At 70.5% G+C, this 57,671-nt stretch carries 48 protein-coding genes and 1 pseudogene (1 of these 49 running past the window's edge); 27 read left to right on the top strand and 22 right to left on the bottom strand.

Features of this window, described 5'->3' with window-relative positions:
- Positions 1–139 precede the first annotated feature (139 nt).
- Complete coding sequence (locus K7C98_RS15820) at positions 140–1,321, top strand: hypothetical protein (RefSeq protein ID WP_224192502.1); 1,182 nt, start codon at positions 140–142, stop codon at positions 1,319–1,321.
- A 500-nt stretch (positions 1,322–1,821) separates the two neighbouring features.
- Here K7C98_RS15820 and K7C98_RS15815 read toward each other — a convergent pair whose 3' ends face one another.
- Together K7C98_RS15815 and K7C98_RS15810 are read right to left on the bottom strand one after the other, a co-directional pair.
- Complete coding sequence (locus K7C98_RS15815) at positions 1,822–3,435, bottom strand: family 43 glycosylhydrolase (protein WP_224192501.1); 1,614 nt, start codon at positions 3,433–3,435, stop codon at positions 1,822–1,824.
- Positions 3,436–3,527: 92 nt separating this feature from the next.
- Positions 3,528–3,836: a hypothetical protein gene (locus K7C98_RS15810; RefSeq protein WP_224192500.1), complete on the bottom strand. Its 309-nt coding sequence runs from the start codon at positions 3,834–3,836 to the stop codon at positions 3,528–3,530.
- Between the two features lie 769 nt (positions 3,837–4,605).
- On the opposite strand from K7C98_RS15810, the gene K7C98_RS15805 reads away from it, so the two are divergent.
- The gene (locus tag K7C98_RS15805) at positions 4,606–5,433 is read left to right on the top strand and encodes a MerR family transcriptional regulator (RefSeq protein ID WP_224192499.1); all 828 of its coding nucleotides are present in this window, start codon (positions 4,606–4,608) and stop codon (positions 5,431–5,433) included.
- Positions 5,434–5,568: 135 nt separating this feature from the next.
- On the opposite strand, the gene K7C98_RS15800 is transcribed toward K7C98_RS15805, so the two are convergent.
- The 3 genes from K7C98_RS15800 to K7C98_RS15790 form a co-directional block, all read right to left on the bottom strand.
- Complete coding sequence (locus K7C98_RS15800) at positions 5,569–5,763, bottom strand: hypothetical protein (RefSeq protein ID WP_224192498.1); 195 nt, start codon at positions 5,761–5,763, stop codon at positions 5,569–5,571.
- Positions 5,764–6,482: 719 nt separating this feature from the next.
- Positions 6,483–7,025, bottom strand: a complete 543-nt coding sequence (locus K7C98_RS15795) for a hypothetical protein (RefSeq protein ID WP_224192497.1) — start codon at positions 7,023–7,025, stop codon at positions 6,483–6,485.
- Positions 7,026–7,813: 788 nt separating this feature from the next.
- Entirely contained in the window at positions 7,814–12,178 is a 4,365-nt protein-coding gene (locus tag K7C98_RS15790; RefSeq protein WP_224192496.1) for a protein kinase domain-containing protein, read from the bottom strand.
- A 931-nt stretch (positions 12,179–13,109) separates the two neighbouring features.
- On the opposite strand from K7C98_RS15790, the gene K7C98_RS15785 reads away from it, so the two are divergent.
- Both K7C98_RS15785 and K7C98_RS15780 read left to right on the top strand, forming a co-directional pair.
- Entirely contained in the window at positions 13,110–14,867 is a 1,758-nt protein-coding gene (locus K7C98_RS15785) for a hypothetical protein (RefSeq protein WP_224192495.1), read from the top strand.
- Between the two features lie 153 nt (positions 14,868–15,020).
- On the top strand, positions 15,021–16,445 hold the full coding sequence (locus tag K7C98_RS15780) for an OmpA family protein (protein WP_224192494.1): 1,425 nt from the start codon (positions 15,021–15,023) through the stop codon (positions 16,443–16,445).
- A 23-nt stretch (positions 16,446–16,468) separates the two neighbouring features.
- Here the strand turns inward: K7C98_RS15780 and K7C98_RS15775 are convergent, their stop codons facing one another.
- Genes K7C98_RS15775 through K7C98_RS15765 form a run of 3 tightly spaced genes read right to left on the bottom strand, consistent with a single transcriptional unit; the run spans position 16,469 to position 19,787 of the window.
- A complete protein-coding gene (locus tag K7C98_RS15775; RefSeq protein ID WP_224192493.1) occupies positions 16,469–18,202 on the bottom strand; it encodes a choline/carnitine O-acyltransferase in 1,734 nt (577 codons plus the stop codon).
- Entirely contained in the window at positions 18,199–19,635 is a 1,437-nt protein-coding gene (locus K7C98_RS15770) for a purine-cytosine permease family protein (protein ID WP_224192492.1), read from the bottom strand. The genes K7C98_RS15775 and K7C98_RS15770 overlap by 4 nt, the downstream gene beginning before the upstream one ends.
- A gap of 11 nt (positions 19,636–19,646) precedes the next feature.
- Complete coding sequence (locus K7C98_RS15765; protein WP_224192491.1) at positions 19,647–19,787, bottom strand: hypothetical protein; 141 nt, start codon at positions 19,785–19,787, stop codon at positions 19,647–19,649.
- A gap of 778 nt (positions 19,788–20,565) precedes the next feature.
- Here K7C98_RS15765 and K7C98_RS15760 point away from each other — a divergent pair.
- The 4 genes from K7C98_RS15760 (at position 20,566) to K7C98_RS15745 (ending at position 23,544) form a co-directional block, all read left to right on the top strand.
- Positions 20,566–21,426, top strand: a complete 861-nt coding sequence (locus K7C98_RS15760; protein WP_224192490.1) for a class I SAM-dependent DNA methyltransferase — start codon at positions 20,566–20,568, stop codon at positions 21,424–21,426.
- A gap of 3 nt (positions 21,427–21,429) precedes the next feature.
- Complete coding sequence (locus K7C98_RS15755) at positions 21,430–21,921, top strand: metal-dependent hydrolase (protein ID WP_224192489.1); 492 nt, start codon at positions 21,430–21,432, stop codon at positions 21,919–21,921.
- A gap of 190 nt (positions 21,922–22,111) precedes the next feature.
- Positions 22,112–23,197: a mechanosensitive ion channel family protein gene (locus K7C98_RS15750; RefSeq protein WP_224192488.1), complete on the top strand. Its 1,086-nt coding sequence runs from the start codon at positions 22,112–22,114 to the stop codon at positions 23,195–23,197.
- 35 nt (positions 23,198–23,232) lie between these two features.
- Positions 23,233–23,544 carry a hypothetical protein gene (locus tag K7C98_RS15745; RefSeq protein WP_224192487.1) on the top strand — a complete coding sequence of 104 codons (312 nt, stop codon included), beginning with the start codon at positions 23,233–23,235 and terminating at the stop codon, positions 23,542–23,544.
- 153 nt (positions 23,545–23,697) lie between these two features.
- Here the strand turns inward: K7C98_RS15745 and K7C98_RS15740 are convergent, their stop codons facing one another.
- Positions 23,698–25,110, bottom strand: coding sequence for a sigma-54-dependent transcriptional regulator (locus tag K7C98_RS15740; protein ID WP_224192486.1), 1,413 nt, complete (start codon positions 25,108–25,110; stop codon positions 23,698–23,700).
- A gap of 189 nt (positions 25,111–25,299) precedes the next feature.
- Between K7C98_RS15740 and K7C98_RS43635 the strand changes: the two genes are divergently transcribed.
- The gene (locus K7C98_RS43635; protein ID WP_263429527.1) at positions 25,300–25,434 is read left to right on the top strand and encodes a hypothetical protein; all 135 of its coding nucleotides are present in this window, start codon (positions 25,300–25,302) and stop codon (positions 25,432–25,434) included.
- Between the two features lie 239 nt (positions 25,435–25,673).
- On the opposite strand, the gene K7C98_RS15735 is transcribed toward K7C98_RS43635, so the two are convergent.
- A complete protein-coding gene (locus K7C98_RS15735) occupies positions 25,674–26,078 on the bottom strand; it encodes a hypothetical protein (RefSeq protein ID WP_224192485.1) in 405 nt (134 codons plus the stop codon).
- Positions 26,079–26,803: 725 nt separating this feature from the next.
- Between K7C98_RS15735 and K7C98_RS15730 the strand changes: the two genes are divergently transcribed.
- Entirely contained in the window at positions 26,804–28,750 is a 1,947-nt protein-coding gene (locus K7C98_RS15730; protein ID WP_224192484.1) for a multicopper oxidase family protein, read from the top strand.
- Positions 28,751–29,064: 314 nt separating this feature from the next.
- On the opposite strand, the gene K7C98_RS44810 is transcribed toward K7C98_RS15730, so the two are convergent.
- Complete coding sequence (locus K7C98_RS44810; protein ID WP_224192483.1) at positions 29,065–29,505, bottom strand: IS66 family transposase; 441 nt, start codon at positions 29,503–29,505, stop codon at positions 29,065–29,067.
- On the bottom strand, positions 29,474–29,848 hold the full coding sequence (locus tag K7C98_RS15720; RefSeq protein ID WP_224192482.1) for a DUF1993 family protein: 375 nt from the start codon (positions 29,846–29,848) through the stop codon (positions 29,474–29,476). Before K7C98_RS15720 ends, K7C98_RS44810 begins: the two co-directional genes overlap by 32 nt.
- Positions 29,849–29,890: 42 nt before the next feature.
- Between K7C98_RS15720 and K7C98_RS15715 the strand changes: the two genes are divergently transcribed.
- Together K7C98_RS15715 and K7C98_RS15710 are read left to right on the top strand one after the other, a co-directional pair.
- Complete coding sequence (locus K7C98_RS15715) at positions 29,891–30,280, top strand: hypothetical protein (protein WP_224192481.1); 390 nt, start codon at positions 29,891–29,893, stop codon at positions 30,278–30,280.
- A gap of 237 nt (positions 30,281–30,517) precedes the next feature.
- Positions 30,518–30,758, top strand: a pseudogene (locus K7C98_RS15710) (oxidoreductase); the annotation flags it as partial.
- A 157-nt stretch (positions 30,759–30,915) separates the two neighbouring features.
- Here K7C98_RS15710 and K7C98_RS15705 read toward each other — a convergent pair.
- Positions 30,916–31,929: a hypothetical protein gene (locus K7C98_RS15705; RefSeq protein WP_224192479.1), complete on the bottom strand. Its 1,014-nt coding sequence runs from the start codon at positions 31,927–31,929 to the stop codon at positions 30,916–30,918.
- A gap of 477 nt (positions 31,930–32,406) precedes the next feature.
- On the opposite strand from K7C98_RS15705, the gene K7C98_RS15700 reads away from it, so the two are divergent.
- The gene (locus K7C98_RS15700) at positions 32,407–33,402 is read left to right on the top strand and encodes a hypothetical protein (RefSeq protein WP_224192478.1); all 996 of its coding nucleotides are present in this window, start codon (positions 32,407–32,409) and stop codon (positions 33,400–33,402) included.
- Between the two features lie 31 nt (positions 33,403–33,433).
- Here K7C98_RS15700 and K7C98_RS15695 read toward each other — a convergent pair whose 3' ends face one another.
- The gene (locus K7C98_RS15695; RefSeq protein ID WP_224192477.1) at positions 33,434–33,673 is read right to left on the bottom strand and encodes a hypothetical protein; all 240 of its coding nucleotides are present in this window, start codon (positions 33,671–33,673) and stop codon (positions 33,434–33,436) included.
- A 26-nt stretch (positions 33,674–33,699) separates the two neighbouring features.
- Here K7C98_RS15695 and K7C98_RS43630 point away from each other — a divergent pair, with 26 nt between their 5' ends.
- The 5 genes from K7C98_RS43630 to K7C98_RS15675 all read left to right on the top strand — a co-directional run bounded on the left by K7C98_RS43630 (position 33,700) and on the right by K7C98_RS15675 (position 36,467).
- Complete coding sequence (locus tag K7C98_RS43630; protein WP_263429526.1) at positions 33,700–33,822, top strand: hypothetical protein; 123 nt, start codon at positions 33,700–33,702, stop codon at positions 33,820–33,822.
- Positions 33,823–34,065: 243 nt separating this feature from the next.
- Positions 34,066–34,740 (top strand): hypothetical protein, encoded by a 675-nt coding sequence (locus K7C98_RS15690; RefSeq protein WP_224192476.1) that lies wholly within the window; start codon positions 34,066–34,068, stop codon positions 34,738–34,740.
- 17 nt (positions 34,741–34,757) lie between these two features.
- Positions 34,758–35,336: a hypothetical protein gene (locus tag K7C98_RS15685; protein WP_224192475.1), complete on the top strand. Its 579-nt coding sequence runs from the start codon at positions 34,758–34,760 to the stop codon at positions 35,334–35,336.
- Between the two features lie 10 nt (positions 35,337–35,346).
- Positions 35,347–35,970 carry a peptidoglycan-binding domain-containing protein gene (locus K7C98_RS15680; protein ID WP_224192474.1) on the top strand — a complete coding sequence of 208 codons (624 nt, stop codon included), beginning with the start codon at positions 35,347–35,349 and terminating at the stop codon, positions 35,968–35,970.
- On the top strand, positions 35,964–36,467 hold the full coding sequence (locus K7C98_RS15675) for a hypothetical protein (RefSeq protein WP_224192473.1): 504 nt from the start codon (positions 35,964–35,966) through the stop codon (positions 36,465–36,467). The genes K7C98_RS15680 and K7C98_RS15675 overlap by 7 nt, the downstream gene beginning before the upstream one ends.
- A 99-nt stretch (positions 36,468–36,566) precedes the next feature.
- On the opposite strand, the gene K7C98_RS15670 is transcribed toward K7C98_RS15675, so the two are convergent.
- Positions 36,567–37,430 carry a BON domain-containing protein gene (locus tag K7C98_RS15670; protein WP_224192472.1) on the bottom strand — a complete coding sequence of 288 codons (864 nt, stop codon included), beginning with the start codon at positions 37,428–37,430 and terminating at the stop codon, positions 36,567–36,569.
- Positions 37,431–38,330: 900 nt separating this feature from the next.
- Between K7C98_RS15670 and K7C98_RS15665 the strand changes: the two genes are divergently transcribed.
- Both K7C98_RS15665 and K7C98_RS15660 read left to right on the top strand, forming a co-directional pair.
- Positions 38,331–40,175 (top strand): ABC transporter ATP-binding protein, encoded by a 1,845-nt coding sequence (locus K7C98_RS15665; RefSeq protein WP_224192471.1) that lies wholly within the window; start codon positions 38,331–38,333, stop codon positions 40,173–40,175.
- Between the two features lie 56 nt (positions 40,176–40,231).
- A complete protein-coding gene (locus K7C98_RS15660; protein ID WP_224192470.1) occupies positions 40,232–41,239 on the top strand; it encodes an AraC family transcriptional regulator in 1,008 nt (335 codons plus the stop codon).
- A gap of 82 nt (positions 41,240–41,321) precedes the next feature.
- On the opposite strand, the gene K7C98_RS15655 is transcribed toward K7C98_RS15660, so the two are convergent.
- On the bottom strand, positions 41,322–41,825 hold the full coding sequence (locus K7C98_RS15655) for a hypothetical protein (RefSeq protein WP_224192469.1): 504 nt from the start codon (positions 41,823–41,825) through the stop codon (positions 41,322–41,324).
- Positions 41,826–41,956: 131 nt separating this feature from the next.
- Positions 41,957–42,880, bottom strand: coding sequence for a LysR family transcriptional regulator (locus K7C98_RS15650; RefSeq protein ID WP_224192468.1), 924 nt, complete (start codon positions 42,878–42,880; stop codon positions 41,957–41,959).
- 115 nt (positions 42,881–42,995) lie between these two features.
- Between K7C98_RS15650 and K7C98_RS15645 the strand changes: the two genes are divergently transcribed.
- The gene (locus K7C98_RS15645; RefSeq protein ID WP_224192467.1) at positions 42,996–43,829 is read left to right on the top strand and encodes an oxidoreductase; all 834 of its coding nucleotides are present in this window, start codon (positions 42,996–42,998) and stop codon (positions 43,827–43,829) included.
- Between the two features lie 281 nt (positions 43,830–44,110).
- Positions 44,111–44,389, top strand: coding sequence for a hypothetical protein (locus tag K7C98_RS15640; RefSeq protein WP_224192466.1), 279 nt, complete (start codon positions 44,111–44,113; stop codon positions 44,387–44,389).
- A 614-nt stretch (positions 44,390–45,003) separates the two neighbouring features.
- On the opposite strand, the gene K7C98_RS15635 is transcribed toward K7C98_RS15640, so the two are convergent.
- Complete coding sequence (locus K7C98_RS15635; protein ID WP_224192465.1) at positions 45,004–45,588, bottom strand: RNA polymerase sigma factor; 585 nt, start codon at positions 45,586–45,588, stop codon at positions 45,004–45,006.
- A 99-nt stretch (positions 45,589–45,687) separates the two neighbouring features.
- Here K7C98_RS15635 and K7C98_RS15630 point away from each other — a divergent pair, with 99 nt between their 5' ends.
- The 3 genes from K7C98_RS15630 to K7C98_RS15620 all read left to right on the top strand — a co-directional run bounded on the left by K7C98_RS15630 (position 45,688) and on the right by K7C98_RS15620 (position 49,679).
- Positions 45,688–47,820, top strand: coding sequence for a serine/threonine-protein kinase (locus tag K7C98_RS15630; RefSeq protein WP_224192464.1), 2,133 nt, complete (start codon positions 45,688–45,690; stop codon positions 47,818–47,820).
- A gap of 226 nt (positions 47,821–48,046) precedes the next feature.
- Positions 48,047–49,012: a hypothetical protein gene (locus K7C98_RS15625; protein WP_224192463.1), complete on the top strand. Its 966-nt coding sequence runs from the start codon at positions 48,047–48,049 to the stop codon at positions 49,010–49,012.
- Positions 49,013–49,049: 37 nt separating this feature from the next.
- Positions 49,050–49,679 carry an RNA polymerase sigma factor gene (locus K7C98_RS15620; RefSeq protein WP_224192462.1) on the top strand — a complete coding sequence of 210 codons (630 nt, stop codon included), beginning with the start codon at positions 49,050–49,052 and terminating at the stop codon, positions 49,677–49,679.
- A gap of 123 nt (positions 49,680–49,802) precedes the next feature.
- Here K7C98_RS15620 and K7C98_RS15615 read toward each other — a convergent pair whose 3' ends face one another.
- The 3 genes from K7C98_RS15615 to K7C98_RS15605 all read right to left on the bottom strand — a co-directional run bounded on the left by K7C98_RS15615 (position 49,803) and on the right by K7C98_RS15605 (position 55,733).
- Entirely contained in the window at positions 49,803–50,534 is a 732-nt protein-coding gene (locus tag K7C98_RS15615) for a hypothetical protein (RefSeq protein ID WP_224192461.1), read from the bottom strand.
- 396 nt (positions 50,535–50,930) lie between these two features.
- Entirely contained in the window at positions 50,931–53,090 is a 2,160-nt protein-coding gene (locus K7C98_RS15610; RefSeq protein ID WP_224192460.1) for an endonuclease/exonuclease/phosphatase family protein, read from the bottom strand.
- A 537-nt stretch (positions 53,091–53,627) separates the two neighbouring features.
- Positions 53,628–55,733 carry a protein kinase domain-containing protein gene (locus tag K7C98_RS15605; RefSeq protein ID WP_224192459.1) on the bottom strand — a complete coding sequence of 702 codons (2,106 nt, stop codon included), beginning with the start codon at positions 55,731–55,733 and terminating at the stop codon, positions 53,628–53,630.
- A gap of 66 nt (positions 55,734–55,799) precedes the next feature.
- On the opposite strand from K7C98_RS15605, the gene K7C98_RS15600 reads away from it, so the two are divergent.
- Both K7C98_RS15600 and K7C98_RS15595 read left to right on the top strand, forming a co-directional pair.
- Positions 55,800–55,940: a hypothetical protein gene (locus tag K7C98_RS15600; RefSeq protein WP_224192458.1), complete on the top strand. Its 141-nt coding sequence runs from the start codon at positions 55,800–55,802 to the stop codon at positions 55,938–55,940.
- A gap of 273 nt (positions 55,941–56,213) precedes the next feature.
- Positions 56,214–56,669, top strand: coding sequence for a DUF1036 domain-containing protein (locus tag K7C98_RS15595; protein WP_224192457.1), 456 nt, complete (start codon positions 56,214–56,216; stop codon positions 56,667–56,669).
- Between the two features lie 163 nt (positions 56,670–56,832).
- Here K7C98_RS15595 and K7C98_RS15590 read toward each other — a convergent pair whose 3' ends face one another.
- Positions 56,833–57,671: the 3' portion of a dienelactone hydrolase family protein gene (locus tag K7C98_RS15590; RefSeq protein WP_224192456.1), read on the bottom strand. 43 nt of this gene lie beyond the right edge of the window; 839 of the gene's 882 nt are visible here — the last part of the coding sequence; the start codon falls outside the window, past its right edge; its stop codon occupies positions 56,833–56,835.

The following is a 57,671-nucleotide window of genomic DNA, read 5'->3' as shown; positions in this document are numbered from 1 at the left end:
CAAGCGTTCGTCAGAACCGAGTTCTGACGGTCCTCCCTGGCACGCGTCCTTTGGAAGTGGAACGGAATGGGCGAGGTGGTCGGCTCCAGATCGTCGGGCCCTGGCACTCCGTCAGCCACGGTACCATGGGGCTCCAACCATGAGCGATGCCTGGCCCATCCAGCCGAGCCCGAGGTGGCCGAGCAACTGCCTGATCGGGAACGTAGCCGTCCACCCCAGTCAATCGCGGCTCGCGGTTGCATGCACGGACGCAGAGAACCAGCGCGGGGCGGTGCTGGTTCTCGACGCCCAGGCGGGCAGCCTGTGCTCGTCGACGGGCTTCGATGACTACGTCGGCTGGTCCGAGCAGCCCGGCCTCCTGCGCTGGCATCCCGACGGGCGGCGCTTAGCCACGAACGTGGGGACCAACGGGATCGCGCTCTTGGACAGGGCTCGGATCGTGGGCGACGCGTGGCCCGACGAGACGCGGGACAGCGCGGTCCGCTACGTGTGGGTCGACGAGACGCGGATGTTCTCGGACACCGGTGCGCTCTTCGAGATCCGCGAGGGTGACTCGCGCTTTGATTTCGAGGACATCGGCTCGCCGATGTTCGAGCAGATCGAGTGGAACGCGGCGACGGGCGCGGTGGTCGGCAAGGTGGGGCATGGGATCGCGGCCTTCGATCCTCTGGGCCGCAAGCTGCTCTATCACCACACGCTGGAGGACCTTCCTTCGGACTACCGCATGCACTGGTCCGGGGACGGGCGATGGTGTGCCAGGGTCCACTGGGGCCAGTCGTCTGCGAGCGACGAGATCGTGATCTTCGACGGCGACGACGGGCGGCGCATATGCACGCTCGCGCCCTCCCTGCCGCACTTCGACGAGCTGCGCTGGGGTAGCGGGGGCGCGATGCTCATGCGCAGTCACGGGCCGGATCAGAAGACCACGCATCTGGATATCGTTCGCAACGGTCGTATCGAGATCACGATCGAGCTCGCGCCGCGTCTGATCCAGGCTTCGTATAGTGTTCCGGAAGCCTCGGGCATCGCGTGGTCACCGGACGGCCACGGCGTGGCGCTGTTGCTGGATGGGCAGGAGATTCGCCTGTTCGACGCGGGCAACGGGTCCGCGCTCTCGACGTTCTCGGCGCCCGCTCCCGCGATTCCGGATGGTCTGCCGGACTACTACCGACATGGACATCGACCGAAGTACGGCTTCCCCGGGGACCTCATCTGGCTCGGCATGCAGCGCCTCGTTCGTTTGGCGCCCCACTTCGTGGGCTTTTGGTCGATCGACGGGCAACAGATCGCACAGTTCGTGGTGCCGACCGAGCTGGGATAATTGCCCAAACTCTTCTCGTACCGCCAGCAGGGAGCACCGCCGACCTCGGTCGGTACGACGAGCACTGCCGGGCCGACGACCGGCACCTGTCGCCCCCGGCGACAAGGCCGATCAACTCTGGAGCGGCACCGCCGCCCGCGGCTTCAGCCATACCCAGCCGCAGCACGCCGACGGCCCCCCCTGGAACGTCCTCGGCGCCTTTGAGCCCATCCCGGGCGACTTCAACGCGGACGGCGCCACCGACATCGTCTGGTACCGCCCCGGCACCGATCCCGACAGCATCTGGTTCGCGACCTCCGGCAACCGCTTCGTCGACAAACCGTTCACCGTCAACGGCCTTTACAACCCGATCTGACGCTCCGCACACCTCGCGCCGTCGCACCGCCGGCAGTCCGGATCCTTGCACCCGGCCGGCGAAGCCGAGGTGTGCCGACGATGCTCCAGGCCGCGTTCCGCCACCGCGGGCCCGGATGACCGGCGCCCGCCGGGGCGACCTCGGCTCACGGCTCGCCGGGCCAGGTCTGCAGCGAGCGGCTCGGCGAGCCGTCGTGGATCCGCGGCCAGCCGTTCTCCCACACGACGCGGTCGACGAGCACGTGCCGGCCCGCGCCGCCGTCGTGCGTCCCGTTCCCGGCGTTCGTCCACGCGTGATAGATGAAGAAGTCGAGCCCGCCGACCGGCAGCAGGGTGCCGTGGCCGGGGCCGACCCAGCGCTCGTTGTTGGTGAGGATCGGCGGGCCCAGCTTCTCGTACGGCCCGAACAGGCTCGCCGAGCGCGCGACGCCGGTGCGGTAGCGGTGATCGTAGACGTTGCCGCTGTACAGCAAATAATAGAAGTCGTCGCGCCGGACGATCCACTGCGCCTCGACGACCCCGCCCTCCCAGGAGTTGGGGTCATTCGTCAAGATCTGCACCTCCGCGCCGGCGAACGCCAGGCCGTCGGGGGTGAGCTGGCGGATGAAGATCGGCGTCGGCTCGCCCTGCGAATTGCCGTCGATCTTGTAGGTGAGATACGGCGTGCCGGCGTCCTCGTAGTAGCTGGCGTCGATGACCCCGAGCGGATGCTCGACGAGCGGGCCGCCGGTCTCGACGTACGGCCCGAGCGGCTCGTCGGCGTACGCCGCACCGATGCTGAGCACGTTGCCGCCGTTGACCGTGGTGAAGTACGCGACGTACTTGCCGGCCACGCGGTGCAGCTCGGGCGCCCAGTTACGATTGCCGTTGGCGGCCCACGCGGGCTTCCCGTTGGGCAGCACCGCGGCGCCGGTGTCGTTCCACAGCACGAGGTCGCGCGAGTGGCGGATCGGGAACGAGCCGCCGGTGCAGACCATGTAGAAGTGCGGGCCGTCCGGCTGGTCGACGCCGATGACCCCGGGGTCGGGACAATCGAACGGGATCACCGGATTGCCGTAGGGCGGCTTGGGCGGCCCGAGCTCGGCGGGCGGATCGGCCGCGAGCAGGTTGTCGACCGGGATGAGCTGCTCGGGGATCGTATCGCTCGACCACAGCAGCCGGGCCGAGGCCTCGATGTCGATCTCAAAATAGTCGACGCGGATCAGCGTCGGCACCCCGGCCGCGAGCTCGACCGTCGTCTCGTTGCGCGTGACGTAATGCGGGGTCCAATCGTCGATCACCAGCACGTCGTCGACCCACACGCGGACGCCGTCGTCGGTCTCGGTGATGATCTTGTAGGTCCCGGCCGCGGGCGCGAGCAGGGAGCCGGTCCAGCGGATCGAGTAGCGATCTGCCGGCAGCGAGGCATCGGGGGCGTCGAGACCCCAGACGAAATCGAGCCCGGGGTCGACGCGCGACAGGACCGGGTCGATGTAGGTGGCGAAATACTCCGCCCGCAAGCCGGGCAACGGGGGCGGCGGCGGGACGCTACCAGTCGAGCTGTCGCTGCCGTCGCTGCCGTCGCTGGTGCTGGCCTCGGTCGGGCCTCCGCTGCTGGTGGGCGCGGTGGTGCCGGTCTCCGCGGTCGTGGAGGCGTCCGTCGTGGAAGCGCCGGTCGTGGGCGTCTCGCCGAGCGTCGCGGCTCCGGACGAGGCATCCGGGTCGCCGCAGGCGAGGACAGTGACGACAGGGACGAGCGCCGCGAGGCTGCGTGGATGCATCGCGGCGGATGCTAACCAACACAGCCCCGAGCCTCGGCCGTCCGCTGATGCAGCCCATGCGGAGCCCGATCAGTCGCCAGATGCAGGAATGCTCAGACCCGGGACGTGCCAGCCTGCGCGAGAGCCCATCGACGTTCGAGGCGAGCCCGCAAGTAGCGCTCGAGGAACCCGACGAACAACACCGGACCGGCGCCAGCGATCACGGCGCTCGTCCACGCGGGGACGAGCCCCCGGACGAACAGGTCGAGGAGCAAGGTCCACAAACACACGAAAGCGGCCGTCCAGGGCCCGGCGATCTTCCAGACATCGCGTCGCCTCCAAAAAGCCAGCGTGGGCAAAAATCCGAGCCGCTGCGGACGAGCGAGCCGATGATCGGCAGGGATTGGCACGAGCGCGGGCATGGTTCGCCTATGCGACGGGGCAGTCGGGCTTGCACTCATACCTTTGAGGCATGCGATTCATCCGACGCGACGCTCGTCTCGGTCGCAGGAGCCGCGATAAAAAAGAGGGAAGGCGGAAAGACGACGAGCGCGGGGGCCTCGCCGCACATGTCCCCGAGGACGCCGTCCAGGCCGAACGGGATCCGCGAGATCCCACGCCAGAAATGGGCGCTGGGCCGTACTTACCGCGAAGTGGCGCAGAGCGTCGGCGCCAGGCCGCGCTGCAGGCCCGCCGACTGCTCGAGGCGATCGGCCCGGCTGTCTTCGAGGACATCAGCGACATCACGCCCTCGCAGCGGTGGGTCGGCCGCTCCGGCGGCTCGGCGATCTTCACCGGCGATGGATCGCCGAGGCCCTCGGCGATGCGCACGAACTTCGGCCGCACGAGCCGCCGCACAGTTACTGTTCATCCGGAGCCGAGGACCAGGTCGCGGCAGTGGGTGGGTTCGGCGTCGGAGGTCGCGGTGGGCCTGGCAGGAGCGGCAGCGGGGGGCGGCGGCGCTGTCAGCGAGCGGCACGGGCATCGAGGAGTCGAGCGCGAACCCGAGGCTGGCGCCCTCGACCCGCTCGACGACGGGCCTCCGCAGGACGATGGTGCGCGTGATCGAGGTTATCACGGTCGGAAGAATTGGACAAGAGATGACACTGGAAGGCTATAAGCTGGGTAAATTGAGTTATGCAAACATTGAGGTTGTGCAATACAAAACGGCCGGCCAAAATCGGCGCGACGATGAAGATCGCGGAGCTGTCCCGGGTCAGCGGCACGCATCGCTCGACCATCCACCACTACCTCGACCTGGGTCTGCTGCCGCGGCCCGAAACCCTCGGCCCGCGGCTTCACCACTTCGGGCCCGAACACGTCGAGCGGCTGCGCGAGATCAAGGCGCTGCGGGCCCAGGGGCTCGGGTTGGCGGAGATCCGCGAACGCCTGGCGACGCGCCCGCGCGCGCGGACGCCTCCGCGACGGCAACGACGGCGTCGCGAGGGCGCGACCGACCGGCGCGCGGCGATCCTCGACGCGGCGGCGCGGCTGTTCCTCGACCGAGGCTTTGAGGGCGCCGACGTACAGTCGATCGCGCGCGCGGCTGGGGTCGGCAAGGCGACCCTCTACCAATGCTTCGCCGGAAAGAGCGAGCTGTTCGTCGAGTGCCTGGATCGCCTGCGCTTCACGCTGGTGCCGGCGTCGCTGCGGGCGCAGGCGCAGTCGGGCCTGCCGATGACGGACGAGGCGCGGTTGCGGGCGCAGGCGGTGCTGTCGCGCTTCGCCGGCTTCCGCACGATGACGAACCTGCTCGGCGCCGCGGCGCACGGGCGCGACCTCGAGGTCGCCGCGCGCGCCCGCGAGGCCCTGCACCGCATGGTGATGAATGCCGAGCCGAGCCTGCGCCGGGCGATGACCACGGGCGAGCTGCGCCGCGGCGACACCGAGCTGTGGGCCTACATGCTGTGGGGCGCACTGTTGGCGCTCGGCGACCGCCTGGCGCTCGACGACCGCTACACGCAGGCCGAGGCGCTCGCGGTGTACCTCGAATTCATGCGCCGCGCGCTCGCGCCGTGACTCGCGGCCGCGCGGCGAGGTTCACGTTCCCGCGAAGCTGCCGCGCATCCTTGCTGGGCCGCCAGCGCGAGTCCGTCGAAGCTACGTCGCATGCCTGCGGCCTCGTGCATACGAAGATCCGCACCGACGCCGGAATCATCCACGCGCCTCCACGGCATCGAGCACCCGCTTGAGCGACTCGGCTTCGATCTGGCCACGCACGCGGATCACCACGCGACCCACGGCCAGCTCGATGACTCCGGCCTCGGCTCCTGTCCCGACCGCGAGCTGCTTTGTCACCTCGACGAAAGTCTCGGTGTCCGGCCGCCTCAGCCTCGACTTCCACCACACGGCCTCCGAGGCCCAGGTATCGCCTCAATGGGGTTCATGTCACGACGCGGTTCGCGCCGGCCCGAGTTCACCCGCGAGGCGCGGCAGGCGGAGCGGGCCGCTGCGACCGTGAGCCCGGCGGCGACTGCTGGGCCGGGGCCCGTCGAAACCTCGCGGCCGTCGCTCGTGAGCCTGGTCGAGGGCCAGCTCGCGGCCCTGCGCCAGCGCATGAAGGCTCAAGAGGCGGTGAGTGACGCCCGACTGAAGCGGGCCGAGTCCGAGCTCGCTGCGATGCGGAGGCGGGTTGCGTGCTGATCGAGAGCGTCCGCAGCACCGCGACGAAGGGCCCACCGCCGGTATGCACGCCCTCGGAGAAGTCGACGGTGGCGGTCACGGAAGGACAAGATCTGTCTGCGCGGCTCCGTCCACCACGAGGCGACCTGCAACCCCGAGCCGCCGCGTCAAGCGCGGGAGCAAGCCATCTGGGGGAAAGGTCGCCAGCAGCGTCGCCTCGGAGGCGTGATGTTCGGCTCGATGATGGGGCTATGGAGGGCCGTGCGCACTCGGAAGGGGCCCGCGTGATGCCAATAGCCCAGAAAGTCTTTCAGCGGATCCACATCCGGAAGATCAGCTCCTGTGGGCGCCCACCCCCGATCCGGCTCTTGGCTTCGGCGCCCATCCTGCGCGTCGATGGCGAACACTCGGACCAACATCCGCACTGCCGGCTGCACCCCGCGAGCTCAGCCTTGAATGCTCAACGTGGCCGGTCCGGTCTGGTTGGTCAGGCCTTTAGGGCTGGCGCAAGCATTTGTCAGCACATTCGGCGAGACGCTAGTGTACGTAACGGTACCCATGAGGAACTTGCCGGTTTTCACGACGCCGACGGCGGTGGTGACGAGGTTTCCCGCGACATTGGCACGTGTGCTGGTCCACTCGTACCCGGTCACTTCCCCGGTGTTCCAGGTGATGAAGGTTGTTCCGGTGCTGGATTGCAGATCCGCACAAGATGCCGCGGGCAGCTTTGCGTTGACCACAGTCGTGCCCGACGTCACCGCACCACCCAAGCAGTTGTAGGTGATGGAGGTGCTGGCGGTGACCGGCTGCGGAGTGTAAGTCAGGCCGGGGCTGAAGGTGGTCGACTGGGAGCCCGTGCATGTGAGGACCGTGACGGCCATCGCACGTGGCGTTTGAAAGAGGCAGGTCGAGACGACGACGCCGATGGTGACGAGGACGGCGCGGAACTTGTTACGCCGTCGGGTCTTCTTCCAGTAGTAGATGGACATGGTTCCTTCCTGAATGCGTTGTGCTGTCCGCCGATGACACGGCCGCCATCCCCACCATAGACTCTGATCCACAATACTTCAAGATTCTTCGCCCGAGCGAAAGCCAGCCTTGGCTGGTGGGCAGGCCGGCGAGGTATGGCGCGCTGGATGGGTACCCACCATTGCTTGCGCACCGGCGATGGGCGCCCATCGCTCCATGGGGCCGCTTTTGGACGCTACCCGTCCCGCGACAACCAGATCGATCGCCATGCGCTTGGGTGGAGAGGTATGGTGCGCTGGATGGGCGCCCCCCACCGCTTCGGCACCGGCGATGGGCGCCCATCACCACCGGCGCCGGCTCACCCGCGAGAACCGGCGCCTGCGCGCCGCCCTGCAGCGGACCGACTTGCCCGACATCATCACCCACCGCCTGGCCAGCCAACGCCGGTCAGGACACAGCGCCGTCGACCGTCGTCCAGCTCGACAACCCCGCCTTGCAGCAGCACGCCGCGTCGACCAATATGGGAACCATGTAGATCTTCGAACTCGACACGACGCCGTCCGCTCTGCCGACCACGGTCGTGCAGACCGGAGTGACGGACGAACTGGCCGCTCTCCGGCGAATACTCGACGCCTACTACTCCCAGTGAGGTCACCTGGTGCGTGGTCGGTTCAAGCCGACGGCGCCAGAGCCGGGGCGATCGCCTGTGATATCGAGAGTCGGGATGCGCCGCACTCGGCTCGCACAACCTCGATGTCTGCCTGCGCTTGCGCGTTCGATCGTCATAAGCACTGAACCGAGGGCGCGGCTAACCGGGTTCCAGGTGAGCGAGAGCCGCCAATTCGGGACGAGCGCGGATGACGTCGCCGACGAGCAGCGGGACCGCGTTGTTGGTGCGCGCCTTGGCGATCGCCTCGCTAGCGAGCGCGCCGTCGCCGTCGGCGGCGGCCAACGACGCGAGATCGAGCCAGAGCAGCCAGCGCTCCGCCGCTTGCGGCGTGTCGGCAGCGAGGTCCGCCGAGAGCTCGAGCGCGCGTTCGAGGTCGGCGCGGGCGCGGTCCGGCTCGCCGGCGCGGAGGTATGCGCGGGCGCGCCACGTCAGCAGGTCGCAGGCGCGGGCGCGCCGGTCCGGCGTCTGCGCCTCGGCCGACAGTTGCGTGGCGTCGAGGGTCCCGAGCACGGTCAGCAGCGCGTCGCGGGCCCGCGGGTGGCCGAGGTGGTTGACGGCGGTGTTGCGCCACAGCGCGTGGTTGGCTTCGAGGAAGCGCTCGGGGTCGAGCTCGCGCAGCACGGGTCCCATGAGGTCAGGCCGCGCGCGCAGGGCCGTCAGCAGCGCCGGCTCGAGCGGTCCGGGGGTGGCGAGCAGCGCGGCCCACAGCGCGCGCGCCTCGGCGACGCGGCCGACCTGCCACAGCGCGTGGGCCCGCCACACCTGCTCGTCGGGCGCGAGCGGGCCGACGCGGTCGAAGGCCGCCAGCGCGGCGACCGAGTCGTCGCGGACGAGCGCGCTCGTCAAGCTCGCACGCGCGGGGTCGGCCGGCAGCGCGTCGACAGGCCGGCCGCCGCGCACCGTCACGCGGTGCAGCTCGGCGGTCAACCACGACGGCCTGGCGTGGACGGTGCGGACGACGAGGTGGTAGCGGCCGGCGGGCGGGAGTTCGCCCGTCAGCGGCTCGCGCAGCGTCCGCAAGGTGCCGTCGGGCGCGGTCAGCTCGCACGCGACCTCGCCGAGCGCCGGGATCACCGACACGCGCATGGTCAAGTGGGTGGCGACGTCGGTGCGCCGCGGCCCGATCGTCGGCGGTTGGAGGTCGGGCAGCCGCCGGTCGGCCAGGCCGCACATGAACACCCGCCCGACCTCGACGCCGCCGCGGCTGGTGCCGATGGTGTGAGCGGCGAGCCAGACCGTCGCCGTGGCCATCGGGTCTTCGCCTTCGGGGACGAGAGCAACCTCGAACCCGCTACCCCACTCGGTCTCGCCGATCGTGAAGTCGGCGGCGAGCTCGATCAGCTCGCCCGACCACTCGACCGGTAGCGACGCGAGCGGGCCCTCGCGGTCGGCGGCGATCGCCAGACTCTGCGCGCCAGGCCGGTGGCGCAGCCCGAGCGGCTTTTCGATCGTCCACGCCGGCGCGAGCGGGCGGTCGAAGCGGACGTCGACGCGCTCGCGGCCGACGGCGACAAGTGGCGCCCAGCGGTGCTCGAGCGCCTCGCGGACGCCGACGTCGAGCCCCGGCGAGGCCCGGAGCGCCGCGATCGTCTGCAGCGCGGCTTCGTAGTCGCCGAGGCGGAGCTGGGCCCGCATCGCGCCCTGCAGCGCGTCGGCGGCGAACTCGGGCGCCTGCGCGGCCTCGCTGAACAGCCCCTCGGCCTCGCGGTCGCGGCCGGAGCGCTCGCGCAGCCCGCCGGCGGTGTAGAAGGCGAGAGCCCGCGAGTTTGGTCGCGAGGCGCGGCGGCCGAGGTCGGCGAACTCGCTCGCCGCCTCGTCGACCAGGCCGAGGCTTTGCAGCGACTTGGCGTGCTGCCACGTGCGGTTCCAGGACGGGTCGTCGAGCTCCGGCGGCGGGGAGGGCGCCGGCGGGGACGGGGTCGTCGACATGAGCTCGTCCCCGCCGGCGCCGAGCACCCACGTCCGAGTCCCGCGGTCGGCCTCATCAGGGATGTTGACGATCAGCTCGTCGGCAGCGTCGTCGTCGAGCTGGGCGAACGCGAGGATCTGCAGGTCGCCGAGGATCACCGACGAGAACCTGCCGTCGTCCTCCTGCAGGTACAGCAGGGAGTGCACGCGACCGTCGTGCCCGTACTCGACCGCGATGTCGTCGCGGCCATCGCCGTTGGCGTCGCCGACCAGCAGCGGCCACGAGTCGAACTTGAGGGCGCCGGCCGGCTGGGGGTACGCGAGGAAGTCGCGCCGGACCAGGCGCTCGCCGTCGTGGCCGAACACGTACAGGCCCTCGGGGTCGCCATGGGGCCTGTCGGGTGGGAACACCAGCGAGTTCGCGTCGACGTTGGCGTTGTGGGCGACCAGCAGCGGCGCCCCTCCCGGCCCGCGCAGCGGCGCGATGCCGAGGAGCATGCCGAGCTTGTCGCGCGCGACGGTCCGCAGAGTCCGCGTCGCAGGGTCGAGCCGCAGCAGGCGGACGTCGTAAGCGCGCCAGCCCATGAAGCTCGCGGCGAGCTCGTCGCGGCCGTCGCCGTCGAGGTCGACCGGGGCGAGCCCGCTCGGGATCGAATGCAGCGTATCGGTCATGCTGTAGACGACCCGACGCTCCCATCCGCCGTCGGTCCGCGGGATCAGCGAGTTGACCTGATACCCAGTGCCTGTCCCCACGTACAGCTCGCGGACGCCGTCGCCGTCGAGGTCGGCGGAGGTCATCGTGGTCGGGAGCGCGTCGTCCCAGGTCAGCAGCGGGGCGAGGCTGTCGGCGTCGGCGCGGTAGAGGGTGATCGGCAGCGCGCTCGCCTGGCCGCGGCCGACGGCGTACAGCGGCTCGCCCGGGGCCACCAGCAAGAGCTTCGTACCCGCGGGGGCCGGCAGCGCGCGCACTGGCCGCAGCCCCGGCGCGCGGGCGGCGATGTGCAGCACCCGCGGGTCGTCGCGCGTCGACGTCAGCACCACGCGGTCGGCGTCGACGAAGACCCGGTCGACGTCGCGGTAGCTCGTCGCGCTCGCGCCGACGAGCGCGTCGGCGAGCGCGCGCACGCTCGCCGGCCCCCCTTGGGCCAGCTCGACGCGCGCGGCCGCGAAGTCGCGCCGGCCGAACGCGACGTCGCGCCGCAGTCCGGCGAGCTCCGGCGCCGCGTCCGGGTGCTCGCGGCTCAGCAGGTCGAACACGCTGGCGAGGGCGTCCCACTCGAGGCCGGTGCGGAACAGCCGGGCGAGCCCGACGAGCGCCTCGCGCTGCTCGTCGGGCGCGACGGCGCGCGCGTAGGCGGCCGCGAAGGCGGCCCGCGCCGCGTCGGTGTCGCCGTCGTCGCGCCGGCGCGCCGCCTCGCCGAGCCACGCGCGCGCGAGCGCCCGCGTGCCGTCGTGCAGCGGGTTGTCGACGAACGCGGCGAACACCCGCGCCGCCGCGGCTGCGTCGCCGGTCGACCGCGCCTCGCCGATCCGCGCCTCGGCGGACGCCAGCGAGCGCTCGGCGGCCTGCTCGACCCCGCGGCGCAGCCACTCGGCGCGCACCGCGACGGCCAGCAGTACCAGCAGGACGGCCGTGAGCGCGCTGGCGAGCGCGAGCGCGGCGACCCGCAGCCGCTGGCGCCGCGCCGCCAGCGGGTCGCTGGCGAGGCGCTCGAGCAGCTCGCCCATCGTCGGGAAGCGGTCCTCGGGCCGGTGCGCGAGGCCGCGGCGCAGCACGGCCCATAACCACGCGGGCACGCGCTCGCCTGGATCGCGCAGGTCGCCGGCGACGACCGCGTCGTGCAGCTCGGCAAACGTCTCGCCGGCGAAAGGCTGCGCGGCGCACAGCGCCTCGTACAGCGCGGCGCAGAAGCTGAACTGGTCGGAGCGGGCGTCGGCGGGGCGGCCGGCGAACTGCTCCGGGGACATGTACGCCGGGGTCCCGAGGATCACACCCGCCGCGGTCAGCCGAACCTGGGTCCCGCGCATATCGCCGTCGTCGGGCCGCGCGGGCTCGTCGGCGAGGTCGTCCCAGGTGACGAGGCCGAAGTCGACCACCCGCGCGCGGCCATCCTCGCCGACGAGCACGTTCTCGGGTTTGAAGTCGCGGTGGACCAGGCCCTGCGCGTGCGCGGCGGCGAGGCCCCGGCCGGCCTGCACGAACATGTCCAATAGTTCGCGCTGCGAGCCGCCGGCGGCGCGCCACCGCTGCGTCCACGCGCGCAGGGTGCTGCCGGGCACGTACTCCATGGCGATGAAGATCCGCCCGGCCGACGCGCTGACCTCGAAGATCTGCACGACGTTGGGATGCGACAGCTGGGCCAGCGCCTTGGCCTCGTGCAGGATCCGCCCGTGGGCGTCGTTGCTGCCGGCGCGGACGCGCTTGATCGCCACGCGGCGGTCGAGCAGGTCGTCGTAGGCGACGTGGACGACGCCCATGCCGCCTTGGCCGAGCACCCGCAGCAGCGTGTAGCGCCCGAGCCGGTCCCCCGGCGTCTCGTCGACCACGGCGACGTGGGGGCGCTCCGGTGGGGTCCGGACTGGCTCGTCGCTCATCGACTCGCGGGTCACCGCCGATGCGGACGCGGCGGGCCGCGCCGCGGCGCCGCTTGGTCCGACGGTGATGGCCCGGGCGACCGGTGTCTCGTGGACCGACACGCCGGTAGTATGCCAGCGTCCGGCGCTTCTCAGACGATGTCATACTTCTGCGCCGGCCATCGATGCCGGTCGCGGCTGCGCAGCTTCGGTGCCCGCCACGCCCGCTCGTGCGCGCGCCAGGTGCGGTTTCAGCAACCGCGGCGCTGGACACGTCGCGGCTGGCCTCGACGGCCCCGTCCGTGCTGGTCGTCACGGCCCGGCACAGCAGCTCGACGAATTCGCGGACGCGCGCTGAGCAGGCCCGCTACACCAGCGCGGCGAGCAGGGCCGCGCTCGCCCGCGGCTGGTCAGCGTGGAGTCCTGGGAATCGCGGTGCGGCATGCGAGTCGCTCTCTTGAACAACGGGCGCGACCTCGTCGTTGGCGACGATTTTCAGTATGGCACCATCCGAGCCGACGATCGATCTAGGCCGGCTGCCGAACTATTGTCAGCACTCGCTAGGCCGGCGTGCAGGCGCACAAGAGTCATTGGTAATTGAGTAAAGGGCCGCCGAAGGCGGCCATAGAAATTGTCGGCAAGCGTGTATTGTCGTGCGATGCGCCATAGCGCCAATGACGACCCGCCCATAATGCCCATCAGGGGGCCGCTCGAGCTGCGGGTTGACCTCGGCGTCCGCAGGCTTGGCTTGCGGCCCTCGTCGAGGTGCGTGCACGACTCATTCGACAAGGAAGGACCGGACGACGCGGAAGGGCGCCCAGCGGGCGCCCACTGCTGCCCAGTGGGCGCCCACTGCTGGCGATCGGCGCTCATCCCGCCCGTGGACAATGTACTTGCAACACCGGGCGAAATGTCCCTACGATTCAGACTTCCCACGCTCCCAGGATTTAGCATGATCGCGTTGCGCTCCGAGCTTCTCCGTCGCCCGTGCTTCCACATCAGCGGCCCACGAGCGTCCGTCCTCGCCGCCGGTCTGCTCCTCGAACTCTCGCTTGTCACGGGGTGCCAGAAGGTCTGCAGCGATGACGGCTTCGCCTGGCAGCAGGATGCAAGCTGCGTCGCCGCGCTGTCGGCGACCGAGACCGCGGGGTCGGAAAGCACGGCCGACCCGTCCGAGTCGATGACGACCCCGACGACCGGTGGAAACGGCGGCCAGTGGTGCGTCGACGCGGACATGGACGGCTTCGGCGACCCGGCGTCCTGCACCGACGTGCCGCCGGGAAACACCCCGCCGCCTGGAACTGTCGACAACGACGACGACTGCGACGACGGCAGCGACAAGACCTTCCCAGGCGCGGCGCCCAAAGACGACCCGAACGCCTGCATGCGCGACGCGGACGACGACGACTGGGGCGATAACACTCCCGACGGCGGCGGCGACGGGATCGTCCCCGGGAGCGACTGCGACGACAGCAGCGGCAAGACCTTCCCGGGCGCGGCGCCCAACGACGACGCGAACGCCTGCATGAAAGACGAGGACGAAGACGACTGGGGGGACAGCGATCCTCCGGGTGAGGGGGGCATGGGCTCGGTCGTCCCGGGCACGGACTGCGACGACGCGAACATGAACGCCTGGGCGAGCTGCGGCGGGTGCAGCGATAAGGACAGCGACGGCTGGCTGTCGATGTGCGACGCCTATCCGCCCGAGTACCCTGGGCCGGACTGTGACGACGGCGACGCCAACACCTTCCCCGGCGCGGCGCCCAACGACGACGCGAACGCTTGCATGAAGGACGAGGACGGCGACGACTGGGGTGACGACATGCCGACGAACCCCGGCGTCACCCCGGGCACCGACTGCGACGACCTCGGCGCGGATACGTTCCCCGGCGCGGCGCCCAACGACGACGCGAACGCTTGCATGAAGGACGAGGACGACGACGACCATGGCGACGCGCGGCCGGGGCCCGGTGTCACGCCCGGGAGCGATTGCTTCGACGTCAACCCGAACCTCAACCCGAGCAACAACGTCCTCGTCACCGCGCCGCTCGCCACCGGCGAGATCCTCGAGGTCCACACGGACGATGGGTCCCTCACCTCGTACGCCTCGGTCGACGTGTTGCTCCTCAACCCGTGGATCCCGACCAGCCTCGCCGTCAACCCAACGGACGGCTCGGTCTACGCAGCGCTTGCCTTCCGCGACAGCCTCGTGACAATGAATTATTGCGGCGGGGGCACGCCGACGGCCCTGCCCGCGGCGCACAAGAAGAACATCTGCGGGATCACCTTCGACCGCGACGGGAACCTCTACGGGATCGACGGCCAGGTCGACCAGCTCCTGATCTTCAACCAGGACGGCTCGCTCTCGCTCGAGAACATCAAGCCCCTGATGTTCGAGGGCCAGACCCTCAACGTCGGCGACTGCGGCATGACCTACGACTGCCACGAGGACCGGCTGCTCGTCTCCGACTCCGTCTCGGGCGGGATCTACAGCGTCAGCATCGCCGACGGCACCGCCACGCGGGTCGCCGATGTCTCGCAAGAGGCCCACGGCAGCGGCCTCGAGTACGATCCGACGACCAAGCTCGCGTTCTCGTGCGACCAGAACTCGCTGCTCTCGGTCGCGCTCGACGGGTCCAACGATTTTACGAAGCTCCCGGATCTCGCGGCGCCGGTCGACGACCTCATGTTCGGCCCCAAGTGCGACTAGCGGGCTCTTCCTCCCTCACTTCACTGAAGCGGCCCCATCATGACGACCACCGCAATCGTTCGCACCACCACTCTGACAGCGCTCCTGTCGACGGCGCTCGCTTCCGGACCAGCCCAGGCGTCGGCGCAGGACGCCGCCTCCGGCTCGGCGACCGTGACCACACCGCCCGCCGCGTCGGCGACCTCGACCGCCGGCACGACCCAGCCGCGCTCCGCGGAGGAGCGGACCCCGTGGATCAAGCGGTACCGGCCCGTCCGAAACTCGTGGGAGCTCGGGATCTACGGCGGCGTGTTCCTCCCGTCGACGCGGCACGAGTTCTACGAGCCGGACCTCGGGGTCGAGGGGTTCGGGTATCAACGGCTCGCACGCGCCGGCGCCGACCTTGGCCTGCGCGTCGGTTACTACCCGCTGAGCTTCCTCGGCCTCGAGCTCGAGGGCGGCGTCATGCCGATGAGGGTGGCGGACGGGCGCCCAGCGACGCTCTACACCTTCCGCCCGGTCGTGCTGGCCCAGCTCCCGTACCGGATCGCGCCGTTCATCCGGGTCGGCTTCGGCCTCCTCGGGATCTCCTCGCCGTCGCTCGGCAAGGACATCGATCCCACGCTGAATGTCGGCGGCGGCGTGAAGTTCTACATCAATCGCCTGCTGGCGCTGCGCCTCGACATCGTCGACAACGTCGCCACCGCCCGCGGCGTCGGCAACGCGCGCTCGAACAACCTCGAGATCCTGCTCGGTCTGTCGCTCCGACTCGGCAAGCAGAAGGAAGCGCCGGCGCAGAGTCTGAGGGACACTGACGGCGACGGTCTGTACGATCCGGGCCAGGTCGGCGTTGCACCGGCCGACGAGGACGCGTGCCCGCAAGAGCCGGGGCCGCGTGAGAACCGGGGCTGCCCGCTGCGCGACACCGACGGCGACGGCCTGTATGACCCGGGCCAGGCCGGCGTCGCGCCGGCCGACGAGGACGCGTGCCCGCAGGAGCCCGGGCCGCGCGAGAACCGGGGCTGTCCGCTGGTCGACAGCGACAAGGACGGGCTCTTCGATCCCAATCAGCCGGTGCCGGCCGAGCAGATCGATCTCTGCCCGAGCGAGCCGGGCCCGCGGGAGCTCAAGGGCTGCCCCGACCGGGATCAGGACAAGATCATCGACAAGGTCGACAAGTGCCCGGACCAGCCGGAGGTCTACAACCAGATCGCCGACAGCGACGGTTGTCCCGACGAGATCCCGAAGGAGGTCAAAAAGATCTCCGGCGTCCTCGAGGGGATCTACTTCGACGTCGACAAGGACACGATCAAGCCCCGGTCGAAGTCCATCCTCGACAAGGCGGTCAAGGTCCTCAAGGAGTACTCCGAGACGCGCTGGCGGATCGAGGGCCACACCGACTCGGACGGCGATCGCGAGCACAACATGGACCTGTCGCAGCGCCGCGCCGAGGCAGTCCGCAATTACCTCGTCGAGCACGGGATCGACGGTCAGCGCCTGGTGCCCCAAGGCTTCGGCCCCGACCAGCCGATCGACACCAACGCGACCGCCAAGGGCAAAGCCAAGAACCGCCGCATCGAATTCAAGCTGATCGATTGATCGAGCGAGAGGATGGGCGCTCATCAGCCGGCGACGCCGAGTTGCGCGATGAACTCGAGCGCGTCGGAGAGCCGCGCTACGAAGCGCGGCAGCTCGGATCGCAGCTCGCCGTCTGCCTTCACGTGGATGGTGGTACGATCGGCCTTCACGAGGTAAGCGACCCCGAGCACACCTCCCTCGGCGTCCGAGAAGCCGAATACGTCGACGCCCGGGCGCGCCCCGGCGTTCGACGTGGTGACTCGCGGATGCATGAGCTCCCGGAACCCGCGGTCGGAGAGGACGGTGCGCCCGAAGGCGGAGAGGCCGTCCGGCTCGACGCGGACCCGCGACCGCGCCTCCTGGGCGTCGAGGAGCGCCGTGAAGTAGAGCACCGGGCTCTCACCGCGCTTGCAAGCGTCGACGAGGCGCCGGTGGGCGTCGACCGCCGCACGGAGGCGCGCCCCCGCGGTATCCCGCCCCTCGTCCCGCACGAACGCGAGCGACTCGGGCGTCACCGTGTACACCGTGTCGTAGCGGCCGTGACGAAATCGTCGCATCTGCACCGACTCGTTGACCGCCGGGAGCTCGCCGAAGATCGAGTACGCCGCGAGCTGGATAGCGAGCTGCACGGGGGCGTCGATGCCGAGCCGGAGCGCGCGGAAGCGCTCCGCCCCGAGCCCGTACGCGTCGAAGGTCAGCGTCCTCCGGCCGGCACGCTCGCGCTGGAGGAATGCGCGATTGTCGTCGAGGAGGCCGAGCACGCGCGGCGCGGGGCAGAAGTCGAGCGGGCGCAGGGAAAGCGCCGCGGCGCTTCCCACGAGAGACGCCTTTGTGCCGCGCGCGTGCGCTTCGGCCGCGACGCGCATGGCGTTGTGTCCGTCGACCGCCGAATGCTCGAAGGTCAGCGCTGCGCGCCCGTTGCCGGAGACGACGAGCTGGAGGCTCTTGTCGAACCACCTGTTCTCGAGGTTCCCCAGGCGCACGAGGTCCGCCATCTCGGGGGCGTCGGCGGGAAAGCTGTCGAGGTCGAGCGCCACCACGAAGAGCGCGTCCTCCACGGCTTCGAGGGCCGAGCGCGATGCTCCCTCCGCCGCGAGCGACGTGCGCACCGCGGACCAAGCCTCCCGCGGCAGCGCGGTGGCCGGCCCGGGCCCTGCGGGAGTGTTTGCCGTTGCTTTCGCGTCCAGGACGATTTTCTCGAAGGCGCGCGCGAGCTCGGCGGCCGTCGCCGGCGCATCTCCCACGAACGCGTCCACCGCCCAGAACGCGCCGTGCACGGCGACCACGAGGTGACGCGCCCAGGGCTCGCGTCGAACCAAGCGATCGTGCCGCGCATCCGGTATCCGCACGGTGGCGAAGAGCGTGCGCCGGTACTGCTCCATCTCGAGCGGCACGCCCGCGAGGATGTCGGGTTCGATCGAGCCTCGCTCGATCTCGTGGGCGACGGCGAGGAGGCCGGCGGCGAGGCTCGCGGCTCGCGCTACCACCGTCGTCTTCTCCGAATCGTCCTCCAGCACGAGGAAAAAGTGGTTTTGGAAGGGCAGCCCCCCGCGTAGCGCAAGGTAATAGTTCCGCGTAGCGCGCTCGCTCCAGTCGGTCTCGCCTTCGTGCGCTGCCTCGCGAAGTCGACGATCGGCGCACCGGAGCACGGGCACGAGCCCGCCGAAGAAGAGCCGTGCGCGCGTCAACTCGCGCTCCCCGAGCAGCGGCGCCGCGGCGGCGAACAGTCGCGGCATTGCCTCCTCGAGGCGCGGAATGGGCCGGCTCGGGAGCATCATGACGATGCAGAGCCTGTTTCACGACCGCGTGGAACGCACGGTGGAGGAGTTGGTCGCCCTGCCCGGCGGTCCATGATCGGGGCCATGAGCAACCGGCTGACGCCGGCGACGATGACGGCTGGGCCGGACGCGGTGAGCCACATGAACAGCGGGGCGTGCGCCAGCGTTTGCGGGTCGTAGAGGGCGACGTACGCGAGGAGCCCGAGGCCGGTCGCCAGGAACGCCGCCAGTTGATAGCCGCGCCAATAGTGATACAGGCTGGCCGGGCCGACGATGTAGAGACCGCGCAGCGCGATCTGCTGGCGCCGGAGCACATAGTAATCGGCGAGGATCGTCCCCGACAGCGCCGCGAGAGCGGCGCCGGTCCACGTGACGAACGCGAGGAAGTGGTCGTACAGCAGCGCCGGCGCGAAGCACAGCGCCGAGGCTGCCGCGAAGAAGAGCGCGCCGAGGCGACGCCAGTCGAGTCGGGCGAGCGAGGCGCTCGACTGGCGCAGCGCGACGCACGTACCGTACGCGATCGAGGTCAGGCTGGTGAGGTTGGCGACGGCGATGAATACCAGCGCGGTGAGGCCGAGCCCGACGCCGCCGAGCGGGATCATCCAGGCCGTCGGATCGGCGCTCCCGAGCGCGAGCGCGGCCACGAGGCCGACCACCTGCGCGACGACGGTCGCCGGGAACAGGCCGAGGAAGGCCGCCCACAGCGCCGTGCGCGGGTCTCTCGTCAACCGTGCGAGGTTGCCGATCACCGGCCACCACGAGATCCCCACGCCGATGTTGAGCTCGACGGCCAGCATGAAGTTGAGCCAGGGCCCCCCCTCCGCCGGGGCCAGCGGCGGCGCGCCGAGCAGCGTCTCCCATCGCGTCGCCGTGAGCAGCAGCGCGAACATGACGAGCGTGAGGACGGCCAGCGCAGGCGAGATGATCCGATTGAGCGCGCGGATGGCCCACGGCCCGCCCGCGAACATCCACCATGCGAGCGCCAGGGCCAGCAGACCGAGGCCCGTCACCGCCCACCCGTTCGGCTCCCAACTGGCGCCGAGCACCGCGTTGCCGACCTGCACGGCGGCGCGTCCGAACATCACCGCGAGCACGCCGGACCACCCGAGCACGTCGATCAGGATGATCGTGAAGACCAGGAGCGCCGACCCGCGCGCGCCGAAGACGCTGCGCAGCAGTGTGTATTGCTCGACGCCGTAGCGCTGACACGGGACCGCGCCGGCGAGCAGCGCGAGCGCCACACCGACCGCGTTGCCGAGGATCGTCGCGGCGACCCCATCGCGGAAGCCGACGAGAGCCGCGGTAGCGCCGCCGCTCAGGAAGGCCCACGTGGCGATGGCCAGACCGACGCTCACCCACAGGAAGTCGCCGAAGCCCCACACTCGCTCCACCCGCAGAACAGGCCATGTCCCGAAGGTCGCCTCTGACGGCATCGACACCGGATTCATACGACGAACGCGACGCTGGCGACGGAGATGAGCCCCACGACGGCCGTGAGCAGCCAGAGATCGATGGACCCGAGCGCGGTCGACAGTTCGACCTCCGCCAGGGTCACCGCGAGCCGACGTTCGAGCTCGGATTCCACGAGTTTATTCTTGTCACGCGAGGCAAGGCTGGTCAAGGCCAGACAACGGCGCGCCGCGGTGCCAGTGGGAGTTGCACGTGTCCGCAACAAGCGGACAGCGCTAGCGACGCGCACTTGCGGCATACAGCCTACACATAGCCTCGCTCACAATCGCCGCACTCCTCGCATACTCAAGCTCCGCCTCGACGAACTCCAATCCGGCCGGCCGCCCGGGGCCGATCTTGAACGATGAGGGGACGACTTCGCTCAAAAGGCCGATCGTCCGGCGGGAAATCACTTCTACATCTTATTCGCTAGAGCAGGCAGGAGCAGTTCTATAATTAATTGCACCCCCAAGCACACGCGTGCACCGCGAAGACCTGAACGCACCATCCCCCGCACGCGTCGCGATCCTTCCTATCCCCTGAGCGACGACGGCCGCGGGGCGCCTCTGGCGCCGGCGCGTACGCGACCACGCCAAGCACAATGGGCGCCCGCCCATTCGGGCGGGCGCCCAAACGCCAACACAGCGCGCGCATTTAACAATGATCGAACCTCGCTGTTATTGCTTGACGGGATGCCATGTCCTTCGTACAAGTGAAAGTCAGGAGGCTATCGACCATGCTGCGACTTTCGGATGACAGTTAAATTCGCACAAACGCTCGACATTGCACAATGTCGCGGAGTCGGGCAACCCCTAGTCTTTCCTCCCAGGGTGATGAGCTGGGCGGTCCTCGGGGATCTCGCGACTGCGCGACGTCGCAGACTTGCGATGATCACATAGCATACTGGATCACCATTGGGCCCTGCCGATCTCATCGTCGAGCTGCCGAGCGGGGCGCTCGATGCCGTCTTTCTCGAAGGTTATGAAGGAGCCAGGCGAATCATGGGCGTGAGTATCGCCGACATCTACGATGAGTACGTGGCGCACCGCTACGATGAGGACCCTTTCGGCATCATCCGTACCAGCGGCCGGATTGCCCTCGAGCAAGCCGCCCGCCACGTGAGCGAGGACCCCGAGGTGCTCGATCTCGGCATGGGCACCGGCGAGACACTTCGCCAGGTGCGCCATCGCTTGCAGGCGGCGAAGCTGCGCGGTGTGGACATCTCGCCGCGCATGGTCGAGCTCGCGCGACTCAAGCTCCCCGAGGCGCGCCTGGTGTGCGGAGACGCGGTCACCGCCGCTCGGCGGACCGAGCCTCGGTCGATCGATCTCGCAATGACGCACTTTCTCCTGAACTACGTCGAGCTCGACGCGTTGACCAAAGGCATCGCCCGGGCGCTGAAGCCCGACGGCCTCTGGTCCATCGTCACGACCACCGCGGAGTCGTTTCGACACATGCAGCGACTGGCGCTTCGGATCGTCGATGAAGCGACACTCCGGGCTCAGATGAGCGTACCCCGCAGCCCTCTCCACCTCGCGGCGGAGCTGCGAGCGCAGCGCTTCGAGTTGATGGAGGTCACCGAACTGGAGCAGCCGATCGAGCTGCCGGACACGGAGGCGCTGCTCGGCTTCGCCCTCGGCGCAGGGTGGTTCGCCTGCGATCTCCTGGCCAGCTTGGCCCGCTCCGGTCTCGATCCGTTTGCGGAATGGTTGGAGGATATTTTTCCGCTTCGAGATGTGGCGCGCGTCTGCATCTGCGTGGCGAGGAAGATCTGACTCATGGACATCGTCAGCCACGCTCTAATGGGAGTCATCCTGTCGACGCACTTCGAAGATGGACTTCATGCCGGACCCGCCGTTCAATACGCGCTGGCGTCTCTCGCGCCTGACTTCTGCTTCGTGCGTCTGGGCTTGAAGCTCGGTAGCGAGCGCGGGCGGCCGCTCTGCATCCCCCATCACGAGGACTGGCAAGGGTGCAGGCGCCGTCACCCCACCTGGGTCGCCTGGAGCTGGGATCTACCTTACAGCCTCCTGGCGTTGACGGTCCTCGGAGCGCTGGCGTGGTGGGGCGGTGTCATCGGGCTGTTCGTGGCATACGCGTTACACGTCGTCGTGGACTATTTCACGCATCAGGGGGAATGGGCCATGCGACCGCTCTTTCCCCTGTCGACCTGGGAGGTGCCGTCGATCTCGGACTCGTGGGAGTGGCCCTTGCGCCGCTGCGCTCTCGCCTGGTGCTTCCTGGGGACGATTCTGTACCTGGTGGCCTAGGTGCGCATCCGTCCGCCGAACCCCGATTTTGCCGGTCTCGTCGAGCCATTCAGGACGTTCCGGCGCGAAGCCGGAAGACACGACGAACCGCCCCCGCTGCCCGCTCGATTCATAAGTTCTCGATCTATGGGCCACGTCATGACTTGCAGCAGGTCGCCTCCGGCCGGCCGGCCGCATGAGGAGCACGTTCATGCTTGACTCCGTCTACCTCGGCAACTCGATCCAGCACTGGATCATCGCGCTGGCGATCGTCGTCGGCTCCCTCGCGGCCGGATGGATTATCAGCGCATTCATTCGATTGCTCGGCAAGCGCTTCAAGTCGGAATTCATGGTGAGCGTAGCCGCCGGCGCCGGCGATCCGGTCACGGCGCTGGTGGTGCTCTTCGGCGTCCGGATCGCGGCCGAGTCCCTCGCTCTGCCCGTGGGGGTGCGAGAGATCGCCAACAACGCGACGGTGTTTTGCACCGTCGTGGTGTTCACGTGGCTGGCCGCGAACGCGTACGACGCCGTTCATCGCGGGGTGTTCGAGCCCTATGCGAAGAGGCCTGGGGCGGGCGTCGATCTCCACCTCTTTGCCGTGCTGCGCACGATCATCAACATCGTCATCTGGATCATCGGCCTCGCCAGCGCGCTCAACAGCGTCGGTTTCGAGGTCTCGGCGATCCTCGCCGGCCTCGGTCTCGGCGGTATGGCCCTCGCCCTCGCCTCCCAGGACACAGTGGCGAACGTGTTCGGTGGCGTCCTCGTGCTGACACAGCGGCCCTTCAAGATCGGCGAGCGGATCGAGGTGGACGGCATCGATGGGTGGGTCCAGCATGTCGGCCTGCGTCAGACGGTCGTAAAAAACTGGTACGGGCGGACGGTCCTCATCCCGAACAAGAGGTTCACGGACAGCGTGGTGATCAACATCGACAGCCAGAGCGTCTACTTCCAGGAATTGCGGCTGCGTCTCGCGCCCGAGACCACCGCGGCGCAGCTGAAGAGTGCCACCGAGATACTCCACCAGATCGCGGTCGACGGACCCTTGCTCGACAACTCCCCGTGGATCGCCCTGGACAAGATCGGCCACGGATACTTCGAGATCGAATTCTGGTACGGCATCCTTCGATGGACTTCAGCGCAGGCACGTCAGTTCCCCGACGAGTACGAAAAGATCTGTCGGGGTAAGACCTGGGTAAACCTCGAGGTCATCTCGCGCTTCGAGGCGGCCGGTATCCGCTTCGCTCTGCCGATTCAGGCGTACGTCGGCTCACCGGCGGTTTTGGCAGACCCTTGATTCCCCCAGCAACAAACCCAAACGGAGATCAAAAGATGAACCAAAACAAGTTCGCGTCGGGGCCGGCCGAGCTCGTCAGCGCCCAGCAGCAACAAAACATCCAGGATCAGCAGGCCGAGCTCGCCACCGCCCAGAGTCAACAGAGCATCCGGGATCAGGCCGAGCTCATCGACGTCCAGGATCAGCAGGTTGGGCTCGCCACCAACGTACAGCAACAGAGCATCCAGGATCAGCAGGCCGAGCTCATCGACGTCCAGGATCAGCAGGCCGAGTTCGCCACCGCCCAGAGTCAACAGAGCATCCGGGATCAGCAGGCCGAGCTCATCGACGTCCGGCCGACGCGCTGACCTCGAAGAGCTGGACGACGTTCAGCATCGCGCTCCCTTCTCAGGGGGTGCGTGCTGATCTGTGGCGCGCTCGAGTCCATCGCGGCCGGCAGCTTCAGCGCCTGCCACGGCTGCGCGTGCTACTGCAGACGGTGGGCCAACGCCGCGCGATCCTCAGGAGATGTCGTACTTCTTCATCAGGCGCTTGAGCTGATCGCGGCTGCGCAGCTTCAGCGCGCGCCATGCCTGCTCGCGTACACCGTCGCAGGCGGCGAGCGCGGCGACGATCTCCTCGCGGGTGAGCTCGCCCGGGGCGACGTGGGGCTCCGGCAGCCGCGGCGGCGGGCGCGTCACGGCGAGGTCCGGCAGCGTCTCGACCACGCCGCCCGTGCTGGTCGTCACGGCTCGCCACAGCAGCTCGACCAGCTCGCGGACGTGCGCCGAGTAGGAGCGCTGCACCAGCGCGGCGAGCAGGGCGGCGCTGGTCCGCGGCCGGTCGCCCGCGAACAGCCGCGCGCGCAGCTCGGGGTGCGCGCCGGCGAAGCCGCCGAGGACGTGCGGCACGAGCAGGGCCACGTCGTCGCGCCGCTCGTCGAGGCCGGGGACGCGCAGGCGGTGGACGAACCGGGCCACCAGGTCGTGCTTGAGCTCCGCGAGGTCGCGGTTGGTCGCGCCGAAGATCCGCGCGTCGCTGACCCGCCGCTGCGGCTCGCCGAGCCGCTGGTACTCCCCGCAGTCGAGCACCCGCAACAGGCGCCCCTGCAGCGCGTGCGGCAGCTCGCCGAGCTCGTCGAGGAACAGCGCGCCGCCGTGGGCCTCGCCGAGCAGCCCGGCGCGGTCGGGTATGCCGGGGCTCGGGTAGTCGCGCAGGTTGCCGAACAGCTCGGCGTCGATCAGCGGCTCGGGGATCGTCGCGGCGTGGCGCGCGACCAGCGGAGCGCCGGCCCGCGGCGAGCCGGCGTGCAGCGCCCGCACCACCAGCTCCTTGCCCGCGCCGGTCGGGCCGTGGACGAGCACGGGCCCGCCGAGCCCGGTGACCGCGGCGACCTGCCGCCGCAGCTCCCACGCAGCCGGCGATTCGCCGACGATCCCGCACGCGTCGGCTGCCCCGAAGGGGAACGGCGGACCCCACGGCTCGCCGCGCGGCCACGCGGACGGCCGCCGCGAGAGCAGCAGTGCGAACCGGCCGGCGGCCTCGACGACGTCGCCGGGGTCGGCGATCGCCCGCTCGACCTCGTGGCCGTTGACCCGCAACTCGCCGCGCCCGAGGCGCTCGACCAAGAGCCCGCCGTCTGCGAGCGCGCGGACGCGCATGTGCCAGCGCGACACCCGGGCGTCGCGCAGCGGGCCGGTGTCGACCTTCGAGAACGGGCGTAACTGCTGCAGCACGAGCGGCAGGGCCCCGTCCTCACCGGGCTCGACGGCCCGCCCGATCGTGAACGGCACGTCGACCGCCCCGCGCGGCAGGCAAAACACCTCGCCGACCCGCTCGGGCTCGTCGTGCGACCAGATCAGCATCAGCGCCGGGACGGTCGGCTCGGGCCCGGCCGGCGGCGCGCCCGGCCCGCGGATCGAGCTGCCGGTCAACGTGGACTCCTGGGGACCGCGGTGCGGCATTGCGAGCGAACCACTTGTACAACAGGCGCACCTTCTGGATCGAGCGCAGGCCGTGGCCGTTCGGATCGAGCGCTCCCCGCGGGCACCCCTGCGTGGGCGCCCCCCGCCGATTCGGGCGCCAGCGATGGGCGCCCACTGTCAGGGCTCGGCGACGCGCGAATGATCAATGGACTTGCGCCACCGCCCGGCCCGCGCGAGACTCGGGGCTTCGGCCCCGACCGGCCGATCGACACCAACGCGACCGCCAAGGGCAAGGCCAAGAACCGCCGTATCGAGTTCAAGCTGATCGACTGACGGCGAGCGTGGACGGCGGCGAACCGCCGACCGACCGGGTGGGACAGGTCGCTCGCCCGGCCCCTGCGCGTCCGAGACCGTCGAGCGGGCGCTGCCACGAGCTGCCACTCCAGCCGGCGCCGCTATCCGCCACGGTATTCGATGGACCGGCGCCCGCGAGCGCCGGCAGTCCGGCGTCGATCACGCGAGCCACCTAGGCTCGCGTCGAGCGTCAGGGCACCTACGTGCCGGCGAAGCGGCTACTTGACATCGACGTTGATCGCGACTTTCGCGGTCTGGGGAATGCAGTCAGCGGCCTTGCACACGGCGTACTTCAGCTCGCCCGTCAGCGTCTTCTTGCCGACCGACGACGCGGTGAACGCCACGACGAACTCCGCGCTCGCTTCCTCGAACTTGACCGCTTCCGCGCGCACCTGCGCGGCCTTCTCCATGGTCACGCCGCTCGGTGCGACCATCACCAGCTTGGTGGGATATTCCATGTTCAGGCGGAATCCGGAGCTGGGAACGATCGAGATCTTCGCCGTGCTCCTTACATTCACGGTCGTAGCAGGCGCGGAGGCAGTCACCGTGGCGTACGTTCCCGCGACGGCGGTCCCGACGGATCCGATGAACAACAGGGCGGCGATGGCGAGAGTTCTCTTCATGATCTTTGGTCCTCGAGTGGATCTACCTGCCCATTCAGCACGACCCCGAGTTACCGGAGGCTAAGTTTGAGAATGGCCCGTGCTACGGGAGGCGAGGTTGAGGGTACTTCTAACGGCGCTTGGTTCCCAAGAGAAATCGTAAGCTCGCTCATCACGGTCCTGCGCCCGACCCCACCCGTCCGCAGGACGGGCGCCCATCGCCAAGATCAGGATCGACAATGGGCGCCCAGAGAGCCGATCTTCCGGATGAGGATTTCGGGCCACTCCAGCTCCGGGACCTCGGCGAGCGGCCAGAGTCCCTTACCCATGGCCCACCGGACGCACCGGCGGCCTTGGGAACGTGCGCCCGGACATATTGTTGTCGAGCGGCAGACGTCCCTCGCTCGCACGCGTCGAGCGAGCTCGAAAAGGTCGCCTGCAAGGGCACGAAAAAAGTTCGAAGTTTTTTGGATCGCAACGGGATGGTCCTGGCTCTTCACCCTTGAGCCTCGCCATGGCCGGCGGTCCCATCCACCCCGAGGCTCGAGATACCCGCCTCGAACTTCTTGACCCCCAAGAACTCCAATGGACGTCACCCACACGCATGAAGCGGCGCTCAAGGCATGTCCGTCGACCGTCCTCTTGGCGCCGATGAACATCGACGTGCTGGGCCGCCAGCGATCCTGATCCGATAGGTGAGGCGGCGAGATCGCATTCAAAAGACCTCGACCGATGCGAGAAGATCCATGAAAGCTCAGAAAAATCCTTCATCTGGCAACAATCGGCCCCATGCCGCGCTGACGCTGGATCGGCGCGGCTTCCTCACGGTGGGCGCCACGCTTGGCGCTGGGTTCTTGCTGCCCGACATCACAGGTTGCAGCTCGAGCGATGACGACAATCCGCCAAACCCGATCGAAAATGGCGAGCTCTTCACGCCCGCCAGCGTCCGATCCCGGGACGGGCTCCTCGATATCGAGATGACCATCACCGAGACCGAGGTGACGGTGGGCCAGTATACGTTCATGACCCGCGCATACACTGGTCTCAAGGTCAATCACGGGGAGGCGAGCTTCGGCGATACGACGTATACGGGGGTGGTCCCGGGCCCGAGCATCGAGCTCCGCCCGGGTGACAAGCTCAAGCTGAAGCTCATCAACGACCTTCCGGACGACGGCAGCGCCGTCGACCCCCCCGACTGTGCCGGCGGCAGCGGCGGCGGCGGGCACGACGGGCACGGCGCGGGCACGGACAACAACACGACCAACCTCCACACGCACGGCCTGCACGTCGACCCCGGTCAGCCCGGAGATGACGTGTTCCTGAAGATCCGTCCTCGCGAAACCTACGACTTCGTCTTCGATATCCCACGAGACATCGACATGCCGGACGGGACGAAGGCCAGTCATCCAGCCGGGACCTATTGGTACCACCCGCACATGCACGGATCGACGGCGATCCAGGTGGCAGGTGGGATGGTCGGGGCGATCATCATCCGCGACGAAGAGAGAGACGACCTCGACAGGCTGTTCTCTCCCGAGCCCGGGCCGGGGCAGGGTAAGGAGCAGCTCCTCGTCGTCGGCGAGTACATGATCCAGACCAAGGACTCGTGCGATGGAAAGACCCGCCTCGCGACGTATGGGGAGATGGGCCATGCCGGTCCCCTTCCTTCTGGCGTCGAGGATTTCTTCCACATCAACGGCCAGCTGAATCCGGTCATTCGCATGCGCCCGAGCGAGGTGCAGCGTTTTCGGCTGCTTCACACGGGCTTTCGTGCTCCGCTGGACATCGCCTTCCTCCGCGTGCCGGACGATCAGGTGGACGCCGCGACGTCGTTGCCGAAGCCCGACTATGATCCGTTTGGCTATTCTTGCGCCTCACCGCCCAAGGTTCAACCCACGCTCAACCGGGACGAGCTTCGAGCGAAGTCGGCCACTTACTACCAGGTCGCGACGGACGGGATCACGTACGGCGCACCCCTGAAGATGCCGCTCGCCAACCCCGTCTCCGAGGTCGAGTACGTCATCCCGCCGGGGGGCCGCGTGGACATGCTCGTCCAATTCGAAGCGGGCACCTACCAGATGGTGGCGCTCGGCTACCCCGACTTCGTCTGCTGGGAGCCGCAGGTCCTCGCCACCGTGGTCGTCTCGGGGGAGTCGGACACGAGCCTTCAGATCCCGCAGGTGCTCACGCCGCCAGCGCTTTACCCGCCGTTCGACGACACGTCGAAGCCTGGTAACGAGGTCACGAACACGCGCCAGGTCGAATTCGCGGTGACCGTGGACGATGCCCAAGTAGCGCACTTCACCATCGACGGCAAGACGTTCTGCCACGGCCGCGTCGACCAATGCGTCCACCTCGGGGCCGTGGAAGAATGGACAATCATCAACAAAATCACCGTTCCGGCGGGAGCGTCGGTTCATCCCTTCCACATCCACGTCAACTCGTTCCTCGTGACGTCCATCAACGGGAAGAACCCGTCACAGCCGATCTGGCGCGACACGTGTATCATACCCACGAACGGGCAAGCCGACGGCACCCTCACGTTCCTGTCGCGCTTCCTGCATTTCCAGGGACAGTACGTGCTGCACTGCCACATCCTGGAGCACGAGGATGAAGGCATGATGCAGGTCGTCGAGGTGCAGGACGCGGCATGCCCACCGCCGCCGGTGGATGACGCTTGCGAGAGCGAATGAGCCCCCGGAACCTCCTGTGCTGGGCAAGTACAAGATCGAGCTGGGGGGCGCAAGAGGACCCTCGACATTCGGCTCCCGGCGACGGATGTGATGATATGACGCCCGAGACGAGCATCCGACTTCGAGACCCCGCTCTCTCTCGTTCCGGGAAGCAGCGCGAGTGCAGTCTTTCAGTGACTCCTTTGTGTTTTGCGGCCAACCCTGCGAGTAATTGATTCAACTCGGCAATGCCGTGCCGCCCATCCTTGGGGAGACTATCGCCCGGAGCGTCAGCGCCTGTATCAGGAGAATTCGGGGCGGACGCCGTGTGGTCGTCATCGTCGCCACGGGTGCCGCGGACGCTCGACAGCAGCGCGTCGCGCACCTCGGCTGAAGGCGCAGGCGCGCAGGAGCGCGGCGGACGGGAGCGAGCGGTGGACGCAGCTGGAGATGGGCACGACGTCGTAGCCGCGCTCGTTGAGCCCGAGTGCCGTGTTGTCGTACAGCGCCGACCACCGCCCCGCTCCGTCGCCCTCGGGCCCCATTGCGCGGAGAAGCGCGCGTTCGGAGATGTTGTTGTCGAGCGGCAGGCGGCCCTCGTCGAGGAAGCGGCGGAGGGCCGCCGGCTGGTTGCGTGCGTAGGCCAGCGCCGCGGCGATCGCCGAGTCGTCGCCGGGCGACCTCGGCCTGCTCGTCGCACGTGAATGATTTATGTGCGCGGGCGCAGGGCGTAGCTGATATGGCCTATGTAGTCGGCCTTCCGAGGTCGACGCCATGGTTGCGGAGGATCGCGTAGGTCGTGACCAGGTGGAAGTAGAAGTTCGGGAGCGAGAAGTCGCGCAGGTACTGGAAGCCGGTCATTTCGAGCATGAACTGGTCGCCGAGGACGCGGCGGACCGGGCGGTCGGCCGCGTCGGCGAGGGCGTCGGGGGAGACGTCGCGCAGCGCGGCGATCGTCGCGGCGATCCGGCGCTGGAGCTGCTCGAGGGTCTCGTCGGGGGTCTCGAGCGGGGGCTGCGGCTGGCCGGTCAGGTGGGCGATCGCGTCGATCGCCTGGAAGCAGACGAACTGGACCTGACGGGTCAGCGGATCACCTGGGGTCGGGCGGGCTGGGCGCATGAGGAATCGGGACGGGCAAGCGGATCGGTCGGGAAGGGGCTCGTGCCGGACATCGGCGACGCCGAGAAGGCCCCGTGGGTCGGCGCCTGTCACGACCTCCTGCGGCAGCTGGCCGAAGACAGCGACCACCCGGCGCCTTCGCTGCGCCTGGCGATGTTCCTCGCCAAGATGTTCCCCCAAAGAGACGCCGCCGCCCACGTGCAGCGGGCGATCGACCGCACCAACGGCCAAACTCTCGCGCTCCAGGTCTGGCTGCTGCGCAACCTCATCCCCTATTACATGGTCGCCGGTGAATCGGAGGAGGCCGACGACCGCGCCCGGCAGCTCTACGCTTTGACGCAGGCGCACCCCGACGTCGGCGACATGCTCAACGAGACGGGCGACGGCGCCCACGTTCATCCCCTGGTCGGCGCCGTGTGGGAGTGCATCTGAGCGGCTCCGCCGCCGTCTCGCTGCGGAGCCGCCGCCTGCAGCGATTCGGTCGCCGGTGAGACCACAGGTACGCCCGCTGTCTCCTCGATCGCATGGCTTGATCGGCCGTCACGGAAGCCGCGGCGACTCTCCCATCCTGCTCGCCGCGACTCATGCCGGTGGGGCTGAGCTGGCCGCGTCGCGGAGGCGCCGGAGGTCGCGCGCAGGGGGGCGCCGAACAGGCGGCTGTATTCGCGGCTCGCGGTGCGGGCGATCTCGGAGGGGCTGCGCCAGGGTGACGACGATCTCGCCGGGCGTGGTCGAGTCGGAGCTCGCCGATAGCATCACGGATCCAGGCGCCCGCGACGTGATGCGAGAGTTCCGCCGGATCGCGCTCCCGGCGGCTGCGATCGCCCGCGCGATCAAGTTCGCCGCCGAGGAGCCGGATGACGTTGACCTCAGCGAGATCATCGTGCGACCGACGGCGGGCGAATTCTGAAGCGTCGCCGCCCGAGGCGGACCTCGGGCGGAAAGCCGGCCCGGCAGCGTGGAGGATGAGATCGACGGTGCCGTGCCGATCCGTTCAGGCGGGGCGAGGGCAAGCTCGAGCCCGTGACGGACAACCAGCGGGTGAATGTCTATAGCGGCCGCGACGGTCAGTAACGCGCGGCGACGTATGCCGTATCGTCATTGATCGTCTGGAGCACCATCCTGAAGTTTCGATTGACCGTGTCGCTGTACGCAAACGCCCAGCCCCAGCTCTGATCGACGAACCCGGGGTCCCAGAAGGTGGTCCAAACGCCGCCAGAGTACTGGTCGAAGCGCTGGTTCAGGTTCGGGGTGTTGTCGGGGCCCTTGCTCTTGCGGCAGGAGGCGAGCCAGCCAGACGTCGACGACCCCAACACCACGGAGACATTGGAGGTGAGCGCGGAGTGGAACTCCTGATCGTGTGCACCGAGCTCGAAGCCGAAATCGTCTTCAACGAGCTCCTTCGCCGCTGAGAAGTACGTGGCAGTCGTGGAGTAGCCAGAACAATTCGACAACTGCCCGGTCCACGAGAGCGCCTTTGTCACCTCGGGCGGCAGTGCGAGATCGTCCAGGGAGAGGCTGCGGGGCGACGGCTCGGCGAGGCCCTCCGACGCGAGACGCCGGTGATGCGCGAATAGCGCATCCGGAGGCACGTCCTCGGCCGGCGCAAGCGCGAGGAAGAGCTCGAGAGGCGTGGCCCCGTGCGCACGCAACGCGCCGACCGTGGCGGAGTGCCCGCTGTAGATCGTCGCGATGCCGGGCGTTTCCGGCGGGCCCAGGTCGATGAAGTGGACTTCGCCGCCCTCGGGAAGCTGCAAGGACGCGACGATGTTCGAGTTCGCCGTCGACGTGGCCTCCTCGGTTTCCTCGAGGGGCACGACCTTGACTCCCTCGTCAGAGGGATCCTCAGTGAGGTCATCACCGGGATCGGCGGCGTCGGGGTTGCCGGCGTGGACGAACTCTCCCACGACCTTGCTCGTCGAGGCGGAAGCCTCGTCGGCGAAGACGAGGTCGGCGGCGCCGTTCTCGACGCCGGCCTCGGGCTCGTTGTCGCAGCCGACGGCGGGGGCGAGGATGCAGAGCGCCGCGAGGAGGGTGAGCGGGTGGCGTGCACGGATGGTGAGCGGATTCGTGGTCTTCAAGGTGTTCTCCTTGTGATGCATGCGAAGTGGACCAGTCGGCAGCGGCCCGTCGATTGACGTGACCGCCACCGTCAGTCAGGCTTTGCGAACGCCGAGCCCAGGACCGCCCACGAGAATCTCTACGCTTTTCAACCCATCGCCTCCGCCGGTGGCCCAACTGTCTCCGGAGACAGCGGAGACATGTCCTCGGACACCCCAGCCCTCCAATGGCCGCACGACGGCTCGTGCACTTCGACGATGACCTGGGCCGGAGCGGGCGAGGAGGAAGTGGCCGGCGTGGATGAGGCCGTGGAAGCGCTCGCGCACTCGAGCGTGCCAAATCCGTGGATCGCGGGCGGCGCCTGCGCTAAAAAGCGCATGATGAGCCCCTAACCTCGGACCCCCCCTCTTGCCGCCCTCGTGCTCCTCGTCGCCTGCGCGCCGCGGGACGGCGACCAGTCCGGGTTCGGAACAGGGCCCGGAGCCTCGTCCCTCCCCGTGCGGACGACCGATGCCTCGACCACGAGTCCCGGCACCATCTCCACGGGGACGACGGCCAGCTCGGCGAGCACGGGCGGCGACGCCGGGTCGACCTCCTCGTCGGGCACGACTGTCAACCTCGACGTGGGTGACATCCCGGACGGCAGCAACCCGCAGCCGGCGGGGTGTCAGGGCAAGGTCGACTTCCTGTTCGTGATCTCGCGCGACGCGCACATGGCTCTTGAGCAAGACGTCGGCGAGTCGTACTACGATCGCCTCGTCGCCACGATTCCGCACTTTTTAGCACGATCGAGGCGAAATTCGCGGATTTCGACTACCACATTCTCGTCACCAAGGGTGACCCCCGTTGGGGCAGCCAATACTGCGACGAGGAGTGTCCCGGCCCGTTCACCGATTGGTGCGAGCCTGGGAGCGACTACCCCTGCGAGTATGTCCCGACAGCGTGACCTGACCTGGGGCGCGGGGGTGGTGTTCAACGCGGGGCGGGTCGCCGCGAACAAGCCGTGCGACATCGCCGGGGGGAGGCGCTACCTCACCAAGGATCAGCCCGACCTCGAGGAGACCTTCGCGTGCGTCGCCCAGGTAGGCGCGAGCGGGCTTGACCGGCTCGGCGACGCGCTCGTCGCCGCCGTCAGCTCCGACATCAACGCGCCGGGAGGCTGCAACGAGGGCTTCCTCCGCGACGATGCGCTCCTCGTCGTCACCCTCGTGACGAGCACCCTCGACGATACCTCGGAGGGCAAGCCCTATGACTGGTTCAAGACGGTACGGGGCGCCAAGCATGGCGACCTCAGCTCGATCGTCGTGCTCTTCGTCGGCCCGCCGAGTCAAGAGTATTGCGATCACCCTCCGTACCCGAATCGCCTCTGCCAGATGTTCAACCAGTTCCCGCAACGGCTCGTCGAGGACTGCCTCAACGAGGACTACAGCGCCGGGTTCGATGCCGCGACCGACATGAGCTTCGAGGCTTGCTCGAACTTCATCCCACAGTAGGTGCCCGCCGCCGCCCATGCGGGCGCGAGGCTCACGGGTTCAGGTACACGACCGCGGGGAACCCATTGGCGAGCCCCCCGCCGTAGATGTGACCCATCGGGCCCACACTCACCGATCTGGCGTGCTCAAGCGCGCCCATGCCGTCATGCACGAACGTCCACGCAGGGGCGTACTGCTCACGGAGGAGGTACGCCCCGATCCAGAAGTTCGTTCCCTGTCCGGCCTTGAGCGAGCCCGCGACGACACCATGACCCCCAGGAGTGATCGCCACGCCCCGAGGCAGTACACTATGTCCACGTGAACAAACTCGCGCTTGCTCGGCAGGCGGTCAATGCGCTGGAGGCGCGCTCTGGCAAAGCCAAGGAAGAGCTTGGCAAAGTGATCCAGATGCCCGCGAGGCGCAGTTTTAGGGCTTATTAGCACTTCGCGGGCAAGAGCGAGCTGTTCGTCGAGTGCCTCGATCGCCTGCGCTTCACGCTGGTGCCGGCGTCGCTGCGGGCGCAGGCGCAGTCGGGCCTGCCGATGACGGACGAGGCGCGGCTGCGGGCGCAGGCGGTGCTGTCGCGGTTCGCCGGCTTCCGCACGATGACGAACCTGCTAGGCGCCGCCGCGCACGGTCGCGACCCCGAGGTCGCCGCGCGCGCCCGCGAGGCCCTCCACCGCATGGTGATGAACGCCGAGCCGAGCCTGCGCCGGGCGATGACGACGGGCGAGCTGCGCCGCGGCGACACCGAGCTGTGGGCCTACATGCTGTGGGGCGCCCTGCTCGCGCTCGGCGACCGCCTGGCGCTCGACGACCGCTACACGCAGGCCGAGGCGCTCGCGGTGTACCTCGAATTCATGCGCCGCGCGCTCGCGGTGAAGCCGCCGCGAAGCCGGATGCTGTCGGGGCGGCGCGCATTTCGATCAATCCACGCAGGAGAGAATCATGAGTATCAAATGCGGCTCCACGAATCCACCCACCGCCGCTCGAGGCCGGCGCGCGATCCGTGTCCAGGGATCCCAGGGACCCTGAAGCCACAGGCCGGCGGTTCTACGGCCGCGCTCGTGTCGGTGCGACCGCGCCCCGAGAGCGCGGAGACATCCTGGCGGCGCGGGGCGAAAATGAACTCCTGCGGACACTTGTCCCTGCCACAGGACGCGTGCTATGGCCTCAAAGCCATGTTTTCTGCAAGGCCATCCTCGTTGTTGGGCGACCGAGCGATGTTCACGCGCACGGTCCAGGGCCGCGACGAGGAGCTCACGACGCCGCAGATCCTCGCCGAGGCGCTCGAGTCCGCGAGGAAGAAGCTCAGCGTCGAGGTCACGATCAGGGGCTCGACGATCAAGCTCCATTGAGCTGCGCGGAGCACGTGATGACGCTTCACCGATCATTCCGCAGTCGTGGCGAGAGCTTCGCGCTCGTGGCTGCGCACGCGGTCGGGGCGGGTGCGCCACGCATCGCGGTCCGCGGCCCGCGAGCGGCGGCTCTGCTCGCGCCGCTGTTCGCCGACGCGATCGACGCGCGGGCGCTGCGTCTCATCGCCGCGGAGCTCACGTCCGTCGCGTCGCCGCTCCAGGACCGCGAGGTGCTCGCGCGGCTGGTCGCGGCAATCGACTCCGGACGGCTCGTCCCGGTCCGGGTCGAACCTCTCCGGAAATGGGGGGTGTATCAATCGGGGCAGCGTGCGGATCGATCGGAGACGGCTGACGACCGTCCGCTGGAGCCGCGCGTGGACGCGACCCACTGGATCGAGATCCGGCTCGTCGACGACGATGACGCGGGGATCTCCGGTCAGCGCTATCTCATCATCGACCCCGACGGGCGCCCTCATCGCGGATACACCGACTCGCTTGGTTCGGCGCGGATCACCCGTCTGTCTCCCGGAACCTGCCGGGTGTCGTTTCCGGACCTCGACGGCAGCGTCTGCGAATTGGCGACGACGCCAGGATGAGCGCTCACGGATGCCCACGCACAAGATCAAGCCAGGAGAGTGCATCAGTTCCCTCGCGGAGCGCACGTGGCTCCCCGTCGATACGATCTGGAACGACCCGGGCAACGACGCTCTGCGCGAAGCCGGGCGGGATCCGAATGTCCTCGCGCCCGGTGACGAGGTGTCGCTGCCCCAGCCGGGGCCGCGCACCTTCGAGGTCGGGACCGATGGGGCTCACTGCTTTCGCGCGAAGCGACCCCGGGCGCTGTTCCGGCTCCGACTGCAGCGGAACGGCGAGCCCCTGGACGGGGAGCCCTACGTGCTCCTGGCGGGCGGCCAGGAGCTCGAGGGCACGGCGGACGGCGAGGGACGCCTCGTGGTGCCGATCCCGGCCGACGTGACGACGGCGACGCTGGTGCTCCCCGATCGCGGCGAGAAGTACGAGTTCATGGTGGGGCACCTGGAACCCGCGGACCACTGGCGAGGCGCCGCGCAGCGCCTGCGGAGCCTCGGCCTCTACCACGCCGAGGCCTCGACGCCGGACGAGGGCCTCGAGCGGGCGCTGCGTCGCTTCCAGGCGCTGCGCCGGCTCGAGGTGACGGGCGCGCTCGACGAGCCGACGGTCGCCGCCCTGCAGGAGGCTCACGGGTGTTGATGCGAGCTCACGAAGAGAAGGACCAGCGCGGTCCGACCTCGAGCGTGTTGAACGTGTCGCGCTCGCTGGCCGAGCGCGCCGCGGCGAAGGTCCCGATGAGAGCCTGGGCTCCTCGGGGGCTGAGGCCTTCGGGTCCTCGCTCGGCTCTGGGTCTTGCGGCTCCGGCGGGCGCATCGCGGCCCATATTTTCCGGTTTTTACGATCGACGCAAGCGACGAAACTTCCGCAAGTCGGGTGCTGCCGGGCAGTCCGGTCCCGCCGAGACTCGACTGGCGCTCGATGTCCCGCCGGGGCTCGCCATCATCGTGGACGGTGAGCCCAGGGGAAACGCGCCGCGGACCGTGTTCGACGAGCACGGCACGGTGGTGCAGACGCTGACCACCGGCGGCTCCGGGCAGGCGGCGTTCAGGGTCCGGCTCGGGAAGTACAAGGTCGAACTGGGAGGGCGCAAGAAGACCCTCGACATCCGGCTCCCGGCGACGGACGTGACGATCTGACGGTCGGTCCGATCGCTGCCGCGCAGCCCGGGGCGCCGGCGGTCTACCGCGAATCCATGCGCCGCGCGACCGCGCCGGGACGCGGCCGCGCGGCGAGGTTCACGTGCCCGAGAAGCCGCCGCGATCCTTGCGGATGCCGCCGCCCTCCTTGCCGGTGTTGAGGGTGCTGACGTCGAGGTCCTCGAGGTCCTGGCCGACCGTGATGTCCATGTCGCGCCGGACCGCCCCGAGGTCCTCGCGCCTTCCGGTGCCGCGGCTCATCCCGCCGGCGCCCTGGAGCTCGCGCTTCTCGACGCGGAGGTTGTTCTGCACGTCGCGCACGCCGGACACGTCCTCGATCAGATCCTCGACCAGCCGCTTGATGTAGCGGTCGTCGACGCTGCCGGTGACGACGACGTCGCCCTTGTCGACCCTGACCTCGATGTCACTGGCGTCGATGTGCGGGCTGTAGGTCAGCGCCTCGTTGATGTCCTCGACGATCCGCGTGTCCGGGCGGACGTAGCCTTTGGGGCCGCGGCCGGTGTGGCGACCGCGACGGCCCAGCGGACGCCCGCGCACGCCGGTCGGCAGCGCGGACTGGTAGTACGATTCGGGGTTCGGCGGCCACGGCATCTGGCGGCCCATGAACTGCCACGGCCACACCTGCGGCGAGGGGATGAAGTTCAGCGGGTAGGGGCCGCGCGTGCGCTCGCGCCGGCCCCGACCGCCGCCCTGCATGCGCTCCTGGGCCTGCTGCCGATGACGCTGTTGACCTTGCTGCCGCCGGTCCTCGCGGGCCTGCAGGCGGGCGTCCCGGCGGCTGCGGCGGTCATCCTGGTTCAGCCGGCAGGCCGCCTCCGTGTCGCCGAACCACGCGCGCACGCGGTCGATCGCGCGGACCAACATGCCGCGTGCTTCCCCGAGGTCTGCCCGGCCCTCGCGCCGGTGGCGGCGGCCGCGGTTGTGGTGTTTTTTGCTGTGCATGGTTCGTTCCTCCGCGGTCGGCAGGATGGGGCGCGCCCCCGGACGAGCCACGATCTTTCGCCCGTCGCGGCGCGCTCCGGGTCACGCCTGCGCCTGAGGCTCCTCGCGCGACTCCAGGTGCGGAGCGGCCGCAGCGGGCCGAGGCGTGGCGCGTCCTGGCGCTCGCCGGCGGCGGACGGCGGTGATATGGCCCGAGGGACATGTGATGGTAAAGTGATATGTTTTTTAAGACATGTCGACACGGACATGTTTGAAGGAGCGATGGACCACGCTCTGGCGATGACTCGTGAGATGGTCTAAAGGACATTTGATTTCGAGCATGCGTGAAACAGATGAGACGTGGCGGCCGCGGCGCCTTCCCGGGTGCGGGCTGCGCCGAGCGCCGGCGGACGCGAGCGGGCCGCGAGCGGCGCCGTTCGGTGATGCGTGCTGGTGGAGGGCGCCGATGAAAGCCGGTCGCCTCACTGGCGGCGGGGCGGCCGCCGGTCCGTAGAAAGCGGCGGCGGCGGGGGCGCCGTGCGCCCTGCGGCTTTCTTTGGTGGTTACGCCTCTGATAGAGAAGAGGTGGCCGTCTCGTCCACGCCCTCGGCGGTCGCGGGCCGGCTCCTCGCATTCGCATGACCATGACCGAGCATGTCGAGACGCAGCAGTGCGCCCAGCGGAGCCCTCTCGTCGCTGCGAGATCGCGGCGCGCGGGGCTCCTGGAGCGGATGTTGGGGGCGAGCGGGCCGCCGCGGTTCGCCGGCGAATTCGAGGGAATTGGCGCTGTGGGGAGTGCAAACGTCCGCGGGCGATCGACTCGGGCGGGCCTCGAGCGATCGGCCTGCTAACCTCGCCAACTTCGCGCACAGCCACAAGAAGGTCGCATTGGTCAGTCTCGTCATGGACCGGATCCCTCGGATGTCTTCCCCTCCTGCGGTCGCCCTGGACCCGCCGGAGCCGCGGCCGCGCGCACGGGCGCCCCGCGGGCTGATGGCGCTGGTGTGGGCCTCGTGGGAGGCGCTGGGGGCCAGTCGCGCTCGCTTCTACCTGTTCGTGGCGCTGTTCGTCGGGGCCAACGCGGCCGAGCTGCTGGTGCCGTGGGCCATCGGGTACACCGTCGGCGTGTTCGTCGAGCACGGGTTCACGCGCGTCGCCTACGAGAGCGCGCTGCTCGGCATCGGCGCGTACCTCGGGCTGCGCTTCGCCAACATCGTGCTGCACCACCTCGGGCGCTATGTGCAGAGCGGCGTGGCCTACCACGCGCGCATGCACACGCTCGGCCGGGTGTTCCGCGCGCTGCTCGGCTACGAGCTGCACTGGCACGTCGAGCGCCACACCGGCGAGAACCTGGCCAAGCTCAATCGCTCGGCGCTGGCGGTCAGCAACGTGGTCGGGCAGTACTCGTGGCAGGTGCTCGAGGGCACGGTCAAGGTCGTGCTGGCCAGCGCGGCCTTGCTGGCGCTCGACTGGGTGGTGGCGGCCAACGTGGTCGTCATGAGCGCCGCCACCGTCGCGGCGATGATGTACTTCAACCGCCGCCTGGTCGAACACATCCGCCGCACCAACCAGTTCGACAACAAGATCGGCCGGGTGTGCGTCGATTACCTCGCCAACATGGTGACGGTGAAGACGCTCAGCCTCGAGAGGAACGCCGAGTCCGAGCTCGCCGGTCACCGCGAGGAGGGCAGCGCCAACGTCCGCCGGGTGTCTCGCTTCAGCGAGCTGAAGTGGGCCGCGGTGAGCTGCGGCTACGCGCTGGTGATGGCGACGTCGCTGCTGTGGTACTTCCACGGCGCCGGGGTCCGCAGCGCCGCGCTCGACGTGGCGCAGGTGTATGTGCTGATCAGCTACCTCGACAAGATCTTCGGGGCGATCAGCTCGTTCTCGGCCTACTACGGCAACATCGTCGAGGCCTGCACGGCCTACGAGGACGCCAGCGAGCTGCTCGCCGGCTCTCCGGCGCCGCGCCCGAGCCGGCCGCAGCAGCGGTCGCAATGGCGCGAGGTGGCGGTGCGGCGGCTGGCGTTCTCCTACTCGGGCGACGAGCGCGGGCTCCGCTGCGAGGCGCTGACGCTGCGCAAGGGCGAGAAGATCGCGCTCGTGGGCCCGAGCGGCGGCGGCAAGTCGACGCTCCTCAAGCTGCTGGCGGGGATGATCCGTCCGGCCGCCGGCGAGGTGGTGTGCGACGGGCGGACGACGGCGATCGAGGCGCTGACGCGGCGTGCGCTGCTCATCCCGCAGGAGCCGCAGATCTTCTCCGACACGCTGCGCTACAACGTGACGCTCGACGAGGCGCTGCCGCCCGGGGCGCTCGAGCGGGCGGTCGCGCTGGCGCGGCTGGAGCCGATCATCGCCAAGCTGCCCGCGGGCTGGGACACGCACCTGGCCCAGAGCGGCCTCAATCTGTCGGGCGGCGAGCGCCAGCGGATCGCGCTGGCCCGCGGGCTGCTGCGCGCCGGGGCCCGCGACCTGGTGCTGCTCGACGAGCCGACGGCGGCCCTCGATCCGCGGACCGAACGCGAGGTGCTGGGGTCGATCTTCGGCGCGCTGCCGGAGGTGACGGTGATCGCCAGCTGCCACCGCTGGAGCTTGTTGTCGCTGTTCGATCGCATCATCTACGTCGAGGACGGCGAGGTGCGCGAGCTGTCGCCCTCCGAGCTGCCCGGCGCCGAGCTGCCGATGATCCGCGAACCCGCGGCGCCACGGCGGCGCCGGCGTGACACCGGGTCGGCGAGCCACGCGGCCGCGGTCGAGCTGGCGTGAGGGCCGCGGGTCCCGATTGACGGGGCCGCGCGGGGGCGCTGTCATGGTGGCGGGCGATGACTCCGTCGACGGCGTGCATCAAGGCGATCCGGATCTGCGTGCTCGCGGCGGCGCGCTTCGGCCTCGCTCCGGACGAGCTCGGGCGGCGGCTCGAGTTCGATCCGGCGATCCTCGCCGACCCGCACGTCCGCGTGCCGCACCCGCTGTTCCTGCGCGCGTGGGAGCAGGTGCCCGCGCTGTGCGGCGACCCGGCGTTCGGCCTCGCGGCGGCGGAGCTGCTGCGCGACGCGCCGTTCGACGTGGTCGACTACGTGTGCGCGCAGGGGCCGACGCTGCGCCACGCGATCGAGCGGATGCTGCGCTATCAACGGCTGCACCACGACGACGCCGAGCTGGTGCTGGCGACGAGCGGCGGTGAGGCGAGGTTGATGCTGCGGCTGCGCGGGACGGCCTGCGCGCCGCGGCACTTCGCGGAGTACGTGGTGGCGACGTGGATGTTGCGGGCGCGGGCGCTGGTCGGCCCGGCGATGACGCTGCGGCGCGTGGCGTTCCAGCACGGGTCGCCGGCCGACATCGAGCCGCACCGGCGGCTGTTCGCGGCGCCGCTGGGCTTTCATGAGGTCGCGAGCGGGATGGCGTTCCGCGCCGAGCTGCTCGACGCGCCGGTCCGCGGCGGCGATCCGTCGCTGGGGGCGTTGCTCGAGCGCCACGCGGACGACCTGCTGGCGCGCCTGCCCGCGCGCGACGATCTGATTCACCGCGTGAAGACCCACGTGGTGCGGGCGCTGCCCGGCGAGCTGCCTGCCCTCGAGGCGACGGCGAAGGCGCTGGCGACCAGCACGCGCACGCTGCAACGCGCGCTGCAGGCGGAGGGGACGACGTATCAGACGCTGGTCGACGAGGTGCGCCGCGATCTGTCGCTCGGGTACCTGCGCGAGGCGCAGCGGACGGTGTCGGAGATCGCGTTCTTGGTGGGGTTCACGGAGGTGGCGGCGTTCACCCGGGCGTTTCGCCGGTGGACCGGCGAGGTGCCGTCGGCGTGGCGGCAGCGCGCGGGGCAGTGAATTGCGCGGATGAAGAGGTCGTCGGGCGCGGCCTGTCCCTTCGGACATGCGACGACATCGATACGAAGCAGGGCCGCCGGGTTCATGGGCCGGATCTGTCCGGCGCCCACCACCACCAGTGCGCGTGCGGGACGCCGGCATCGCGCTCCTCGTCGCGCAGGTAGCCCTCGCGGGTCGCCTGCTCGCGCAATGTCTCGTCGAGCCCGTCGAGGTCCTCCTCCAGCCGGGCGAGGTCGAGCTCCGCGCCCGCCAGCTCGACGAAGAAGGCCAGCGCGGAACGACGGCGGCACGGCCCCACCCACCCCTCGGCGTCGAGCAGCGCCGACGAGGACACTCGCGCAGCGAACATCTGCAGCTCGAACGGCCCCTCGTCGGCGAAGTGCCGCCACAGCGGCGCGAGTCGAGCGAACGCCTCGCCCCGCAGCGCCGGATCGCCCGACCACGCGAGACCCAGCGCGTAGACGTCGCGCAGCAGATCCGCGACGAACCGGCGCCGATGATCGTGGCGGATCGGCGTGCGTGCGATGGCCTGCAGGTTCGCCAGGATTCGCTCGATGCAGGCCGTGAGATCGGTCGTCGCGCTCATGCTCGGGCTCCGCGTTCAGGTTGCCATGATGCCCGCTGCACAGCGATTTGTTCGCCTGGTGCGCGTCGGGGCTCGCTCCCATGGTCCATCGCCTCGCGCGCGCGGCCGTGCCGGCGTACTCGCATGAACACTCACCCGCGCGGGCGATTGGCCGCGCGGAAGAAGTCGAGGAAGCAGCGCAGCTTGGCCGGCATGTGGGCGCGGTTCGGGTAGTAGAAGAAGAAGCCGGGGAACTCGGCGCTGTGGCTCTGCAGCACGCGGACGAGCTGCTTGTCGGCCAGGGGCGCGCGGACCAGGCCGGCGAACACCTGCGCCAGCCCCAGCCCGGCCACCGCGGCGTCGACGATCGCCAGCATGTCGTTGAGGACCACGCGGCCGTCGACGTCGAGCTCGACCTCGTCTTCGCCGTCGCCGAGCCACCAGCGCTGCATGCGTCCGCTGGTGACGAAGCGCAGGCGGATGCAGTCGTGCTCGAGCAGGTCGTGCGGGGCGGTCGGGCGCGGGTGGTGGGCGAAGTACTCCGGGGCGCCGACGATGACCATGCGCTGCGGGCCGCCGAGCGGGGCGGTGATCATGTCGCGCGGGATGGCCTCGCCGAGGCGCACGCCGACGTCGTAGCCCTCGCCGACGACCTCGCTGAGGCCGTCGCTGAGGCCGAACTCGAGGCGGATGTGCGGGTATTCGCGGGCGAAGCGGGCCAGGTGCGGGGCGATGAACAGGGCGTAGGTGACCCGCGACAGCGCGACGCGCAGGAGGCCGCGCGGGTCCTCGCCCTCGCCCTCGAGCGACTCGCACGCGTCGGCGAGCTGGGCGAGGGCAGGGCCGACGCCGGCGAGGAAGCGGGCGCCGGCGTCCGTCGGACCGACGCTGCGGGTGGTGCGGCGCAGGAGCAGCACCCCGAGGTGGCGCTCCAGCTTGCGTACGGTCTGCGACAGCGCCGAGGTCGAGACGCCGAGCTCGTCCGCGGCGCGCGTGAAGCTGCAGTGGCGGGCGACGCACTCGAAGGCGGCGATCGCCGGCAGGTCGGCCGGGCGGATTGTGAAGCGAGACTTCATGCTTCTGGAATGATAATCCCATTTTTCTTCACGCGGGGGCGCGCCATATTCGTCTCGTCAGCGGCCAACGAAGCGACGCACGGGGCGGACGCAGGCCGCGCAAAGGAGCAGGATCATGGCGAAAGTTTGGTTCATCACGGGGGCTTCGCGGGGACTCGGGCAGGTGATCGCGGAGGCGGCGCTGGCGGCCGGCGACGTGGTGGTGGCGGCGGTGCGCGACCCGGAGCGGGCGGCCGCGGCGGTGCCGGAGCACCCGCGGCGGATGTTCGTGCGGCTCGACGTGCGCGACGAGGCGCAGGCGCAGGCGGCGGCCATGGCGGCGGTCGAGCGCTTCGGGCGGATCGACGTGCTGGTCAACAACGCCGGCTACGGGCTGCTGGGGGCGATCGAGGAGGGCGCGGCGGACGAGGTCGAGGCGCTGTTCCAGACCAACGTGTTCGGACTGCTGGCGGTGACGCGCGCGGTGCTGCCATACATGCGACGCCAGGGTTCGGGGCACGTGCTCAACATCTCCTCGCTCGGCGGCTACGCGTCGAGCTCGGGCTGGGGCCTGTACTGCGCGACCAAGTTCGCGGTCGAGGGGATCACGGAGGCGCTGGCGCAGGAGCTCGCGCCGCTCGGGATCCACGCGACGGTGATCGAGCCGGGCTTCTTCCGCACCGAGTTCCTGGCCGGCGGCTCGCTCGGCCGGGTGCGGCGGGAGATCGGCGACTACGCGGCGACGGTCGGCGCGGTCCGGGAGTTCGCGAATGGCCACGACGGCGCGCAGCCCGGCGACCCGAAGCAGCTGGCGCAGGTGATCTTGCAGGTGGTCGCGGCGGCGCGTCCTCCCGTGCGCGTGCCGGTCGGCGCCGACGCGTTCGCCCGCGTGGAGGCCAAGCACGCGGCCGTCGAGGCCGAGCTGGCGCAGTGGCGCGAGGTCGCGGCGGTGCGCGGCTTCGCGGGGTGACGATGGATCGACGCGCGGCGAAGCTCGGCGCCGCAGCGGGTGCGGTGCCGCCGGGGCACCTCGGCTTCGACTTCCACCGCGTCAGGCCCGCGGGTTGACGCCCGCCGTCGCCGCGTGATCCTTGCACGGCAGGCCGCTCGATGCCCGCGTCGCGACGTGGCGCTCCCATCGCTGCCGCGCTGTCACGAGGCCCATCGCCGGCGCGCCGCCGGGCCGCGCGCGGGCATGAGCGCGTGTAATTCGATGGAGCGAGACATGGCGGCCGTGCTATCGCGGACGCCATGCGGAAGTCGTCCATACTCGCGCTGCTCCTCGTCGGGTGTGTCGGCTGCTCGGCGAGCAAGAAGCCGGACTCGCCGCCGCCTGACGCCGCCGGCGAGCCGTGCGGAGACACGACATGCAAGGCGCCTGAACAGTGCATCGATGTGCACGGGAGGCAGCCCGGGCCCCCGATGAAGGAGTGCTGGATCCCCTGCGCCGTTCACCCGTGCCCCGTCGGCATGGTGTGCGACAAGATCTACGACGGCCCGGGCGAGGTGTGCGTCGAGCCCCCCGGATGATCCGCCGACCCGGTGCGCAACACCTGGACACCACAGCCCGGGGATCCAGCGAACAGGGGTCAGTGTATCCACACCGAGCCGTAACCTTCGACGTACTCGACCAATTCACGCCCGCCCGGACGTTCCAATGCGCGAGATATCAACAGTTCATAGGTGCCTTGATTCACGACGAGACGACCGATTTTCCGCAGAGACTCGTTTCTCAAGAGGAATGGCGCTCGTCGCTGGCGCCTGGCGCCGCGGCGTCTGATTCGTGAGCGAGCAGGCGCCCCCGGCCAGGACCAGCGAGAGCACGCGTTCTGGGTCGAGATCGAGCGCAAGGGCGTCGGCGACGAGGTCCACTGGAAGCTGTACTTCGAAGCCCTCGAGCCCTCGCCCCGGCGAGCCCGCCACGTGATCGACCTCCACGACCGGCCGGAGGCCATCCCCTGGGACGTGATGCTCGCCGGCCATGGCGAGCTGCGCGAGGGGTCGCTACGGGCTGCCGGGGGCGAACGAGGAGGGGGCGGCGGAAGAGGTTGAGGCGCTGTTCCAGATCAACGTGATCGGGCTGCACGCCGCAGAGAGCTCGAGGAGTCTCGCGCGCGCCGGCCTCTGCGTGTCGGGGGTGAGGCTCACCGTCCGACGCGCTCGCGGAGCTCGCGGGCCCATGTCTCGAGGTCGGCTGCGACGGTGGCGGCCGGCAGTGATTGCATCTGCGCGGCGAGCAGCTCGCGGCCGCGTCGCAGGCGGCTGCGCACTGTCCCTTCGGGCAGGTCGAGCACCGCGCCGATCTCCGCCGCCGTCAGCGACTCCCAGTAGAACAGTTCGAGCGCGATCTGCAGGTCGAGCGGCAGCGCCTGCAACGCACGGTAGAGGAGCTGGAGGTGCTGGCGGCGGTCGACGATGTCGCTGGGCGAGGTCCGCAGGTCGGCGACCGAGACGGTGCCGGCGTCGATCGGGCTCCGGTACTCGTCGCGGAAGCGGCGCAGCAGCAGCTTCCTGGCGATGCCGAACAGGTAGGCGCGCACGCCGGCCTCGGGCGCCTCGGTGCGCTCGAGCAGGGCGAGGAAGGTGCGCTGGACCAGGTCCTCGACGCCGGTCTGGACCTTGCTGAAGAAGAATCGCGTCACGCCGTCGACGTGCCGCGCGAAGAGCGTCCGGCCGGCCTTTGCGTCGCCGCCGCGCCAGGCGGAGAGGAGCACCTCGTCGCTTTCCACCGGGCGACGGTATCGCGGCGCGGGGGCGCCCGAAGAAAAATCGAGAGGGTCCGTGATCGCCGGGACGGGATCGGGAACGTCGTGCTCGAGGTGACCTTCGTGCACACGCGTGCGACCCTGATCCCCGTGCCCCCCACCGTCCGCCTGACCGCCGCGCCCGGCCCGCTGGCGCCGATCGACCAGGTGCGCCGCCAGGTCGCGGCCGTGCTGTTCGGCGACGCGGCGCCGGCCCTCGTGATCGGGCGGTTCCAGGTCCAGCGCTTGCTCGGCTCCGGCGGCATGGGAGTGGTTTACGCGGCGACCGACCCGCAGCTCGGGCGGACCGTCGCGCTGAAGCTGATCCAGCCGACGACGGCCGGCGCGCACGCGACCGAGCGTCTGCTGCGCGAGGCGCAGGCGATGGCGCGGCTGCAGCACCCCAACGTGGTGGCGGTCCACGAGGCCGGGGTGAACGGCGGGCAGGTCTATCTGGCGATGGAGTATGTCGACGGCGGCACGCTCGACGTCTGGCTGCGCGCCCGGCCGCGCGGCTGGCAGGAGGTCCTCGGCGTGCTCGCGCAGGCCGGGGACGGCCTCGCCGCCGCCCACGCCGCCGGCCTGGTCCACCGCGACTTCAAGCCCGCCAACGTGCTGATGAGCGGCGCCCGGGCCCGGATCTCCGACTTCGGGCTCGCGCGCAGCAGCGCCGTCGCCGAGGAGCTCGAGCGCACCGCCAGCGACGGCGCCCTGCTGCTCGACCAGCCGCTGACGCGCACGGACGTGCTGCTCGGGACGCCGGCCTACATGGCGCCGGAGCAGTTCCGCGGCGAAGCGGCGACCCCGGCCAGCGACCAGTTCTCGTTCGCCGTCGTGGTCTACGAGGCGCTCGCCGGTCACCGGCCGTTCCGCGGTGAGACGATCGGCGCGCTGCTGGCGGCGATCGAGCGCGGCGCGATCCACCCGATGAAGCGCGGCGTGCCGGCGCGGGTGCTCGCGGTGCTGCGGCGCGCCCTCGCGGTCGACCCGGCGCGCCGCTGGCCCGATATGTCGGCGCTGCTGGTCGCCCTGCGCGGCGTGCGGGCGACCCCGCGAAGGGCGATGGTGGCGGCGGTCACGGGGGCGAGCGCGCTGCTCGGCCTCGGCTTGCTGCTCTCCGAGCCCGACCGGCCGCCCCCGACGCTCCTCCCGCTGCCCGTCGACTGCGGCGAGGCCGAGCCGCTGCGGGGGGTGTGGGACGCCGGGCGTCGCGGACAGGTCGCTGCGGCCATGTCCGCCGAGACAGGTCTCGCGCTCGCGCCGATCGACGCCTACGCCGCCGAGTGGCGGATCGCCCAGCGCGAGTATTGCCAGTCGCCGGAGCCGAACGTCTGGACCGCGACCTGCCTCGCCGATCGCCGGACGGCGCTGTCCGACTTCGCGCAGGCTGTCGTCGAGGCGCCGAGCTTCGGCGGCCTCGTCGGCCTGGCCGCCAGCGAGCTGCTGCCCGCGCTGGCCGACTGCGCGGCGCCGGTGAACTACCGCGCGCTGGTCAGCGAGGCGCCGCCCGAGGTGCGGGCCCAGGCGTGGCACCTGCGCCTCGTCAACGCCGGCGCGTTCGTCCCGCGCCCGGCGACCCGCGAGACGGGCTTCCCGCCCGACGCCGAGCTCGCCCGCCGGTTCGTGACGACGGTGCCGAGCGCCCAGGACCCGCGCGCCGCCCACGAGGCGTGGTTCTCGCTGCTCGTCGCCGGCCTGCACGGGCCGTTGCTGCCCGCGCGCGACTCGCTGGTCGACGCCGTCGCGCTGGGCCGCCGCGCCGCCGCGACCGGCCACGCCGACATCGCCGCGCGCGCGTGGGTCCTCGCCGCCGAACTGCTCGAGGCCGGTCCGCACACCGACGACGTGCGCGAGGAGGCGTGGGTCGGCGCCGCCACGGCCCTCGCCGCGCTGCCGGAGGCGCATCCGCTGCGCGTGCGCCTGCGCCGCGACCTGGCGTACATCGAGCTGGCCCACGCGCGCCACGCCGTGCCCGCAGGGGTGTGCGCGCATGGGGGAGCCGACGTGTGTCGCCCGCTGGCGACGGCGATCGCCGACCTCGCGGCCGTCGCCGCCGATCCGTCGGCGACGGCCGGCGACACGGAGCTGCTGGCGCGGGCCCACGACCACGCCGGCGACTCTGGAGCCGCGGCGGCGGTCCGCGCCGGGACCGCGCCGCTGTGCCTCGCGGAGCACGACCTCGGGTTCCTCGACTTCCCGGCGCTGAACACCCGGTGATGTCGGCCGGTCGCGGGGACTGGCGCTGCATGCAGAGAGCCATGACCGGCGCGGTGCCCTTCTCCGACGCAGGTCTCCGCGCCGAGGCGTGACACGGCGAGCGCCGGTATCGCGTCGACCATGCGCCTCCGCGCCGACGCGTGACGCCTGCGGACAATTCGTTGGCGCGCCGCGACAAGGCGCGTGCTCGCGGCGGGTTGCACGATGGGACCACGGAGAGCGAACCATGTCGTTTCTGATCCCGACCCACGAGCAGGCCCGCGCCGGCCTGCGCGCCATGAAGACCGTACTCACCGCCGCGGGGGAGCTCGCGCCGATCCGCCGCGAGGCGCTGCTGGCGATCCAGCGCCACCTGCTGCGCACCGATCTCGACCTCGACGCGCTCGGGCCGATCACGCCGGCGGAGCTGGCGGCGGCGATCGAGGAGCCGGCGCTGCGGACCCAACTGATCGGCGGCATGGTGACGCTGACGCTGACCAGCGAGGTCGTCGACGAGGCCGAGCAGGCGGCGATCGAGCGCTTCGCGGCGGCGCTGGCGGTGGAGTCGACCACGCTGGCGCAGCTGCGCAACTTCCAGACCGAGCGGCTGATGGCGCTGCGCTTCGACGTGATCCGCCGCAGCCTCGCCGGGCCGGCGTTGAAGCAGCTCTACGAGGACCGGGGCTTCCTCGGCGTGGTCAAGAACTTCGGCAGCTTCGCCGGGCTGTGGGAGAACACGGCGCTGGCCGAGCGCTACCGCGGGCTGGCGAATTACCCCGAGGGCACGCTGGGCAAGGAGCTGTGGCGCTTCTACGGCGCCAACGAATTCAAGTTCCCGGGCGAGAAGCACGGCCCGCCGGAGGGGCTGTTGACGCACGATCTGTCGCACATCCTCGGCGGCTACGGCACCGACTTCGCGAGCGAGGGGCTCGTGCTCGCGTTCCAGGCCGGATACAAGCGCCAGGACCCGTTCAGCGTGCTGGTGTTCCTGCTGCTCAACGGCCAGCACGGCCTGCGCTTGACGGCCTTCGCCGATCCGGTCCACGGCTTCTACAACGACAAGCCGGGCGCGATCGACGAGGTGGTGCGAGCGTTCGCCCGCGGGGCGCGGATGACGGTCGACCTGACCGACCACTGGGACTTCTGGGCGGTGATGGACCGCCCGGTCGCCGCGCTGCGCCGCGAGTACGGGATCGAGCCGTGGGCGGCGTGACGCCGGCTCGCGCGCGCCGCTATACTGCAGCGCGACGATGGCGAGCGACGAGGAGCTGCTGACGGCCTGGCGCGCGGGCGACCGCGCGGCCGGCGACTCGCTGCTCGCGCGCCACTTCGACGCGGTGTGCCGCTTCTTCTACTACAAGGTCGGCGAGGAGGCGGCGGCCGACCTGATCCAGCAGACGTTCCTGGCGATGTGCGAGGGCAAGCAGCGGTTCCGCGGCGAGTCGGCGTTCCGCACCTACGTGCTCGGCACGGCCCGCCTGGTGCTGCTGACCCACCTCCGCCGCAAGCGCCGCGACGCCGACCACCTCGACCCGATCGAGCACAGCCTGGCCGGCTTCGGCCCGTCGCCGACCAGCGCGCTGGCGCACCGCCGCGAGGAGGCGATCCTGCTGCAGGCGCTGCGCGAGCTGCCGATCGACCTGCAGATCGCGTTCGAGCTCTACCACCTCGAGGGCGCGACCGCCGGCGAGCTGGCCCGCATGTACGGGCTGTCCGAACCGGGCATGTACGGCCGCCTGCGCAAGGCCCGGCTGCTGGTCGTGGCCGCCTGCGAGCGCCTGGCCGAGACGCCGGCCCTGCGCGCGTCCACCGTCGACCGCCTCGACGACTGGGTCCGCGAGCTGTCGGCCCGCGGGATGCCTCGCGGGACAGGTCCGTAAGGACATGTCGAAATGGGCATGGCGATTCGGGCATGCTCTTTACGACATGTCGAATGGGACATGATTGTCACGCGGCCGCCGACGAGGCGTGGTCGGACGGTCCTGCGCTCGTGAGCGCCGCCGTCAGCAGTCCTCGGCCAGCGGGTCGTTGGTGTCGCAGATCTTGATCCCGCCGGGCTTGCCGGGGAGGGGCTTGTCGCTCGGCCTGGCGGCGGGGCGCGCGACCGGCCGCGGGCGCGCGGGCGCGGTGGGCTCGGGGGCAGCCGCGACGGGGACCTGACGGTCGGCGAGGAGCTTCTCGAGGGTCACGCGGTCGCTCGCGGTCGTGTGCTCCATCTGCTCGAGCTCCCGGCGGAGGTCCCGGATCGCCTGGTGAGCGTCGCGCACGCTGGTGTCCTCCGCCTGCGGGAGCAACACGGGCGCGGGCGCGGTCGCGGTGGTGCTCTTGAGGAGGACGGCGAGGCCGAGGCCGACCAGGCCGAGAGCGCCGGCGGTCCACAAACCGACGCGCCCGGAGGAAGGCGCGACGGTGCGGGCGTCGAGCTCGGCCTGCACGCGCTGCAGGTGCGCGGCCTGGCTGGCCCGCAGGCGGCCCTCGATCTCGGCGGCGCGCAGCCGCTCCTCGTGGCGGCGCTGCTCCTCGACGCGCCGCGCCTGCTCTGCCGCCTCGGCGGCGGTGCGGGCGCGGGCCTCGGCCTCGGCCCGGGCTGCCTGCTCTGCGGCCTCGCGGGCGGCCTGCTCCGCGGCCTCGCGGGCGGCGACCGCGGCCTGCTCGCGCCGCTGGCGCTCGCGCTCCATGTCGACGAGCGCGCGGATGGCGATGAGACCGGATGGTTCGTGCGTGGTGGTGGGCATGGTCTTGAGTCCTCGAGCTATGGGTGTCGGGACCCGGCCGAACCATCACGGCGTTGTTGGGCGCGCAGGCGCGCGGCTCGCTCGGCCTTGTCGGGCCGTGGTGACGCGGTTGAGCGCCACTCGTCTCGCACCGCGAGTCGTCATGACCTCGTCGGGGCGCGGGCGCGAGGTGGCGAGCACACGGATGCGACCCGACGCGTACGCCTCCTGGTCGCGGACCGGGTACTGGCGCAGGGCTCATCCGGCCGCCGCCTCGGCGGTGCGTGAACATGACCTGAAAGACAGGCGACCATCGGGGCGAGCGCGGGTCGTTGCCGGCGACGTGCGCGTCGCAACGGCGCGTGAAGCTGTCCTAAAGGACAGAGGCTCGGTCCGCTGGCGAGGCCCCGCCGCGGGTCATTCCGGGCGACGTGCACGTCGCCGGCGTGCTCCGAGCGCGAACAGCAGCAGCAGCGCCGCGTCGGCGGGGGCGTGGCGCCCGGTCTGCGCGCAGGTGCAGCCGGCGTCGCCGCCCTCGGCCGGGCCGCCGTCGCTGTCGCTGCCCGGATCGCTCGCGGCGTCGGTCGTCCCCGACGGGCCCGCGTCCGTCGTCGGCTGCTCGCCGCCGGGGCCGGCGCTCGTGGTGCCGTCGCCGGTCGTGGGTGTGTCGCCGGTCGTGGATCCGTCACCGGTGGTGTCCGACTCGCCGCCGGTGGTGTCGTCGGGGGGCGGGTCCGGAGGGGCGGGCGCGTGCACGAGGGCGAGGTAGGCCCGGGTCGCGCCGCCCTTGCCGGCGTCCCAGGCGATGAGGTCGTGCGAACCACTGGCGTCGATGTCGGCGAGGAAGTAGCGGTTGTCCGCGGACTCGCTCGGGCCGGCGTTGACCATCATCGGGTGCGCGTTGAAGCCGTCGGGCTGGCCGAGGTACAGCTGCGGGTGCCCCTGGCGGAAGCTGTGGCGCCAGAACAGCTTGTCGGCGTGACCGTCGGCGTCGACGTCGGCGTGGAAGAAGCGCGAGGCGGCGACGCCGCTGGTCCCGCCGGTGTGCTCGACGAGGAAGGTGAAGCTGCCGTCGCCGACGCCGGCGTAGACCCGCGTGCGCCCCTCGACCGCCTCGGGGTCCCAGACGATCTTGTCGGCGAGGCCGTCGCCGTTCACGTCCGCGAGCTCCATGCGCGCGTCGGTGTTGGTGCTGGTACCGGCGTCGTCGTTGACGAACTCGGGGTCGAAGGTGCCGTCGCAGCGCGACAGCGCGACCCGGGTCTGGCCGCCGGGAGCACCCGGGTCCCAGGCCATGCGATCGGCGCAGGCGTCGGCGTCGAGCCGCGCGAAGTACAGCCGCGCGCCGGCGCCCGGGACGGCGTCGCCGCTGGCCTGCGGGGCGCCGAAGCTGCCGTCGCAGGCGGCGCGGCCGACCCGGAGGGCGCCGCCGTCGATGTCGGGGCTGCGATCGATGCGGTCGGCGCAGCCGTCCCCGTCGACGTCGGCGAACCACAGCCCGTCGTCGACGCCGGCGCCGACGACAGGGTCGCCGAACTGGCCCGCTCCGTCGCTGGGATAGACGCGCAGGAGGGCGTCGCCGCCGGAGTCCCAGACGAGCTTGTCGGCCGCGCGGTCGCCGGTGACGTCGGCGAAGGCGAGCGAGGCCCCGGGCGCGTCGCCGCGGTCGTCGATCAGCGGGTCGGGGCTGAAGGGCGCGGTCCGGATCGTCGCCAGCACGGCGAAATGGTCGGACGGGGTGATGCCGTCGATCTTCCGCCGGTCGACGCTCTGGTGATAGGTGGTGGCGTCGGCGATCCTGGTGAAGATGTAGTCGAGGCGCGAATAGTTGGTGCTCGCCGCCTTCCACGCGCTGTTGAAGGTGGCGGTGTCCTCGGTGGTCGCGCCGGAGTGGCGGGCCGAGCGAGCGAGCCGGTAGCCGGGCTGCGGGGCCTCGAGCAGCTCGACGATGTCGTCGTCGCCCGCGGCGCCGGGGTTCTGCGCGTCGGAGTTGAGGTCGCCCATCAGGACCACGCCGAGCCCCTCCGACTGGGCGCCGATCAGCGCGTGCAGGGCGTCCGCGGCGAGGTTGCGCGCCTCGTAGCAGTCCTTCCCGTGGGCGACGTGCGCGTTGACGATCAGGTAGCCGCGCCCGGACACGAGGTCGCGCAGCTTGATCCACGCCGCGGTCCGACCCTTGGCGTTGGGAAAGCAGGCGTGGTTCTCGGCGTAAGGGTTGGGGATGCCGATGTTGCCCTCGCCGTCCTCGGGCGGCGCGATCAGCCGCTCGAAGCGAGCGCGGCGGAAGAAGATCGTCTTCGGGCTGCCGCCCGGCGGCTGGAACCGATCGTAGGCGGCGTCGAAGGCGGCGACGAGGTCGTCCTGAATGACCTTGCTGCTCGACTCCTGGACGCCGAAGATGTCGGGGTCGTTGTCGGCGATCACCTCGACGACGCCGGGGCTGCGGTTCTCCCACGTGTACTTGCCGGTGTCGGCGTCGTTGACCTGCCGGACGTTGTAGGTCATCACGCGAAACGGCTCGTGCAGCGGCTCGCCCGCGGATGCCGTCGACGCCGCGCCGGCGAGGAGCAGGACCACGCAAGGGCTCATGGAACGGCGCTCTCTCGGCATCCCTGGACCTTAGGCCGACGAGCCGGCGGAGGGAACAGGGAACGAGCAGGAGGCCCGCAGACGAAGACCCGAGCGGCGCGAGGAGTCGCGCGGCCCGGGTCTGGAAGCACGCGCCGCGCCGCACCGTCGCGACGTTGAGGGAGGGATGCACGAGCGGCCGATCGAGTTCCAGCGCCTGTTCGCGGAGGTCCGGGGGCGGCTGCTGGGCGAGTCGCGGACGGCCCTGCGCCTGGGTCGCTGCGTGGTGGGCGAGCGTATCGGGGCCGGCGGCATGGCGGATGGTCTCCGTGAGCGCTCCCTTCGCCGGCTCCGGCTCAGCATTCAAGGGATCGGGTCGACACCCTCGACTCCGCCCGCGATGCCGCGATGGCGATTCCCCTCCCATTCTAAAAAATGGGAATGCGAGGTGTCCGCGGATGAGGGGGACGCGGAGGCGAATCGTGGCAAAAGGGCGCGTCGCCGATGCGGGGGTCGTCTGCGAGGGTCGGGATACGCTCGGCGCCGTCACTCGCCGGCGCCGAGCGCATCGAGGCGAGCCTGCGTCTGCCGCGTGTCGGGGTGCGAGTCGCCGAGCGTGTGTCGGCGGATCTCGAGCGCGCGCGTCAGCAGCGAGCGCGCCGCGGCCAGCTCGCCGGCGTCGGCGCGCAGGCTGGCGAGGTGACCGACGACGGTGGCGACGCCGTGATGATCGGGCCCGAGGGTCGTCTCGGCGAGCGCGAGGGCCCGCTCGAGCTCGGTCGACGCCGCCGCACGATCGCCGCGGCGCGCGTGGACCAGCCCGAGGGCGGTGCGCAGGCGGACCTCGATCGGGTCGCCGGCATTGCGCCCGAGCGCGTTGAGGGCCAGCGCGCTCCAGCGCAGCGCCTCGTGGGTGCGGCCCTGGCCGTAGCCGATGGCCACGACGAGCTCGGTCCGCGCGCGCACCAGCGCCGACAAGTTGTTGCCGCGCTCGGCCGCCAGCGCGGCCGCGAACAGCGTCGCCTCGGCTGCCGCATAGTCGCGCGCGTGCGACTGCAACGAGCCGAGCAGCACCAGCGCCTCGGCGGTCGTGAAGTCGTGGCCGAGCAGCTCGGACTGGGTCGCCGCCTCGCGGGCGCGGGGCAGTGCGCGCGCGACCTCGCCGGCCTTGAGCAGGGCGGCGATCTCGTCGAGGCGGCCGCCGAGCGCCTGCACCTGCACGGCCACGGCGGGGTCGCTCGGTGCAATTTGCAGCGCCAGCTCGGGCCGCTCGCGGCAGGTCGCCAGAGGCCGCAGCCGGACCGCCGCCTTGACCGCGTTGCCGAGCACGCCCTCGGCGTCCTCGGTGAACGCCACGACCAGCGCGCGCAGCTCGCCGAGGCTGCGGTCGAGGCAGGCGAGCTCGAGGTGCGCCTGCTCCCTGGGACCTGTCCCTTCGGCGTCGTTGGCGGCGCGACAGGCGGCCTCGCGGGCAAGCGCCCACTCCTCGGCGTAGGTGTCGAGCCGGGCCGCCACCTGCGACCACGCCTCGACCGCCTCGGGCTTGCCGGTGGCCAGAAACGCCTGGCGCACCGCCGCCCGCCGGCCCTCGCCCCAGACTTCGGCCGCCTCCAAACCTGCTCCTGCGCACAGGTCTTCCTGGACATGTTCCGTGCGCCAGGACCATCCGACCAGCCCGGCCGCCAGCGCCGCGCCGACTGCCCACAGCGCGGCCCCGCGGCGCCGGCTCGCCCGCTCGAGCGCCGCCAGCAGGGCCGCCATGTCGGGCCAGCGGCGGGCTGGCTCGACCTGCAGGCCGCGCAGGAGGATCCGCCGCAGCGCCGCCGGCACCCGCGCGCCCTCCGGCGGCGGCGCGATCGTCCCGGCCAGCGCACGGCTGCGCAGCTCCTCCGCGGTCGCGCCGACGAACGGCCGCTGGCCGTGCAGCGCCTCCCACAGCGCGACGCAGAAGCTGAACTGATCGGAGCGGGCGTCGACCGCGGTGCCGCGGTGCTGCTCGGGCGACATGTAGGGCCGCGAGCCGACCAGCGCGCCCGTCGCGGTCGAGCTGCCCGCCAGAACCTGTCCCGGCGACAATGTCCCACGGGACAGAGAGGAAGCGACCGCCTCGGCCGCCGCGTGCGCCAGGCCGAAGTCGGCCACGCGGGCGCGGCCGTCGTCGCCGACGAGCACGTTGTCCGGCTTGAAGTCGCGGTGGATGAGCCCGGCCTGGTGGGCCGCCCGCAGCCCGCGGCCGGCCTGGATGAACACCTCGACCACCTCGCGCCAGCGCCGAGGCCCCTCGCCGAGCCACTGCGTCAGCGTGGTCCCGGCCACGAGCTCCATGACGATGAAAACCTGCTCGCCGTAGGTCCCTGCCTCATAGACCGTGACCGCGTGTGGGCTGGAGATCTGGGCCATCGCCTGCGCCTCGCGCAGCAGGCGCTCGCGGCCCGCGCTGCCGACCCCGACGCGGTCGGGCCGGACCAGCTTGATCGCCACCTTGCGCCCGAGCTCCGGGTCGAGGCCGGCATAGACCACGCCCATCCCGCCGGCTCCGATCCGCTCGCCCACGAGGTAGCGGCCGAGTCGCAGCGCTGGTGCCGGCTCGCCGAGGAGCCGCCCGCGGACCTCCGCGAACAGGCGCTGGAACTCGAGCGGTCGTTCGCCCACCCGAGCATCAACGCCGTGATGTTCGGCCCGGTCTGAGCGACGCCGCCCTTCCTGACCCACGCCGGGGTGGCGGCGCAGACGACCGTTCCCGCGGCCTGCTCGCTGCTGGCCCGCGCGCTCGAGATCCGCCGCCGCACGCTCGGGGCGTCGGATCCGGACACGGCGCGGACGCAGGCCCGCCTGGAGGCGCTCGGCTCGGGGCCGTGAGCCGTCGGGACGGCGGTGAGGCGATGGATACGCGTCGGCTCCCGAAGTGAAGGCAGTGACCGACCTGGTCCGGGGCCAGCCGAACGACTGCGAGCAATCGGCGCCAGCCGCGGTGCGCTCGGCGAGCGGCTACCCATTCCTCTACACGCCCAGGAATTGGGACACGAGCTTGCCGCGTGCGGAGACGAGGCTCACCCCGTTGGGGCCTGCGCTCTCCGTCTGCCGTTCATGCGGAGCGATGACGCATGGAGCGCCCGACATCCGGAGGCCGTCATGAAGAGTTCGAGCTGTCTCGCATTCGTCTCCTTCCTGCTCACCAGCGCGAACGCGTTCGCGGGCCAGGAGGTCCTCGAGCCCAGGACCAGCGAGTCGTCGATCCGTCCCGCGAGGAGGCTGGTGGTCCAGAACCTCAACAACTACCAGGTCGCCTGCGCGGTCGTCCACTTCGCTCAAGGCCGCTGGCACACCGAGCAGTGGTACCTGATCAACCCGGGGGCGGAGCGTGAATTCATCAACCCCTACTACGCCTATTGCGAAAAGACGACAGGCGGGGCGGCGTGGGGGGGCCGGGAGGAGGGCGAATTCTGCGTGTCCAGCGGTCAAGGTCCCGTGTACAGGAGCAACATGCGCAGCGTTTGCCTCGACCCCGCACGGGTCGACGGCGGCGTCATGCTGCCGTACTTTGCGAAGGTCCTGGGCGACACAGTCCGGTGGACGCTGAAGGAGTAGCGCCCGCTCGGCTGCCAGCCGGCGCGTCAGACCCGCTCCAGGCGCCAGACCGTCGCCTGCCGGGTCCCGTCATTCCACAACCTGCCGGCGAACCGGTGGACCCGGGCGCCGCGTCGAGGAGATGTCCGAAGACATCGACGCCGCGGACGGCGCGAGCGGCCGCTCACTCGCGCTTGCGGGCGAAGGCCCGCTCGAGCTCTCGCTTGACCAGCCGGATCGAGCCCCGGCGCGCCTCCGGCTCGGTGCCGACGTGGGCGATGCCGGTGTCGGAGGCGGTGTATGCGAGCCCCGTGATCGGGTGGACGCGCTGGTCGGGCGCGTCGAAGCCGTGCACCGCCCGGGGGTACTCGACGAGCTCGATCTCGTTCGGGAACCGCTTCGCCAAGGCTCGGCACGGCTCGACCGGGGTCCAGTCGTCCTGTTTGCCGATCAGGATGGTGACAGGGATCTCCGGCTCCCAGGTCGGGTTGTCGGCGAAGCGCTGGCAGCCGGGATAGAAGGCGACCGCGGCGCGGATGTCGGTGTTCTTCGGCTCGGCCCGGCCGGCGAACGACAGCACGCTGGTGCCGCCGTGCGACCAGCCGAGGACCGCGAGGCGGTCGGGGTCGACGAAGGGCTGACGCGCGAGCCAGGCGGCCGCTCCCTGGGCGTCACGGGCGCGGCGGCTGACGGTGAGCGGTCTGTCGCGGACGGCGCACAGGCTGTCGATGCCGCGCCGGCCGAAGCTGTCGGGGAACAACACCACGTAGCCCTCGTCGACGAGGCGCATGGCCCAGTCGTCGTGGCGTTTCGACAGTCGCTCGGGGGCGAGGCTGCTGAACAGCCCGCCGCAGCCGTGCAGCGCGATCACGGCCGGAAACGGGCCCTCGCCCTCCGGCTTGAACAGCCAACCGTCGAGCGAGGTCTTCGCCGGATCGAGGGAGACGAACTCGACCTTCTCGGGCGGCTCCGCCGCGCGCGCCGGCGCCGGGCTCGCCAGAGCGAGCGCGGCCGAGATCGGCA

The sequence above is a fragment of the Nannocystis pusilla genome (genome assembly GCF_020073745.1).
Lineage (GTDB): Bacteria > Myxococcota_A > Polyangia > Nannocystales > Nannocystaceae > Nannocystis > Nannocystis radixulma.
This window is presented reverse-complemented; position numbering and strand designations above follow the sequence as displayed.

Coding starts and splice junctions, on each gene's coding strand:
- K7C98_RS15680 (WP_224192474.1), top strand. CDS start 35,347: ATGCCCACGCACAAGATCAAGCCAGGAGAGTGCATCAGTTCCCTCGCG.
- K7C98_RS15770 (WP_224192492.1), bottom strand. CDS start 19,635: ATGCCGTCAGAGGCGACCTTCGGGACATGGCCTGTTCTGCGGGTGGAG.
- K7C98_RS15815 (WP_224192501.1), bottom strand. CDS start 3,435: ATGCATCCACGCAGCCTCGCGGCGCTCGTCCCTGTCGTCACTGTCCTC.
- K7C98_RS15745 (WP_224192487.1), top strand. CDS start 23,233: ATGAACCAAAACAAGTTCGCGTCGGGGCCGGCCGAGCTCGTCAGCGCC.
- K7C98_RS15615 (WP_224192461.1), bottom strand. CDS start 50,534: ATGCCCACCACCACGCACGAACCATCCGGTCTCATCGCCATCCGCGCG.
- K7C98_RS15775 (WP_224192493.1), bottom strand. CDS start 18,202: ATGATGCTCCCGAGCCGGCCCATTCCGCGCCTCGAGGAGGCAATGCCG.
- K7C98_RS15685 (WP_224192475.1), top strand. CDS start 34,758: ATGACGCTTCACCGATCATTCCGCAGTCGTGGCGAGAGCTTCGCGCTC.
- K7C98_RS15805 (WP_224192499.1), top strand. CDS start 4,606: ATGAAGATCGCGGAGCTGTCCCGGGTCAGCGGCACGCATCGCTCGACC.
- K7C98_RS15750 (WP_224192488.1), top strand. CDS start 22,112: ATGCTTGACTCCGTCTACCTCGGCAACTCGATCCAGCACTGGATCATC.
- K7C98_RS15625 (WP_224192463.1), top strand. CDS start 48,047: ATGTCGTTTCTGATCCCGACCCACGAGCAGGCCCGCGCCGGCCTGCGC.
- K7C98_RS15790 (WP_224192496.1), bottom strand. CDS start 12,178: ATGAGCGACGAGCCAGTCCGGACCCCACCGGAGCGCCCCCACGTCGCC.
- K7C98_RS15785 (WP_224192495.1), top strand. CDS start 13,110: ATGATCGCGTTGCGCTCCGAGCTTCTCCGTCGCCCGTGCTTCCACATC.
- K7C98_RS15720 (WP_224192482.1), bottom strand. CDS start 29,848: ATGCGCCCAGCCCGCCCGACCCCAGGTGATCCGCTGACCCGTCAGGTC.
- K7C98_RS15640 (WP_224192466.1), top strand. CDS start 44,111: ATGCGGAAGTCGTCCATACTCGCGCTGCTCCTCGTCGGGTGTGTCGGC.
- K7C98_RS15645 (WP_224192467.1), top strand. CDS start 42,996: ATGGCGAAAGTTTGGTTCATCACGGGGGCTTCGCGGGGACTCGGGCAG.
- K7C98_RS15655 (WP_224192469.1), bottom strand. CDS start 41,825: ATGAGCGCGACGACCGATCTCACGGCCTGCATCGAGCGAATCCTGGCG.
- K7C98_RS15755 (WP_224192489.1), top strand. CDS start 21,430: ATGGACATCGTCAGCCACGCTCTAATGGGAGTCATCCTGTCGACGCAC.
- K7C98_RS15670 (WP_224192472.1), bottom strand. CDS start 37,430: ATGCACAGCAAAAAACACCACAACCGCGGCCGCCGCCACCGGCGCGAG.
- K7C98_RS43635 (WP_263429527.1), top strand. CDS start 25,300: ATGATCAATGGACTTGCGCCACCGCCCGGCCCGCGCGAGACTCGGGGC.
- K7C98_RS15620 (WP_224192462.1), top strand. CDS start 49,050: ATGGCGAGCGACGAGGAGCTGCTGACGGCCTGGCGCGCGGGCGACCGC.
- K7C98_RS15810 (WP_224192500.1), bottom strand. CDS start 3,836: ATGCCCGCGCTCGTGCCAATCCCTGCCGATCATCGGCTCGCTCGTCCG.
- K7C98_RS15665 (WP_224192471.1), top strand. CDS start 38,331: ATGTCTTCCCCTCCTGCGGTCGCCCTGGACCCGCCGGAGCCGCGGCCG.
- K7C98_RS15820 (WP_224192502.1), top strand. CDS start 140: ATGAGCGATGCCTGGCCCATCCAGCCGAGCCCGAGGTGGCCGAGCAAC.
- K7C98_RS15730 (WP_224192484.1), top strand. CDS start 26,804: ATGAAAGCTCAGAAAAATCCTTCATCTGGCAACAATCGGCCCCATGCC.
- K7C98_RS44810 (WP_224192483.1), bottom strand. CDS start 29,505: ATGGCGTCGACCTCGGAAGGCCGACTACATAGGCCATATCAGCTACGC.
- K7C98_RS15795 (WP_224192497.1), bottom strand. CDS start 7,025: ATGTCCATCTACTACTGGAAGAAGACCCGACGGCGTAACAAGTTCCGC.
- K7C98_RS15650 (WP_224192468.1), bottom strand. CDS start 42,880: ATGAAGTCTCGCTTCACAATCCGCCCGGCCGACCTGCCGGCGATCGCC.
- K7C98_RS15735 (WP_224192485.1), bottom strand. CDS start 26,078: ATGAAGAGAACTCTCGCCATCGCCGCCCTGTTGTTCATCGGATCCGTC.
- K7C98_RS15690 (WP_224192476.1), top strand. CDS start 34,066: ATGGTGATGAACGCCGAGCCGAGCCTGCGCCGGGCGATGACGACGGGC.
- K7C98_RS15660 (WP_224192470.1), top strand. CDS start 40,232: ATGACTCCGTCGACGGCGTGCATCAAGGCGATCCGGATCTGCGTGCTC.
- K7C98_RS15595 (WP_224192457.1), top strand. CDS start 56,214: ATGAAGAGTTCGAGCTGTCTCGCATTCGTCTCCTTCCTGCTCACCAGC.